This is a genomic window from Streptomyces sp. NPDC025806 (genome assembly GCF_055558275.1).
Window position 1 is genome coordinate 1 of sequence record NZ_JBVHMU010000023.1, and the last position, 56,219, is coordinate 56,219.

The 56,219-nt window shown below is 71.9% G+C and carries 51 protein-coding genes; 17 read left to right on the forward strand and 34 right to left on the reverse strand.

Annotated elements, in window-relative coordinates; translation table 11 throughout:
• Both ACZ4E1_RS35130 and ACZ4E1_RS35135 read right to left on the reverse strand, forming a co-directional pair.
• A partial coding sequence (locus ACZ4E1_RS35130) for a methylmalonyl-CoA mutase family protein (protein WP_467547187.1) occupies positions 1-230 on the reverse strand: 230 nt, incomplete at its 3' end.
• Between the two features lie 156 nt (positions 231-386).
• Positions 387-1,568, reverse strand: coding sequence for an aminotransferase class V-fold PLP-dependent enzyme (locus tag ACZ4E1_RS35135; protein WP_467547189.1), 1,182 nt, complete (start codon positions 1,566-1,568; stop codon positions 387-389).
• Between the two features lie 418 nt (positions 1,569-1,986).
• On the opposite strand from ACZ4E1_RS35135, the gene ACZ4E1_RS35140 reads away from it, so the two are divergent.
• From ACZ4E1_RS35140 to ACZ4E1_RS35165, 6 genes are all read left to right on the forward strand, one after another.
• Positions 1,987-2,430 (forward strand): hypothetical protein, encoded by a 444-nt coding sequence (locus tag ACZ4E1_RS35140; protein WP_467547191.1) that lies wholly within the window; start codon positions 1,987-1,989, stop codon positions 2,428-2,430.
• A 242-nt stretch (positions 2,431-2,672) separates the two neighbouring features.
• On the forward strand, positions 2,673-7,952 hold the full coding sequence (locus ACZ4E1_RS35145; protein ID WP_467547192.1) for an amino acid adenylation domain-containing protein: 5,280 nt from the start codon (positions 2,673-2,675) through the stop codon (positions 7,950-7,952).
• Between the two features lie 44 nt (positions 7,953-7,996).
• Positions 7,997-9,016, forward strand: coding sequence for a guanitoxin biosynthesis L-enduracididine beta-hydroxylase GntD (gene gntD / locus ACZ4E1_RS35150; protein WP_467547193.1), 1,020 nt, complete (start codon positions 7,997-7,999; stop codon positions 9,014-9,016).
• 52 nt (positions 9,017-9,068) lie between these two features.
• Positions 9,069-10,361 carry an ATP-grasp domain-containing protein gene (locus ACZ4E1_RS35155; RefSeq protein WP_467547195.1) on the forward strand — a complete coding sequence of 431 codons (1,293 nt, stop codon included), beginning with the start codon at positions 9,069-9,071 and terminating at the stop codon, positions 10,359-10,361.
• Positions 10,358-12,232 (forward strand): hypothetical protein, encoded by a 1,875-nt coding sequence (locus ACZ4E1_RS35160; RefSeq protein WP_467547197.1) that lies wholly within the window; start codon positions 10,358-10,360, stop codon positions 12,230-12,232. Before ACZ4E1_RS35155 ends, ACZ4E1_RS35160 begins: the two co-directional genes overlap by 4 nt.
• A gap of 17 nt (positions 12,233-12,249) precedes the next feature.
• On the forward strand, positions 12,250-13,560 hold the full coding sequence (locus ACZ4E1_RS35165) for an MFS transporter (RefSeq protein WP_467547199.1): 1,311 nt from the start codon (positions 12,250-12,252) through the stop codon (positions 13,558-13,560).
• 73 nt (positions 13,561-13,633) lie between these two features.
• Here the strand turns inward: ACZ4E1_RS35165 and ACZ4E1_RS35170 are convergent, their stop codons facing one another.
• From ACZ4E1_RS35170 to ACZ4E1_RS35255, 18 genes are all read right to left on the reverse strand, one after another.
• On the reverse strand, positions 13,634-14,122 hold the full coding sequence (locus ACZ4E1_RS35170; protein WP_467547201.1) for a hypothetical protein: 489 nt from the start codon (positions 14,120-14,122) through the stop codon (positions 13,634-13,636).
• Between the two features lie 11 nt (positions 14,123-14,133).
• Positions 14,134-14,373 carry a hypothetical protein gene (locus tag ACZ4E1_RS35175; RefSeq protein WP_467547203.1) on the reverse strand — a complete coding sequence of 80 codons (240 nt, stop codon included), beginning with the start codon at positions 14,371-14,373 and terminating at the stop codon, positions 14,134-14,136.
• Between the two features lie 14 nt (positions 14,374-14,387).
• Positions 14,388-15,653 (reverse strand): helix-turn-helix domain-containing protein, encoded by a 1,266-nt coding sequence (locus ACZ4E1_RS35180; protein ID WP_467547205.1) that lies wholly within the window; start codon positions 15,651-15,653, stop codon positions 14,388-14,390.
• A 411-nt stretch (positions 15,654-16,064) separates the two neighbouring features.
• Positions 16,065-16,889, reverse strand: coding sequence for an AfsR/SARP family transcriptional regulator (locus ACZ4E1_RS35185; protein WP_467547207.1), 825 nt, complete (start codon positions 16,887-16,889; stop codon positions 16,065-16,067).
• Between the two features lie 131 nt (positions 16,890-17,020).
• Positions 17,021-17,863, reverse strand: coding sequence for a 4'-phosphopantetheinyl transferase family protein (locus ACZ4E1_RS35190; protein ID WP_467547209.1), 843 nt, complete (start codon positions 17,861-17,863; stop codon positions 17,021-17,023).
• On the reverse strand, positions 17,860-19,551 hold the full coding sequence (locus tag ACZ4E1_RS35195; RefSeq protein ID WP_467547211.1) for a beta-ketoacyl synthase N-terminal-like domain-containing protein: 1,692 nt from the start codon (positions 19,549-19,551) through the stop codon (positions 17,860-17,862). The genes ACZ4E1_RS35190 and ACZ4E1_RS35195 overlap by 4 nt, the downstream gene beginning before the upstream one ends.
• Before the next feature lie 11 nt (positions 19,552-19,562).
• Complete coding sequence (locus tag ACZ4E1_RS35200) at positions 19,563-20,270, reverse strand: acyl carrier protein (protein ID WP_467547213.1); 708 nt, start codon at positions 20,268-20,270, stop codon at positions 19,563-19,565.
• A gap of 214 nt (positions 20,271-20,484) precedes the next feature.
• Complete coding sequence (locus ACZ4E1_RS35205) at positions 20,485-22,029, reverse strand: acyl-CoA carboxylase subunit beta (RefSeq protein WP_467547215.1); 1,545 nt, start codon at positions 22,027-22,029, stop codon at positions 20,485-20,487.
• A 66-nt stretch (positions 22,030-22,095) separates the two neighbouring features.
• Positions 22,096-22,290 (reverse strand): acyl-CoA carboxylase subunit epsilon, encoded by a 195-nt coding sequence (locus ACZ4E1_RS35210; RefSeq protein WP_467547217.1) that lies wholly within the window; start codon positions 22,288-22,290, stop codon positions 22,096-22,098.
• Positions 22,291-22,401: 111 nt separating this feature from the next.
• A complete protein-coding gene (locus ACZ4E1_RS35215) occupies positions 22,402-24,438 on the reverse strand; it encodes a condensation domain-containing protein (protein ID WP_467547219.1) in 2,037 nt (678 codons plus the stop codon).
• 94 nt (positions 24,439-24,532) lie between these two features.
• The gene (locus ACZ4E1_RS35220; protein WP_467547221.1) at positions 24,533-25,393 is read right to left on the reverse strand and encodes a 4'-phosphopantetheinyl transferase family protein; all 861 of its coding nucleotides are present in this window, start codon (positions 25,391-25,393) and stop codon (positions 24,533-24,535) included.
• 8 nt (positions 25,394-25,401) lie between these two features.
• Entirely contained in the window at positions 25,402-26,739 is a 1,338-nt protein-coding gene (locus tag ACZ4E1_RS35225) for a hypothetical protein (protein WP_467547223.1), read from the reverse strand.
• Positions 26,736-27,704 (reverse strand): SRPBCC family protein, encoded by a 969-nt coding sequence (locus ACZ4E1_RS35230; protein ID WP_467547225.1) that lies wholly within the window; start codon positions 27,702-27,704, stop codon positions 26,736-26,738. Before ACZ4E1_RS35230 ends, ACZ4E1_RS35225 begins: the two co-directional genes overlap by 4 nt.
• 99 nt (positions 27,705-27,803) lie before the next feature.
• Positions 27,804-28,637: an AfsR/SARP family transcriptional regulator gene (locus tag ACZ4E1_RS35235; RefSeq protein WP_467547227.1), complete on the reverse strand. Its 834-nt coding sequence runs from the start codon at positions 28,635-28,637 to the stop codon at positions 27,804-27,806.
• A gap of 220 nt (positions 28,638-28,857) precedes the next feature.
• Complete coding sequence (locus tag ACZ4E1_RS35240) at positions 28,858-29,472, reverse strand: ScbR family autoregulator-binding transcription factor (protein WP_467547229.1); 615 nt, start codon at positions 29,470-29,472, stop codon at positions 28,858-28,860.
• 360 nt (positions 29,473-29,832) lie between these two features.
• Positions 29,833-30,489, reverse strand: coding sequence for a ScbR family autoregulator-binding transcription factor (locus ACZ4E1_RS35245; RefSeq protein ID WP_467547231.1), 657 nt, complete (start codon positions 30,487-30,489; stop codon positions 29,833-29,835).
• 159 nt (positions 30,490-30,648) lie between these two features.
• On the reverse strand, positions 30,649-31,413 hold the full coding sequence (locus tag ACZ4E1_RS35250) for an SDR family NAD(P)-dependent oxidoreductase (protein WP_467547368.1): 765 nt from the start codon (positions 31,411-31,413) through the stop codon (positions 30,649-30,651).
• Between the two features lie 5 nt (positions 31,414-31,418).
• Positions 31,419-32,171, reverse strand: a complete 753-nt coding sequence (locus ACZ4E1_RS35255) for an HAD family hydrolase (protein WP_467547233.1) — start codon at positions 32,169-32,171, stop codon at positions 31,419-31,421.
• A 257-nt stretch (positions 32,172-32,428) separates the two neighbouring features.
• On the opposite strand from ACZ4E1_RS35255, the gene ACZ4E1_RS35260 reads away from it, so the two are divergent.
• Positions 32,429-33,370, forward strand: coding sequence for a ScbA/BarX family gamma-butyrolactone biosynthesis protein (locus tag ACZ4E1_RS35260; protein ID WP_467547235.1), 942 nt, complete (start codon positions 32,429-32,431; stop codon positions 33,368-33,370).
• Positions 33,371-33,482: 112 nt separating this feature from the next.
• Here the strand turns inward: ACZ4E1_RS35260 and ACZ4E1_RS35265 are convergent, their stop codons facing one another.
• From ACZ4E1_RS35265 to ACZ4E1_RS35280, 4 genes are all read right to left on the reverse strand, one after another.
• Positions 33,483-34,259 carry an ABC transporter permease gene (locus ACZ4E1_RS35265; RefSeq protein WP_467547237.1) on the reverse strand — a complete coding sequence of 259 codons (777 nt, stop codon included), beginning with the start codon at positions 34,257-34,259 and terminating at the stop codon, positions 33,483-33,485.
• Positions 34,256-35,230, reverse strand: coding sequence for an ATP-binding cassette domain-containing protein (locus tag ACZ4E1_RS35270; protein ID WP_467547239.1), 975 nt, complete (start codon positions 35,228-35,230; stop codon positions 34,256-34,258). Before ACZ4E1_RS35270 ends, ACZ4E1_RS35265 begins: the two co-directional genes overlap by 4 nt.
• Positions 35,231-35,266: 36 nt before the next feature.
• Positions 35,267-35,935: a DUF4097 family beta strand repeat-containing protein gene (locus tag ACZ4E1_RS35275; protein WP_467547241.1), complete on the reverse strand. Its 669-nt coding sequence runs from the start codon at positions 35,933-35,935 to the stop codon at positions 35,267-35,269.
• A gap of 231 nt (positions 35,936-36,166) precedes the next feature.
• Positions 36,167-37,258, reverse strand: a complete 1,092-nt coding sequence (locus ACZ4E1_RS35280; RefSeq protein ID WP_467547243.1) for a hypothetical protein — start codon at positions 37,256-37,258, stop codon at positions 36,167-36,169.
• A 246-nt stretch (positions 37,259-37,504) separates the two neighbouring features.
• Between ACZ4E1_RS35280 and ACZ4E1_RS35285 the strand changes: the two genes are divergently transcribed.
• The 6 genes from ACZ4E1_RS35285 to ACZ4E1_RS35310 all read left to right on the forward strand — a co-directional run bounded on the left by ACZ4E1_RS35285 (position 37,505) and on the right by ACZ4E1_RS35310 (position 42,152).
• Positions 37,505-37,645 (forward strand): hypothetical protein, encoded by a 141-nt coding sequence (locus tag ACZ4E1_RS35285; protein WP_467547245.1) that lies wholly within the window; start codon positions 37,505-37,507, stop codon positions 37,643-37,645.
• A 97-nt stretch (positions 37,646-37,742) separates the two neighbouring features.
• Positions 37,743-38,597 carry a JmjC domain-containing protein gene (locus ACZ4E1_RS35290; protein ID WP_467547247.1) on the forward strand — a complete coding sequence of 285 codons (855 nt, stop codon included), beginning with the start codon at positions 37,743-37,745 and terminating at the stop codon, positions 38,595-38,597.
• Complete coding sequence (locus tag ACZ4E1_RS35295; RefSeq protein ID WP_467547249.1) at positions 38,594-39,472, forward strand: JmjC domain-containing protein; 879 nt, start codon at positions 38,594-38,596, stop codon at positions 39,470-39,472. The genes ACZ4E1_RS35290 and ACZ4E1_RS35295 overlap by 4 nt, the downstream gene beginning before the upstream one ends.
• Complete coding sequence (locus ACZ4E1_RS35300; RefSeq protein WP_467547251.1) at positions 39,469-39,978, forward strand: GNAT family N-acetyltransferase; 510 nt, start codon at positions 39,469-39,471, stop codon at positions 39,976-39,978. The genes ACZ4E1_RS35295 and ACZ4E1_RS35300 overlap by 4 nt, the downstream gene beginning before the upstream one ends.
• Positions 39,979-40,022: 44 nt before the next feature.
• Positions 40,023-41,255, forward strand: a complete 1,233-nt coding sequence (locus tag ACZ4E1_RS35305) for an MFS transporter (RefSeq protein WP_467547253.1) — start codon at positions 40,023-40,025, stop codon at positions 41,253-41,255.
• A gap of 15 nt (positions 41,256-41,270) precedes the next feature.
• Positions 41,271-42,152: an AAC(3) family N-acetyltransferase gene (locus ACZ4E1_RS35310; protein WP_467547255.1), complete on the forward strand. Its 882-nt coding sequence runs from the start codon at positions 41,271-41,273 to the stop codon at positions 42,150-42,152.
• Positions 42,153-42,205: 53 nt separating this feature from the next.
• Here ACZ4E1_RS35310 and ACZ4E1_RS35315 read toward each other — a convergent pair whose 3' ends face one another.
• Together ACZ4E1_RS35315 and ACZ4E1_RS35320 are read right to left on the reverse strand one after the other, a co-directional pair.
• Positions 42,206-42,529, reverse strand: coding sequence for an acyl carrier protein (locus ACZ4E1_RS35315; protein WP_467547257.1), 324 nt, complete (start codon positions 42,527-42,529; stop codon positions 42,206-42,208).
• A 113-nt stretch (positions 42,530-42,642) separates the two neighbouring features.
• Entirely contained in the window at positions 42,643-43,308 is a 666-nt protein-coding gene (locus tag ACZ4E1_RS35320) for a TetR/AcrR family transcriptional regulator (RefSeq protein ID WP_467547259.1), read from the reverse strand.
• A gap of 101 nt (positions 43,309-43,409) precedes the next feature.
• On the opposite strand from ACZ4E1_RS35320, the gene ACZ4E1_RS35325 reads away from it, so the two are divergent.
• On the forward strand, positions 43,410-43,808 hold the full coding sequence (locus ACZ4E1_RS35325) for a VOC family protein (RefSeq protein WP_467547261.1): 399 nt from the start codon (positions 43,410-43,412) through the stop codon (positions 43,806-43,808).
• An 8-nt stretch (positions 43,809-43,816) separates the two neighbouring features.
• On the opposite strand, the gene ACZ4E1_RS35330 is transcribed toward ACZ4E1_RS35325, so the two are convergent.
• The 5 genes from ACZ4E1_RS35330 to ACZ4E1_RS35350 all read right to left on the reverse strand — a co-directional run bounded on the left by ACZ4E1_RS35330 (position 43,817) and on the right by ACZ4E1_RS35350 (position 49,142).
• On the reverse strand, positions 43,817-44,218 hold the full coding sequence (locus tag ACZ4E1_RS35330; protein WP_467547263.1) for a DUF6009 family protein: 402 nt from the start codon (positions 44,216-44,218) through the stop codon (positions 43,817-43,819).
• Positions 44,215-45,654: a DNA primase family protein gene (locus ACZ4E1_RS35335; RefSeq protein ID WP_467547265.1), complete on the reverse strand. Its 1,440-nt coding sequence runs from the start codon at positions 45,652-45,654 to the stop codon at positions 44,215-44,217. Before ACZ4E1_RS35335 ends, ACZ4E1_RS35330 begins: the two co-directional genes overlap by 4 nt.
• A gap of 457 nt (positions 45,655-46,111) precedes the next feature.
• On the reverse strand, positions 46,112-46,513 hold the full coding sequence (locus ACZ4E1_RS35340) for a DUF6009 family protein (protein ID WP_399131245.1): 402 nt from the start codon (positions 46,511-46,513) through the stop codon (positions 46,112-46,114).
• Entirely contained in the window at positions 46,510-48,030 is a 1,521-nt protein-coding gene (locus ACZ4E1_RS35345; protein WP_467547267.1) for a DNA primase family protein, read from the reverse strand. Before ACZ4E1_RS35345 ends, ACZ4E1_RS35340 begins: the two co-directional genes overlap by 4 nt.
• Positions 48,027-49,142 (reverse strand): bifunctional DNA primase/polymerase, encoded by a 1,116-nt coding sequence (locus tag ACZ4E1_RS35350; RefSeq protein ID WP_467547269.1) that lies wholly within the window; start codon positions 49,140-49,142, stop codon positions 48,027-48,029. The genes ACZ4E1_RS35345 and ACZ4E1_RS35350 overlap by 4 nt, the downstream gene beginning before the upstream one ends.
• A 736-nt stretch (positions 49,143-49,878) precedes the next feature.
• On the opposite strand from ACZ4E1_RS35350, the gene ACZ4E1_RS35355 reads away from it, so the two are divergent.
• Together ACZ4E1_RS35355 and ACZ4E1_RS35360 are read left to right on the forward strand one after the other, a co-directional pair.
• Positions 49,879-50,676 (forward strand): thymidylate synthase, encoded by a 798-nt coding sequence (locus tag ACZ4E1_RS35355; protein ID WP_467547271.1) that lies wholly within the window; start codon positions 49,879-49,881, stop codon positions 50,674-50,676.
• 23 nt (positions 50,677-50,699) lie between these two features.
• Complete coding sequence (locus ACZ4E1_RS35360; RefSeq protein WP_467547370.1) at positions 50,700-51,212, forward strand: dihydrofolate reductase; 513 nt, start codon at positions 50,700-50,702, stop codon at positions 51,210-51,212.
• A 215-nt stretch (positions 51,213-51,427) separates the two neighbouring features.
• On the opposite strand, the gene ACZ4E1_RS35365 is transcribed toward ACZ4E1_RS35360, so the two are convergent.
• The 3 genes from ACZ4E1_RS35365 to ACZ4E1_RS35375 form a co-directional block, all read right to left on the reverse strand.
• Entirely contained in the window at positions 51,428-52,003 is a 576-nt protein-coding gene (locus ACZ4E1_RS35365; RefSeq protein WP_467547273.1) for a transcriptional regulator, read from the reverse strand.
• 163 nt (positions 52,004-52,166) lie between these two features.
• The gene (locus ACZ4E1_RS35370; protein ID WP_467547275.1) at positions 52,167-52,817 is read right to left on the reverse strand and encodes a hypothetical protein; all 651 of its coding nucleotides are present in this window, start codon (positions 52,815-52,817) and stop codon (positions 52,167-52,169) included.
• Positions 52,814-53,740 (reverse strand): ParA family protein, encoded by a 927-nt coding sequence (locus ACZ4E1_RS35375; RefSeq protein ID WP_467547277.1) that lies wholly within the window; start codon positions 53,738-53,740, stop codon positions 52,814-52,816. The genes ACZ4E1_RS35370 and ACZ4E1_RS35375 overlap by 4 nt, the downstream gene beginning before the upstream one ends.
• A 1,339-nt stretch (positions 53,741-55,079) precedes the next feature.
• On the opposite strand from ACZ4E1_RS35375, the gene ACZ4E1_RS35380 reads away from it, so the two are divergent.
• A complete protein-coding gene (locus ACZ4E1_RS35380) occupies positions 55,080-55,355 on the forward strand; it encodes a hypothetical protein (protein WP_467547279.1) in 276 nt (91 codons plus the stop codon).
• Positions 55,356-56,219: the final 864 nt, after the last annotated feature.

The window sequence follows — 56,219 nt, forward strand, 5'->3', positions numbered from 1 at the left end:
TTCGCGATCAGCTGCTTGTAACGGGCGTTGGACTCGCTGGCGGTACCGAACCCCGCGTACTGGCGCATCGTCCACGGCCGCCCCGTGTACATCGAGGGGTACACACCACGCGTGAACGGGTACGCGCCGGGCTCCCCCAGCTCCACGCCCGGATCCCAGTTCTCCAGATCCGACGGGCCGTACATCGGCTCGATGGGCAGTCCGGACTCGGTCTTTCTCTCGCGTTCCATCAGTTCCGCCTCCCGGAAGCCCGGCCTGGTCGCGCAGACACGTGGTGCGGCAAGCTTCGGGCACTCCGCTATGGCGCCGCCGGAGCGGGAGACGATCAGCCCGGGGCGGTCAGGGCGTGCGGGCGCGCACAGCCCTGACCGGCCGGGTGGCGGGCGTCATGCCGGCGACTCGAGGAGCGTGCCGGGCACCGGCCGCAGATGACGTACCGCACGCCGTGGGGCGACCGCCCGCGGACGGGTCCTGACCTCCGTAGGCGTCCGTTCCTGCGCCAGGACGTCGCGCAGCGCCTCGCCGAACAGGGCGATGTCCTGTGCCGAGTGGTCCTCGTACACGGAGGCGCGCAGGGCGGTGGTGAGGTCGCGGCCGGGCAGAAGGAGCGGGTTCTCCTGGCCGACGGTCTTGCGTACGACGATGCCTCGGGCCGCCAGTTGCCGCCGGACCTGCGCGGCGGGCAGCCGGTCGTGCCGGAAGGTCAGGATGTTGGACTGGATCCGGCCGGGGACGAGCAGCTCGGTGCCCGACGCCTTCTCGACCTCGGCACGCAGCCCGGTGGCCAGGCTCGGGTCGAGGACGCTCGCCCGGCGTTCGGCCAGTGCGGCGTTCAGGGCGACGACGGCCGCGCCGTGGGGTGACGCGGCGACGGCACCGTGCGGGGCCAGCGCCTGCCACAACCTCCGTGCGGTGTAGGCGAACCCGATGGACTGCGGCCCGCGCAGGAAGCGCCAGCCGTCGGCGGTCAGCAGGTCGCACGCGATACGGGAGACGTCGACGGGGAGCTGGCCCACGGCGTACGAGGAGTCGACGGCGTACAGGCCGCGGTACGGGGCGAGGATGCCGCCGATCTCCTCGACCGGGTTGACGATGCCGCAGCCGGACGGGACGTGGGTCACCGAGACCAGCGCGACGTCGTTCCCGATGTGCTCGGCCATCCAGTCCAGGTCCAGATCGCCGTCGGGGCGCAGCGGCACGACGTCCAGTCCGCAACGGGTGCGGTCGCGCAGGGCGAACAGCGTGGTGAGGTTGGCGACGCCTTCGTACGGCGTCGTCCAGATGCGGTCGCCCGGGCCGAGCGGCAGGCGCGTCACCAGGGCGGCGAACGTGTCGGCCGCGCCGGTGGACAGGACGATGTCGCCGGCCGGTGCGTGCAGCAGTGCGGCCAGTCGTGCGTCGAGTTCGTCGCGCACGCCGTCGCCGAGGTACTCCTCCAGTTCGTGCGGACCGTGACGGTCCTCGTGCCGTGTCCACTCGATGAGGGCCGCGCGGGCGGCGGCGGGCATCGGGCCCGAGCCGGCCGGGTCCAGATGAACTCTCACATCGCCGTGGGACGTCGTGTTCATGTCCGGGGCCTCCCCCCGTTCCATGTGGCAATCTCTTGCCTGATGAGTTGGCAATACCTTGCCAACAGGTTCGGGGAGTTGGCAACATGCGCTCCGGCGGCGCTCTAGTGAAAGCGCCGGAATCGGTACATTCGGAGCGCCCGGAAGCGTGGGCCTCGGATCGGCCTCGGTTTTTTCTCCAGCGGTTGCCCAGATTTGCCAAATCGGCTCCGAACCCTCGGAGTTGGGGTGTTTCCGCAGGCCAAGTGGGCTTTGTGCATGCTCCTCAGATGGCTCTCGCCTCTTCCCGGAGGGGTTCTGGTGTCTTTCTTGACCGAATGTCCACCCATTCGCGAGGAATTCACGAGGTCAGGTTGCCAATCTTCTTGGCAACAGGTTGCCAAACGGCACCGGAGAAGTTGTCACAGAGGAGTCAGCCATGAACCGCATCGCCCGCATCGCCACCACCGCCGCTGCCCTCGCCGCCACCGCGTTCGCCGGCGTCGGAGTCGCCGCCGCCACCGCGGACACCCTGGTCCGCACGAACACCTCGGTGAGCCTCGCGGACGACATCGGCCACCCGGTCGCCCCGGCTTCCACCGACGACATCGGCTACCCGGTCGCCCCGGCCTCGACCACGGACGACATCGGCCACCCCGTCGCTCCGGCTTCCACCACGGACGACATCGGCCACCCCGTCGCTCCGGCTTCCACCACCGACGACATCGGCCACCCCGTGGCCCCGGCCTCCACCACCGACGACATCGGCCACCCCATCGCCCCGGCCTCCACCACCGACGACATCGGCCACCCCATCGCCCCGGCCTCCACCACCGACGACATCGGCCACCCCATCGCCCCCGCCACCATCGCCGCTGTCTGAGGCCCCGTCAGTTCTGGACGAGCCTCGTCACCGAGAAGCCCCCGCCGGCCCTGTGCCGCAGCGGGGGTTTCGGCTTTTCCGGGGTTCTGCCACGGCGCGCGGCTCCCGCACCCCGGTCGCGCCCGCTCCCACCTGCGACTCCACCAGCGCTCAAGCGCTTCGAGACGAGCCCTCGAAGGGGGGTTGCCAAGCTTCTGGCAAGAAGTTGCCAACCCGGAAGACGCGTCGTTAGGAGCAAAGTGATGTCGGTCCTGTCGGTCTCCGATCTCGTCGAGCAGCACGTCCGCGACCAGCCCGCCGCGACCGCGGTCACCTACCCGGGCGACGGTGGCGGCGAAGTCTCGCTCACCTACCGCGAGTTGAGCGAGACCGCCAACCGTCTCGCCGCCCACCTGACCGCCCGCGGCGTACGCCCCGGCGACCGCGTGGTCACCGCGCTGCGGCCGGGCCCGGCCATGGTGGTCGCGTTCCTCGCCGTCGTGCGGACCGGCGCCGCCTACGTGCCCGTCGACCCGGCCAACCCCGCCGAGCGCCGCCGGCTCATCGTGAGCGACAGCTCGGCCCGCGCCGTCCTGACGCAGAGCGCCGACCCGCAGGAGTACGCGGGGCTCGACGCGGAGCTCGTCGACCTGGACGCCGAGGCCGCCACGATCGCCGCGCTCCCGGACACGCTGCCCGCGCCGGCGGCGGGGCCGGACGACGCCTGCTACGTCTGCTACACCTCCGGGACCACCGGCACGCCCAAGGGCGTCGTCGTCCCGCACCGGGCCGTGCTCGACTTCGTACGCTCCCACGACTACCTGCGGCTGGACGCGGACGATGTCGTCGCCCAGGCCGCCAACCCGGCCTTCGACGCCGTCACCTTCGAGATCTGGACGACGCTCGCCGCCGGCGCCCGACTGGTGGGTCTGTCCAAGGAGACCGTCGTGGACCCTGGCCGCTTCGAGGAGGCCGCCCGGGCGCACGGCATCTCCGTGATCTTCCTGACGACCGCCCTGTTCAACCTGATCGCCCGGGAGCGGCCGGCCGCGTTCGCCCCGCTGCGCGCGGTGCTGTTCGGCGGCGAGGCCTGCGACCCGCGCCGGGTGCGCGAGGTGTTCGCGGCGGGCGCCCCCCAGCGGCTGCTGCACGTGTACGGGCCGACCGAGACCACGACGTTCGCCACCTGGCACGAGGTCACCGAGCCCGCCGAGGGCGCGCGGACCATCCCGATCGGGCGGCCCATCGGCGCCACCACGTCCGCCGTCGTGGACCGCGACGGCCACCAGGTGCCGGCCGGCGGTACCGGTGAACTCCTGCTCGGCGGCCCCGGCCTGGCCACCGGATACCTGGACCGCCCCGACCTGACGGCGCAGCGCTTCGTCGAGGACCGCTTCACCGGCGGCGACGGCCTGCTCTACCGCACCGGCGACCTCGTGCTGCTGCGGGAGGACGGCGCGCTGGAGTTCGTGGGACGCGTCGACGACCAGATCAAACTGCGCGGCTTCCGGATCGAGCTCGGTGAGATCGAGTCCCACCTCGCCTCTCACCCGGGCGTGTCCGCCGCCGCGGTGTCGCTGCACGAGACACCTGACGGCGACAAGCGCCTCGTCGGCCACCTGGTGCCCGCGGCGCCGACGGCGTCCGCGGCGGAGCCCGACGCGCAGGTCACCGAGTGGAAGGAGATCTACGAGGCCCTGTACGACGACGCGGGATCGGTCGCGCTCGGCACCGACTTCGCGGGCTGGAACAGCAGTTACGACGCCCTGCCGATCCCGCTCGACCAGATGCGCGAGTGGCAGGGCGCCACGCTGGAGCGGATCCGTGAACTGCCCCGGCGCCGGGTCCTGGAGATCGGCGTCGGGACCGGCCTGCTGATGGGCGAACTGGCCCGCGACCCGGAGTGCGAGGAGTACTGGGGCACCGACTTCTCCGACCGCGTCATCGCCGCGCTCACCGCCCAGACCGGCGCCGACCCCGACCTCGCGCAAAAGGTGCGGCTGCGCTGCCAGAGCGCCGAGGACACCACGGGGCTGCCCACCGGCCGCTTCGACGCGATCGTCATCAACTCGGTGATCCAGTACTTCCCGAGCCTCGCCTACCTGCGGACGGTGATCGAGCGGGCGCTGCCCCTGCTGGCTCCGGGCGGCGCGCTCCTCCTGGGCGACCTGCGCAACCTGGACCTCGCCCGCTGCTTCCAGACCGGCATCGAGCTGGCCTCGCCCGGCGCAGACGACCACCCCCGCGAGACGATCCTGCGCAACATCGAGCAGCGCGTGCAGCTGGAGACGGAACTCCTCCTCTCCCCCTCCCTGTTCGACGCGCTGGCCCGCGAACTGCCCGCTGTGCGTGCCGTCGACGTCCGTGCCAAGCGGGGCGTCCACCACAACGAACTGACCCGCTACCGCTACGAGGCGGTCCTGTGGACCGCCGAGCCGACCGCCGACCTCGCGGACGCGCCGGTGCTGCGCTGGGGACAGGACGTCTCCTCCGCCGCCGAGGCCGGCGCCCGGCTCGGCGCCGGCCGCCCGGCCGCGCTGCGGCTGTCCGCGGTGCCCAACCTCCGGGTGCACGAGGAGTTCACCGCGCTCGGCGAGCTGGAGGCAGCCGCGCCGCTCGCCGCCGGACCGGCCCCGGACCCCGAGGAGCTGTGCGCCGCCGGCGAACGCCTCGGCTACCTGGCGCTGCCGACCTGGTCGGGGCAGAGCGCCGAACTGCTCGACATCGTCTTCGTCGACCCGGACCAGGTGCCGGCCGGGCCGCTCACCGGCGTGCACGCGGCCCCGGTCATCGACATCGACGCCGGTGCGAACACGCCCAACGCCTTCGACCGCACCGTCGACCTGGAGGTCGCGCTGCACGGCTACCTGCAGGAGCGCCTGCCGGACTACATGATCCCGTCCGCTCTCCTGCTGCACGAGGCACTGCCGCTGAACGCGAACGGCAAGGTCGACCGCAAGGCGCTGCCCGCTCCCTCGTTCGCCTCCGAGCAGGCGGGCACCCAGCCGGGCACCCCGCTCCAGGAGATCGTCCGCGACCTGTTCGCCGAGGTCCTGGGGATGCCGCGGTCCCGCGTGCACGCCGACTCCGACTTCTTCCTCATCGGCGGGCACTCGCTGGCCGCCGCCCGGCTGCTGTCCAAGGCCCGCGCGAAGCTGGGCGCGGACCCGGGCAGCCGCGCCCTGTACGACGCGCCGACCCCGGCCGCGTTCGCCGCACTGCTCGGCGACGGACCGGCCGCCGCCGGACCCGTCGGCGCGCAGGACACGAGCACGCTGCTCCCGCTGCGGCTGCGCGGCGCCCTGCACGAGCGCGCCCTGGACCAGGCCCTCGCCGACCTCGGCAACCGCCACCCCGTGCTGCGCCACTCCCGCCTCGGTTCGGCCGGCACCCGGCTGCGGGCCCTGGCCGCCGACGACCACCTGCTCGAACTGACCCTGCCCAGCGCCTCGGTCGACCCGTGGTCGCACCTGCCGCTGGCGGCCGAACTGGCCCGGGCCTACGGCGCCCGTGCCACCGGCGACGCCCCGCACCGCTCCCCCGCCGCCCTCGACGCCACGCCCCGCGCGCAGCACGGCGACCTCGCGCCCACCGCACTGCCGGGTGCCACGCCGTCGGACGAGTCCGCCCACGGCACGGTGACGGCCGAGCTCGACGAGCACCTGCACACGCGGCTGACGGAGTTCGCCGCCGAGCACGGCGCGACCGTGTTCATGGTGGCGCACACCGCGCTCACCGCCCTGCTGACCCGGCTCGGCGCCGACTCCGGCGTCACCGTCGCCGCCCCCGTACCGGCCCGCGACGGGGCGGCACTGCGCGCCGCCGTCGGCCCCTACGGGCGCACCCTGGCCCTGTCGGTGGACGCCTCGGGCGACCCGGGGTTCGCGGCCCTGCTGCGCCGGGTGCGGGAGGCGGATCTGGCGGCCTACCGCGACGCCGCGAGCCCGCTGGCGCTGCCCGGCGGTGTCGCCCTCACGGTCCTCCAGGAGGCGGACGGCCGCTTCGAGGCGGCCGGTCTCACCGTCGAGCCCGAGCTCGGCGAACCGCCGGTCCCCCAGGCCGACCTCGGCCTCACGCTGACGGAACGGCAGACCGCCACGGGCGGCTGCGCGGGCATCCGGCTCACCGCGGCCCACCGCCTCGGCGCCGTCGACAGCGCGACGGCCGCCTCGCTCGCCGAGCAGTTCACCGCCCTGCTGGAGGCCGCCCTCGACAACCCGGAGCTGGCGATCGGCCGGCTGCGGCTGTCCGGCTCCGCCGACGAGCCCGGCACCTGGGCGGGCACCGACGCCGCCCTGCCCGACGGCGACGTGGCGTCGCTCTTCGCCGCCCAGGTGGCCCGCGACCCCGAGGCGATCGCCCTGCCCGGACTGACCTACGGCGAACTGGACTCCCGCGCCGACCTGCTGGCGCACGCGCTCATCGACCACCGGGCGGGCCCGGGCACGTCGGTGCTGACCGCGCTGTCCTCCCCGACCGCCTTCGCGGTGGCCGCGCTGGCCGTCGCCAAGACGGGCGCGGCCCTGCTGCCGGCCGACCCGCACCGACCGGCCCCCGAACTGTCCGGCAGCCTGCGGCCGGTGGTGCTGCTGCTCGACGAGAACGCCGACCTGCTGCTGCCCGCCGTCCCCGGTGCGGCCCGCCTCGTACGCGACGAGTCCGCGCCGGCGCCGGCCGGCGGGTACTGGCCGATCACCGACGCGGACCGGACCCGCCCGCTCACCGCGGACGACGCGGTCCTGCTGATGCCGAGCGACGACGGCACGGTTCTCGTCGGCACCGGCCCGATCGCCGCGGCGACACTGAGCGGCGCCGACGACACCGCTTGGCTGGTGCACGGCTACCCGGACGGGGACGCCGCGCTCGGTCTGCTCGGAGCGCTGGCCGCGGGCTCCCGCCTGCACGTGCCGGACGCCTCCCTCACCCGGGCCGTCCCGCACGAGGTGCTCGGCTGGCTGCGCCGCCGGGACGTCCGCACGATCCTCGGCGGCGCCGACGAGACCCTGTGCGCGCTGCTCGCCCTGGCCCGCGCCGAGGGTTCCGCGCTCGCGGTCAGCGGCGGCTGGGCGGAAGGCCGCCTGGTCGTGGAGCAGTCCGGTTCCGGCCCCGCCCGGCCCGCCGCCGGCTACCGCGCCTACGTCCTCGACGCCGACCTGCGTCCCGTCGGTCCCGGCGAGGAAGGCGCGCTGTACATCGCGGGCGCGGGTGTGGCCCAGGGCTACGCCGGGGCGCCCGCGCCGACCGGGGAGCGGTTCCTGCCCGACCCGTTCGCCCCGGCCGGGACCACCGCCCGGATGTGGCGCACCAACCGCGCCGCGTCCCTGGACGCCGGGGGCGACCTGAGGGTGCTCGACCACCCGGCCGACGACGACCCGTTCGCGGACGAGTTCGCCACCTTCGTCGTCCTGACCGACGCCGCCGGCCACAACTCCCTGTGGCCCGCCTCGGTCCCGGCCCCCGAGGGCTGGCACGAGACCCACGCCGAGGACCTGTACGAGCTGTGCCTCGACCACCTCGACACCGCACCCAGCGACTCCCTGTGACCGCCGCCGTCCACCATCCGCACCGATCCGTCCCGGAGGACACCGTGACCGCCCCCACCCTGGCTCCCGCACCCACGACCCCGGCCGACGCCGGCACCGACGCCCGCCACCACGTGCTCGACCTGACCCCGCGGGAAGCCCGCGCGGCCCACGCTCTGGCGGCGGAGTGCCTGGCGACGTACAAGGCGTCCGACGACGCCCGCTTCCTCGACGAGGCACCGGTGCTCGCCCACGATCTGCCGGTGGCGGTGCGCCGCCATCTGAACGCGGCCCGGCGCGACGAGACCACGCACGCCACGATCATCCGCGGCAACGTCGTCGACCAGGCGGCACTCGGCTCCACCCCGGGCCACTGGAGCGAGGCGGACACGGAGGCGAGCCAGGTGTACGGCTGCCTGCTGGTGCTCTACTCCGCCCTCCTGGGCGACATCACCGGCTGGTCCACCCAGCAGGCGGGCCGCCTGGTCACCGACATCCTGCCGAGCAAGGGGTACGAGAACAGCCTGATCTCCGCGTCCAGCGCGCTGGAGCTGGCCTGGCACACCGAGGACGCGTTCTCGCCGTACCGGGCCGACTGGGTGGGCCTGTTCGCCCTGCGCAACACTGCCTCGGTCCCCACGACCGTCGCGCACGTCGACGTGCGCCGACTGCCGGAGGGGCTGCGCCGGGTGCTCGCCGAGCCCCGCTTCATCGCCCTGCCCGACTCCGCCCACGAGTTCGCCGAGGGCGCCTTCGTGCCGGAGCCGGTGCCGGTCCTGGAAGGGGCCACCGACCAGCCGGTGCTCCGCATCGACCGGGACTTCTTCCGCGCGCAGGACGGCGACGCCGAGGCCGCCGAGGCGCTGGCCGCCCTCGTCGCCCACCTCGACGGCAACCTCACCGACGTCGTCGTGCCGACCGGCGCCGTCTGCTTCGTCGACAACCGCAACGTGGTGCACGGCCGGCGCGCCTTCCGCGCCGGGTTCGACGGCGGCGACCGCTGGCTCAAGCGGGTCAACCTCGTGCGCGACCTGCGCCGCACCCGCCCCGGCCGCCTCGACGGCTCGACCCGCGTCATCGGCTGAACCCCGCCCCGGCCCACCGGACCCGCCTCACACCAGACTTGGAGTACCTCCCATGAGCGTCATCACCGCCGAGCCCGTCGCCACCGGTGCCACCACGACCGCCCGCCCCACCGTCCTGCTGGTCGAGAGCCGCCGCGCCACCTTCACCGACCACGTCCTGGACCGGGACGACGTGGACGTCGTCCTCCTGCGCTTCGACTCCGTCCCGCTGACCGAGGACTACGTCGAGCGCACCGCCCAGGTGCCGACGTTCACGCTGGACACGTCCGCGCCGCTCCAGGACGAGGCGGCCCGCTACCTGCGCTGGATGAAGGGCACGCCCGGCCTGCCGGTGCCCGGCTTCTTCTGCAACCCCAACGAGGCGCTCCAGGCGGACGCCCAGCGGTTCGCGGAGCTGGTCGGTCTGCCGCACCTGAGCCAGGAGCAGGTCGGCTGGGTGCGCGACAAGGCGACCATGAAGGACCGGTACGCCGAGCTGGGCATCCCGCACGCCGCGTACCGCCGGGTCACCGCCAAGGAGGACGTGATCGCGTTCGGTGACGCGCACGGCTGGCCGGTCATCCTCAAGCCGGTCGACGCCGACTCGTGCATCGGCACCTACCGCATCGACACCGCCGCCGGCCTCGCCGACGTCCCCGCGCTCGACCCGGACCTGGAGTGGATGGCGGAGGAGTACATCAAGGGGCGCGAGTTCCAGCTCTGTGCGGTGATCGCGCGCGGTGTGGTCCTGGACGCGTACCTGTCGAAGAACCCGGTGCCGATCCTGGAGGTCCTCGACGGCAAGATCAATGCCAACATCACGTACGCGCCGAGCGAGGAGATCCCCGTGGACGCGCGGGAGCTGGCGCAGCAGCTCACCGACGGGCTGCAGATCCCGCACGGCTATCTGCACGGCGAGTTCTTCCTCACCGAGGACGGCCGGTTCGTGATGAGCGAGGTCGCGGCCCGCCTCAGCGGCTGCGAGGTTCCGATGAACCACGGCCTGGCCTACGGGTTCGACTTCCTCCACGTCGTCCTCGACACCTACCTGGACCGGGTGCCGCTGCCGCGCTACGCCAGCGACCGTGCCGTGGGCGACCTGCTGCTGCCCACGCGGCCGGGCCGGGTCGTGCACCTCAGCTCCGAGGAGGAGCTGCTGCGCCTGCCGGGCGTCATCGGCGCCCATCTGACCGCCGCCGTCGGTGACGTCCTCGACCCGCCGCGCGCCTCGCACGCCTCCACCGGCTACGTCCACGTCGAGGGCGCCACCGCCGACGAGGTGGAGGAGCGGATGCACGCGGTGCTGCGCCACTTCGAGCTGAAGGTCGACGGCCCCGACGCGACGACCGGGCAGGCCGGGTCATGAGCGCCGGCACGCGGACGGCGAACCCGCAGGCCCCGGTCTTCGCCGCGTACGACGAACTCGACGCCTACGCACGGGCGGTGGGCACGCCGGACGGCCCGCTGCCGGTGTGGACCGGCGGGCGCGCGGACCTGCTCGACGGGATCTCCCTGGCCGAGCAGGTGTACGCGGGCCGCCGCACCCCCCGCCCGGCGGACACCGCCGTGCTGCTGGACGACACGCTGCCCGGCGCGCTGCTGGAGCTCGCCCGGCCGCTGGCCCGTCACTGGGTCGAGGACCCGGCCGAACTGCCCGCCGAGGGCTCGGTGCTGCTGATGGGCACGTACGCACGGCTGCGCGGCGACGACGTGCAGCACCTGATCGACGCCGCTCATGCCGCAGGGCGGGCGCTGTTCCTGCTGACCGGGCGCGACGCGCAGAGCCTGAGCTGGGTGGTGGCCAAGCAGTTCGCGCAGGTGACGGCGGGCGCGGAGGTCGGTGTGGTGTCCGAGCTGGACGCCGCCGATCCGGTGCCGGGCGCGGACGTGTGGTGCGGCGCGCCGGACGTGCGCCGGCTGGACGTCAAGGAGCTGGCGCTGGGCCGCGTGTGGCGGCGGGTGCTGTTCCACGGCAACGGCAAGGACGACCAGCTGAATCTGGGCCAGTTCACGCTGTGCGGGGCAAGCCCGGTCGCGGCCGCTCCCGGCGCCGCCGGCCCCAAGTGCGCCTACGGCCTGGGCTGCACCAAGCCCATGGACAAGCTGATCCCGGCGCGCGGCATCCGTGCCGCCGAGCTGGTGCTCGCCAACTGCTTCAGCGGCGCCCTGGCCGGGCACGCGATGTACGACCCCAAGTACCTGATCCTGCTGAACGCCCTGGACGGTCCGGCGCAGACGGTGCTCGCCACGCTCACCGCGTGCGACGGGCAGCGTCCGGAGAATCTGGCCTGGCTGGCCGGCGCGGACCGGTCCGGCAATCTGGCGTCGACCGTGAACGAGGCGCTGCGCGACATCAACCCCTACCCGTCGTTCGCCCAGGTGGGCCTGGAGTCGTCCGGGGCGGACGCCCCCGCGCCGGAGGCGGAGCAGTCGGAGGAGAACGCCCTCGACCTGCACACGCTCGGCGGCCGGCTGACAGGGTTCCTCGACAGCGGACTGCTCGACGCGGACCATCCGCTGCGGCCCCGGCTGCGGTCGCTGGCGGACACCCTGCTGCACGACGTGGTGCGCACCGTGGCCCTCTCGGCGCCCGAGGCGAACGCCTCCGCGACGGCGCTCGCCCAGGAGACCAAGTCCCTCGACCTGGCCCTGGCCCACCGCCTCGCCAAGCACCACGACGACCCGCTGCTGCAGTTCCCGACCTACTTCGGCGAGCGCAGCGTCGCCCTCGCGCCGTACGACCTGGACACGCCGTGCGCGTGCGGGCGCGGCCTGCGGGCCTACCGGCGGCAGGGCAGGGTGCCGGCCGTCACCGACACCGTGCAGGTGGTGTGCGCCCGCTGCGGCGATGTGGCCAACTCCCTGGCCGACGCGGTCGATCTGCGGGTGAAGGCGCCGGAGGACGTCGCCGCGGGCGGCACCCTCGACGTGGTCGTCGAGGCGGTCGCGCGGCGGGCCGGCACCGTCAATCTCGGCATCGTGCTGCCGGTCTACCTGGACGCGAAGGTCGGCCCCGTGCTGCGGCGCGTGGAGGCCACGGCGCCGGGCGAGCGGGTGCACGCCCCGTTCACGCTCCAGGTGGCAGCGGGCGCGACCCCGCAGGCGTACTACTTCTGCCCGTACGCGGTGCAGGACCTCGGCATCACGGTGGCGCGGGTGCACTTCACTGTGCGCCCCGCACCGGACACGAACACGGACACCCCCACGGCTGCGGACGCCTCGTCCGCGGCGGCCTGAACGGAGCGCACGACACCATGAACGACACGGACAGCGCGGCGGACGCCCCGGACGGCGGGCGGTCCTGGGCGCCCTTGAGGCACCGGCCGTTCCGGCAGCTGGCGGCGGGACGCCTGCTGGTGTACTTCGCCAACGCGATGGCCCCGGTCGCCCTGGCCTTCGCGGTCCTGGACGCCACAGGCCGGGCCACCGACCTGGGCATCGTGGTGGGGGCGCGCTCCCTGGCCAACGTCGCGCTGCTGCTCCTCGGCGGCGTCGTGGCGGACCGCGTGCGGCGCACCCTGGTCCTGCAGGGTTCGGCGCTCGGCGCGTCGGCGGTCCAGGCCGCCATCGCCGTGACCGTGCTCCTGGACGCCACGTCCATTCCGCTGCTCGTGCTGCTCAGCGTCCTCAACGGCGCGCTCGCGGCCCTGTCCCTGCCGGCCTCGGCGGCGCTCACCCCGCAGACCGTGCCGGGCGATCTGATCCGTCCGGCGAACGCCGTGATGCGGATGGGCACCAACCTCGGTGCGATCGCCGGATCCTCGCTCGCGGGTGTCGTCGCCGCGGTGTTCGGCCCCGGGTGGGGGCTGCTCGGCAACGCCGTGGCGTTCGTCGGTGCCGCCGTGTGCTTCTTCGGCGTACGGCTTCCGCGGGAGGTGCGTACCGCTCCGGCCGAGCGGGCCCGCCCGCTGCGGGAACTGCGGGAGGGCTGGAAGGAGTTCACCGCACGCCGCTGGGTGTGGATCGTCGTCGCGCAGTTCATGGTGGTCAACGCGGTGATCGCGGGCGGTGTGCAGGTGCTGGGGCCGATGGTCGCCGACGACACGTTCGGGCGCGGTGCGTGGGGCGCGGTGCTGGCCGCGCAGATGGCGGGGGCGGTCGCCGGCGGTCTGCTCGCCGCGCGGTCCCGGGCCCGGCACGCGCTGCTCATCGGGGTGGCGCTGGTGGCGGTGGAGTCGCTGCCCCTGGTGGTGCTCGCCGAGGCGCCGGGCGCGCTGCTGCTGAGCGTCGCGATGTTCGCGAACGGCGCCGCCCTGGAGCAGTTCGGCGTGGCCTGGGACGTGTCGCTCCAGGAGAACATCCCGGAGGACCGGCTGGCCCGCGTGTACTCCTACGACGCGCTCGGTTCGTTCGTGGCGCTGCCCCTGGGCGAGATGGCCGCGGGGCCGGTCGCCGGGCACTTCGGGGTGCGCGCCACGCTGCTCGCGGGGGCCGCGCTGATCGTGCTGGTGACCGCAGCGGCGCTGTGCAGCCGGCAGGTGCGCGCCCTGACGACGGGCCGGCCCGACGCGCCCGCGCCGCAGACGGTGGTGGTCGAGCAGCCGGCGGTGGCCGCCACGCGCTGACCCGTCCCGCGCCGGGTGCGGCACGGGACGGGTCAGGGGTGAGGCGTGACGCCCGGTCGTGCCCCGCGCGGCCTCAGGAGGTGCGGGCGAAGTGGGCGTCGATGTCGCCGAGGCTGGTGGCCGGGTCGGCAACCAGCGTGGACAGTTCGTCGTCGGCGTGGTGGCGGGTGGCGACGGCGGGGCACCGGCGGCAGGCCGCGACCCCGGCCTGCCCCCACCACTTGCAGTCCGACCGCAGATGGCACCGCGGGACGCCGCCGGTGCTCTCCTCGGGGTAGGCCGCCACGACCCGCTCGATGAGCGTGCAGTCGTCTCCGCGCCGGTTGACGCACGCGGAGACGCAGTGCGAGGCGAACCGCAGGACCCTGCGGGGTTCGATGTCCTCGGGGACCATCGCGAGCGCGGCGGACGCCGGGACGGGATCGGCCAGGTAGGTCACCTGCCCGTCCGCCCCGGAACGGACGCCCAGCACCAGGGACTCCGGTGCGTGGGCGGAGCCGCTCGGGCACCACGCGGCGCCGTCACGGGCCGTGCCGTCGGTTGCCTGGTCGGTGGCGGTCATCGCGGTCTCCTTCAGCAGGGAAGAACGGACTCGCCGATCGCCATGCCCTTGGACTGGGCCGCCAGCGGCGCCGACCCGTTCTCCCGCTCCAGGGCGACGGCCTGGCGCAGGCTCTCCTGGAGCTGCGCCTGCGACGTGATGCGCTCGGTCGTCTGCTGCTCGGCGGCGGCCGTGCCGGTGCCCGTGAGGACGAGGCCGGCCGCAAGGGCGGCGGCCGCCGCGATGCCCGCTGTCGTGCGCGAGTTCTTCATGCGCGTGTCTCCGTCTACGTGGTCGGTGTTTTGGCACCGAGCGTGGCGGCCACGGATGCAGACGGGGTCGAGTCCTGCTGGAGTTCGGTGAGCGCTTTGGCGAGGATGCGCCAGATGTCCGCGGCGAGGTCGATGTTGGCGTCGGCGTGCGCCTGTTCGGCGAGCGTCCGCAGTCCGTCCACGCCGCCGGGGTCACCGTTCAGGACGCGCAGCTGCTGGCGGAGGATGTCGAGCCGGACCTGGTCCCGGTGGGTCATCAGCAGTTGCTGGCCGGCGAGGTCGTCGAGCACCGCACGGGCGTCGTCGTAGCGTCCGGCGAGGAACGCGATGTCGGCCTTGAGCGAGGCCAGTTGCTGGCGCAGGCCGTCGGTGCCGACCAGGGCGAGGGCCTGGCCCGCCTCGGCGGCGACGCGTTCGGCCGCGTCGGGGTCGGGCGGGGTCTTCTGCAGGTACAGGCGGCCCGCGGCGAGCCGGAGGCGGACCCACAGGACCAGGTTCTCGCTGCTGGGCAGTCCGTCGAGCGCCTTCTCCAGCCAGAGCTGCGCGCCCAGGTAGTCGCCCTGGCGGGTGCGGATGGCCGCCGCGCTCCACATGGACTCGGCCCACAGGGTGTCCGAGCGGCCTTCGACGAGGGCGGCGAGTTCGTCGGCGTGCGCGCGGGCGTCCGGCAGCCGGCCGGCCTCGGTCTCCACGGAGGTCAGCGCCATCAGGACCGCGGCCCGGTCCTCGACCCTGAGGTCGTTGTCCCGCGCCAGGTGATGGGCCGCCACGGCGGTGTCCAGGGCGGCGGCGATCTCGCCGAGCGCGCGCTGACAGCGCGCGAGCCGGGTCAGGCCCCGCACGCGCAGTTCGGCCAGGCCCACGTCGTCGCCGAGCCGGACCAGTTCCTCCAGGTACTCCCGCTCCCCCACGTGGTCGATCTCCAGGCGGCGCTGCTCGGCCAGTTGCCACAGCGCCTGCCAGCGCAGCACGGGAGACTCGTGCCCCTCCGCCGCGAGGGCGTCCCGCAGCGTGTCGATGGCGTCGCCGGCGCCGGTGGAGACGGCGAGGCTGAGCGCGTGGGCGAGGGAGCCGCCCGCGGGTTCCTCGAAGTCGGCGGGCTCCACCCCGAGTCGGGCGGCGAGGTGGGCGACGGCCCGCTCGGTGGGCTGGCGGGCGCCCGACTCCAGGCGGGAGAGGTACCCGGTGGACATGCCGTCACCGGCGAGGGCGGTCTGGGAGAGGCCCTGTGCGAGACGCATCTTCTTCAGGCGCTGGCCGAACCCGGGCTGTCGGAGCATAGGACGCTTCCCTCGGATGAACGCGCGGACAGGAGCGGGCGAGGACGGCCACGAACGGGTACGGGCCGACGAGCCGAGTCGAGCCTAGAACCGCTGGCAACAGCCGGGCAATCTTTTGCCAGGACCGTGCACCGGCTCTGTCTCACGTCTCGTGCGTCTCTCGCGTGCTCCTCTCGCACGTCTCCAGCAAGCCTCCAGCGCATGTCCAGTGATTCCGGGGAGGATCTCCAGCGTCAAGTCGTCGGCGCCGGCGTGCCGCCGAGCCTCTCCGGGAGTCGCCCATGAAGCACTCGGTTCCTGCCAGCCGTGCTGCGCTCGTGCACTGCCGCAGGTCACGGGGCCCGATCCGCCTCGTACGGCTCCTCGGGCTGGAGGACGAGGACGTGGGCTGGCCGGTACGGCGCGTACGGCTCAGGCCGCCGCGAACAGATCGAAGGTAGAGGTGTTGCGCGGCCCCGCCAGCACCTCCAGCTGGGGGTCGACCGACAGCATCGCCTGGTGCATGCGCTGCAGTTGCGGCGAGGGCTCGACGCCCAGTTCCTCGACCAGGCCCGCCTGGAGCCTGCGGTACGTGGCGAGCGCGGCCGCCTGCCGGCCCGACCGGTACAGCGCCAGCATGGCCTGCGAGTGCAGCCCCTCGTGATGCGGGTGACGTACCGTCAGGTCCGCGAGTTCGGCCAGCAGCTGCGCATGGCGTCCGAGCCGCAGGTCGGCGTCGATCCGGCGCTCCACGGTGACCAGGCGGCTCTCCCGCAGGCGTCTGATCTCGATGTCGAGCACCGGCCCCGCCTTCACGTCCACCAGCGGCGCCCCGGTCCACAGGTCGAGAGCGGCGCGGAACCGGTCCGCGGACACCTCGTCGTCACCGCGGGAGAACGCGGTCTGCCCCTCGCGCACGAGCTTCTCGTACGCGAACACGTCGACGCAGTCCTCGTCGATCTGGAGCAGGTATCCGCCGTGCCGGGTGGCCAGGACGTCCCGGGCGCCCGCCGGGCTGCCCGTCCCCATGGCCGTGCCGAGCCTGCGGCGCAGTTGCAGGATGTAGGTCTGCAGGGTGGTCAGGGCGCTGGCCGGCAGCTCGGTGTCCCACAGTTCCTCCATGAGGGTGGGCACCGGCATCACGCGTCCCGGGTACAGCGCCAGGAGAGACAGCACCTGACGGGGCTTGCCGGCCGTGGGAACGATCGAGTTCCCGTCGAACTCGGCACTCAGCGGACCCAGAATCTTGATCTGCACGGCGTCCTCCACCCTCGTCGAGTTCCTGGTCCGCACCCCGGCCCGACGACCGGAAGAATGCCCCTGGAGCACGCTAGCCGGGACGGCCGTCCCGCGCGTTTTCCCTCTAGCCGCCCTCAAGTCGTCGTCCGTCAGGACGCGGCTCCGACCGGATCGGGCAGGGTGATGAGCTGCGGAGTGTCCCTCCCCCAGGGGAAGCCGCTGTAGAGCTGGAGCTGGGGCGGCGGGTGCTCGTCGGCCGGGACGGCCACGGCGGCGAGGACGTCGGGCACCGGTTCCAGCTCCACGAAGCGCCAGCGGGTGAAGGGGTCGTCGGCCGGCGGACGGAAGCCGGTGACACCCCGGTCGTCGGCCAGGGTGAACACGAACTCGTCGAAGGGAAGCCCGAGTCCGAGCCCGCGCGCCTTGGAGTAGGCCTCCTTGAGGGTCCACAGCCGCAGCACCCGCCGGTCGCGGGTCCGCCCCGGTGCGGCCTGCGCGATCCACTCCTGCTCCTCGGGCGCGAAGGTCGTCGTGATGGTCCTGAGGGCCTGCGCGTCACGGTCGAGGAGTTCGACGTCCACGCCGATGCGGTGCCTGCGGACGACGCCGAGCAGGTTGTAGCCGCTCGCGTGCGACAGGTTGAAGTCCAGGTGCGTGCCGCCGCGGGGCAGCCCTCCGGGCATCGGCTGGAGGAAGGGGCGTCCGCGCTGGGAGCGCCAGATGACGAGTTCGGCCTCGCCGAGACCGGCCTCCAGGGCCAGGGCCCGGCGCACCAGGGCGTGGGCGACGAGGTACTGCCTGCGGTCGCGGTCGAAGAGGAACCGCCGCGCGGTCTCCTGTTCCTGGTCGTCGAGCCAGTGCCGGGTCAGCACGCTCGCCAGCTCGGGTGCGAGGTCGTCGTTCGGGCACAGCCACACCTTCACCGGTGCGGTGTCCTGCGCGAAGGGGGCGGGCCCGGGGGCGTACGGGACTTCGGCCGTGGTCGCGGTCATGGGGCAGGGTCACCACTCGCCGCGGGGCCGGTACCCACCGGACGGCGGAGCATCGCCGTGCCGGGCAGAGCCACCGGGGCATGCGTTCCGGGGGCGTCGCCGCAGGTCACGTCGATTCCGGCGAGCCACAGCCGGGTGAGCGCCGCCAGGTGGCGGCCCCGCCACAGGGCTCTCAGGTACTGCCTCGTCTCGTCGAGTTCCTCGGTGAGAAGGGTCTGCCCCCGGCGGTCGCGCAGGTCGACCGTCGCGACGCGCCCGCTCTCCTGGCCGTCGCGTCCTTCCGCGTCGGCGAACTCCCGGAGCACGTCGCGCAGTTCTCCGGTGTCGTGCACGGTCACGGCCAGCCGGCAGTCCATGGTGGCGCGGCCGACCCGCAGTTCATGGGCGAGCGCGGCCAGCGGGAGCGACGGCGCGGCGTTCTCGTCGTGGGTCAGCCGGTCGGCGAGGAGGCGTGCGGTGGCGCTCAGGTGCCGGGGGGTGGGCGCCGAGATCAGGATGAGTTCGGGCGCGTGCGGGTCGTCCGCGCGGAGCGGGAGCGGTGCGGCCGGGTGCGCGCTGTCCTCCTCCAGGATCAGATGGGCGGCGGCGCCGTGCTCGTCGCGGACCGTCACGGCGGCGCGGCGCGGCAGTTCGCTGCCATCGCGCTCGCGCGGCCGGGGCCAGGGGGCGGCGTCCGCGCCGGCGGTCACGGGCAGGAGGGTGCCGTGGTTCAGCTGGAGCACGGCCCGGACGAGGGCCGCGAGTCCGGTGGCCGCTCCCGCGGCGCCGGCCGTGAGCGCCGTCTCGCACAGGGGGACGGTGGCCGCGTCGAGGCCCGCCGCCGCCTGGGCGCGCCGGGCGAGTCGGGCGTCGGCGTCCGCAGCCGCCGACCGTCCGGCGTGGGCGACGGCACTGGCGCGGATCACCGCGTGGACGGTGTCACCGGCGGCCCTGGCCGGGTCGAGCGGCCTGATCAGGACGGCGCCCACACCGTCCGACACGTCGGGTTCGCACCAGCCGGGGCGGCGGCGCACCTCGACGGCGGCGACGAGGGCGGCGGCGCAATCGCCGGCGCGCAGCGCGGCGAGGGCCAGATGCAGTGCGCCGAGGAAGGAGGTCGCTCCGCTGTCGAGGCACTGGCTCGGTCCCCGCAGGTCGAGCAGCGTGGACAGCCGTCCGGACAGGGCGCCTCGGCAGGCCTTCCCGTCGGCGGCGCCGTGGGCGACGTAGACGCCGACGGCACGCGGCTCGCCGTCGGGGGTGGCGAGGGCGTCGAGCCGGGCGCCCGCGTACCCGGCGCCTTCCAGCGTCTGCCAGACGGTCTCGACGAGCAGCCTTTCCTGCGGGGAGAGTCCGGCCGCGGTGCCTCGGGCCAGGCCGAAGAAGTCGGGGTCGAACGCCTCGGCGCCCTCCAGTCGCAGGCAGCGCTCCGCCGCTCCGGCCCCGCCCATCGCGGTGCGCCAGAACGCCTCGAGTCCGTCGGATCGCGGGAAGCGACCGTGCACGGCCGTGATCGCGTACAGGCCGGCGGCGGGCCCGCGTTCCGTACGGTCCACCGGTTCGGTCACGGCGGCCGGTACGGGCAGGGGCACGGGTACGGGTGCCTCGGGCGTGGTGGCGGTCGGCAGGTCCAGGGTCAGCATGCTCACCACCTGGTCCCGGGGCAGGGATCCGCTCTTGAACCGGGTCAGGATCTCCCTGGTGTCCATGCGTGTCCTCGTCAGGCGGGGCGGGAGGCGAGCAGTGCCGCGGCCTCGTCGACGGTGAGCATGTCGGCGCGCACGGCGTCGAGCAGGGCGTTCACCTCGTCCGCGGTCATCACGGGCCGTGCCGGTGCGACGGTGCGCGGGGCGGGGGGCATCGGGGGCCGGGGAGTGCCCGCGGCCGAGGCGATGTGTTCCGCCATCGCCGTGAGGTGCGGATGGTCGTAGACCGTTACGGGGCGCTCGGTCAGGCCGTAGGCGTCGTTGATGGCGGCCACGAACTCGGCGGTGAGGATGGAGTCCAGGCCGAGCAGGTGGAAGGGCGCGTCCGGGTCGATCCGCGCGGGGTCGCAGCGCAGGATGCCCGCCAGTTGTCCGCGCAGTGCCTCGCGTACCTCTGTCCCGGAGCCGGCCGCGGCGGGCGGGAGGGCGGTGAGCGGGGCGACGGCGCTCTCGGCGCGGACGTGCCGGGCGAGGGCGGCCGGTGTCGGGTGGTCGTAGAGGGCCGCGGCCGCGATCCCGGTGCCGAAGCGGGCGTTGACGGCCGCCACGAGTTCGGCGGTGCGAATGGAGTCCAGGCCCAGGACCTGGAAGCGCTGGTCCGGTGCGATCCGGTCGGGATCGACACGCAGCACGGCGGCGAGTTCCCGCGTCACCCCGGTCAGGGCGTCGGCTTCGGAACCGGCGAGTGCCTCGTGCCGCGCGGTCCGCGGCTCGCTGGTCATGGTGGACGCCTCCTGGTCGGTGTCGATCTCCGGGGCACGGACACGTGCGGACGAGCTGGCACCGCTCCCGACTCCGGACACACCGCGCCGCCCGGACGGTGGTCCCGGGCGCACGGTCATGACCGTTCCAGGTAACCCGCACGCCCCATACGGATCCTGGAGCCTTCCTGGAGCCCGAGCGGAGGGGGCCGGTCCCGCGCACCGGCCCGGGTGCTCACTGCGGCGGGTTGCCGTGTTTCCTGTCGGGCAGGTCGGCGTGCTTGGTGCGGAGCATCGCCAGGGACGTGATGAGGACCTCGCGGGTCTCGGCGGGGTCGATGACGTCGTCGACCAGTCCGCGCTCGGCCGCGTAGTACGGGTGCATGAGCTCGGACTTGTACTCCTTGACCATGCGGGCCCGCATGGCCTCGGGGTCCTCGGCGTCCGCGATCTGCCGGCGGAAGACCACGTTGGCCGCGCCCTCCGCGCCCATCACCGCGATCTCGTTCGTGGGCCACGCGTAGGTGAGGTCCGCGCCGATGGACTGGGAGTCCATGACGATGTAGGCGCCTCCGTACGCCTTCCTGAGCACGATGGACACGCGGGGCACGGTGGCGTTGCAGTACGCGTAGAGCAGTTTCGCTCCGTGCCGGATGATCCCGCCGTGCTCCTGGTCGACGCCCGGGAGGAAGCCGGGGACGTCGAGAAGCGTCACGATGGGGATGTTGAAGGCGTCGCAGGTCTGGACGAAGCGGGCGGCCTTTTCGCTGGCCTGGATGTCGAGCACACCCGCGAGGGTCTGGGGCTGGTTGGCGACGATGCCCACGACCTGACCGTCGAGACGGGCGAGGGCGCAGATGACGTTGTGGGCCCAGCGCTCGTGGACCTCGAAGAAGTCGCCGTCGTCGACGAGTTCCTCGATGACCTCGGTCATGTCGTACGGGCGGCTGCCGTCGGCCGGCACCAGGTCCAGCAGTGCCTCGGTACGCCGTCCGGCCGGATCACCCGTGGCCGTCCGGGGCGGTGCTTCCCGGTTGTTCTGCGGGAGCATCGACAGGAGGTAGCGCACCTCCGCGATACAGATCTCCTCGTCGTCGTAGACGAAGTGGGAGACGCCCGAGGTCTCGGCGTGCACGTCCGCGCCGCCCAGACCGTTCTGCGTGATCTCCTCGCCGGTCACGGCCTTGACCACGTCCGGGCCCGTGATGAACATCTGCGAGGTCTCACGGACCATGAACACGAAGTCCGTCAGCGCGGGCGAGTACGCGGCGCCGCCGGCGCACGGGCCGAGCATCACCGAGATCTGCGGGATGACGCCCGAGGCGCGGGTGTTGCGCTGGAAGATGCCGCCGTACCCGGCGAGCGCGGAGACGCCCTCCTGGATACGGGCGCCCGCGCCGTCGTTCAGGGAGACCAGCGGGGCACCGGCCGCGATGGCCATGTCCATGATCTTGTGGATCTTCGTCGCGTGGGCCTCGCCCAGCGCGCCGCCGAAGATCCGAAAGTCGTGCGCGTACACGAACACCGTGCGGCCCTCGACCGTGCCCCAGCCGGTGATCACACCGTCCGTGAACGGCTTCTTCGCCTCCAGACCGAAGCCGACCGCCCGGTGCCGGCGCAGCTGCTCGACCTCGTTGAACGAACCCTCGTCCAGCAGCAGCGCGATCCGCTCCCGCGCCGTCAGCTTGCCCTTGGCATGCTGCGCCTCGGTCGCCTTCTCGCTCGGCCCGGCCAGAGCCTGCTCACGGATCGCGTGCAGCTCCGCCACACGCCCCCGCATGCCCGGAGTCGGTTCCCTGGTCAGTGCCATGGCGTCGGGTCGCTCTCCGCGCGACGGGGTGTTCCGTCAACGCCAGCCGTAGGGCGCCTTGTAGTCATCGGGCCTCCTCCACTGCCGCGCGGGCCCCCGCTCGTGCTCGCGCTCGGCCGGCTCACCACCGCGCAGGGCGACCAGGACGGCCATGAGCGCCGCCAGTTCCTCGGGGTCGGCCCGGCCACGCTCGATCCGCAGGTCCGGCTCGCCCTGGTCGACTTCGCTCATGGGACCGCCTCCTCCAGCGTCACCGGCATCGTCGGGCAGCGCGCTGGACGAACGCTCTCGTCACGCTCGAGCCGGTCGGCACCGGCCGTCCCCGGACCCGTCCCGCGGCGGTCACATGCTCCTGGCCCGCAGGGAACGCAGGGCCCCGGCCAGCGCACGTGCGCTCTCCTCGGCGTCGCCGACCCCCGTCATGATCACGCTCGTCGCGGCGTCGGACCGTGCCGTCGCGGCGCGGCCTATGGCGTACGCGACGGGGGCGGCGGGCCCGCACCCGCAGATCACCAGCCGCTGCCGGGGCCCCAGCAGTTCACCCAGTGCGGACGGCAGGGTGCTCACCGGTTCGTCGAGCGCGAGGGACACGATGCGTTCCGGCCCGTCGTACAGGCCGGCCAGCGTCTTGTTCACCCCGTCCGGCACACCGGGGACGGTGACGAGACAGATGACGTCGGCGGTCCGGTCGCCGGAGCGCAGCACCGCCGACGCGGTGCCCCGGGGCGCGGGCGGACGCCGTACGGTCCGGGGTGTCGCGTCGCTGTCCAGCAGGGCGAGCATCTGGTCCACGGTGGTCTCCCCGCTCGACCGTTCCGGCAGGCAGCGCAGCAGGTGCATGCACTGGGACAGCGTCAGGGACGCGTCGGCGTCGGACAGTTCGGCGCGGTCGTAGGTGGCGGTCAGCAGCAGCCCGTCCGACTCGTCGTGCTGCGCGACCAGCGTCAGGGGCAGACTCGTGTCCCCGCCGGCGCTGTGCGGCAGGTCCACCTCGATGTGCCGGGCGGCCAGTTCGGACAGCAGTGCCGGCGGCAGCTCGGGCCTGCTGTCGAACCGTACGACGGTGTCGGTCAGCCGCATGTCGTCGTCCCGGCCGCTCCAGCGCCGGATCTGGTCGGGGGTGACCCAGGCGTAGGAGCTCAGGTCGAGCGCGGCGTCCCGTACCTGCCGCAGCAGTTTCTCCACCGTGGCCGCGGGATCGACGGTGACCGTCATCGGCAGGGAACTGCCCAGCAGGCCGGGCACCGTGGCCGCGTCCGGCAGAGGCAGGTCGCGGCCGGAGAAGTGCACGCCGAAACCGATCGGGGCGGGCCCGCGCACACCGGCCGCCCGGTAGAGCAGCAGGGCCCAGACGACGTGCAGCGCGCTGCTCTCCCCCGCCCCGCGCTGTGCGGCCCACGATCTGAGCCGGGCGGTCTGCCAGGGACGCAGGCCGCTCTGCACACGGCCGGGGCCGGTCTGTCCGGAGGGCCCGCCGGGGCGCCCGGGGCTCGTGGCGGCGCGGGGCGTCGATCCGGTCCAGAACGCGCGTGCCTGCTCGGTGCTCCGGCCCGCGAGCCAGGCGGCGTGGTCACGGATGTCGGGGCGGCGCTCGCCCCCGGGGACGACGCCACCGGCGAGGTAGGCGCGGTAGAACTCCCGCACCAGAAGGTGTGCGCCGCGTTCGTCCAGCAGGGCTCGGTGATAGTTCAGCAGCACCCGGGTCGCGGCCCGGCCGGCTCGTGAGGGGTGCGCCGGACGGTCGAGCAGGGACACCCTCAGCAGTTCGGGTCGGTGCAGCGCGAAGCCGCGCGTCCGTTCCTGCCGCAGCAGGTCGTCCCAGCCGATCGAAGCGGGACCGTGACGGACGACCTCCACGGGCGCGTGGTCGTGCAGCACCATGCGGGGCTGCGCGGTCCAGTCGAAGGAGGCGCGCAGGACGATCTCGCGATCGGCGACGGACTGCCAGGACGCGGCGAACAGGGCGGTGTCCAGGGGGCCGGACCAGTTCCAGAAGAGCTGCTCGATGTGCCGGCCCCCGGCGCCCGGCGCCCGGACCGCCGCGAGCAGGATGTCGCGCTGCTGTCCTGTGACCGGCACCGTGTCGGCGGTCGGCGGCAGCAGCAGGTCGGCCAGCAGCTCCGCGGTCACCGGCTCGTCGGGCTCTCGGGTCCCGCCGTCGGCCGGGGCCAGGCGCACCGCGTACCGGCCGGTGCCGTCGTCGTCGAGGCACACCGCGTGCGTGGGATGGCGCAGGGCGAGGCGAGCGGCGACCGCCTCGGCGCTCGCGGCGGCCATCGGACCGCACAGCTCGAACACCACAGGGGCGCCGGGCACCGCCACGTCGGGCTCGTGGAGCACGGCGGCCAGGGCGGCGGCGGGCGAGTGACGGCCGCTCATGCGCTGTCCACCGCACGGGCCGGGGCGACGGATTCCACGACCGGCCCCCTCCCCTCCTGGTCATGTCGGTACGTCCGCTGCGGTACGAGGCTCCTCATCGTCGTCCGGGGCGTCCCGGCCCCGGAAACATTACGGTTTGCGCAGGTGGCGGGCCGGAGTTCACGAGCCGGTCCGGAGCGGTCCGCGAGCCGGGCTCGACCGCGACCCGCTGATGCGCCTCGCTCACCAGGTACCGGTCCTGGACCACGTGGGTGGCGAACGACCACGCTCGGACGGGCTCGGAGTCCTCGGCGAGGACGGGCCGCCCCTGGCTGTCCCAGCGGAATCCCACGGCGCTGAAGCTGCGCCGCATCCCCTGCCCGAGCGCCTTGGTGTACGCCTCCTTCAGCGTCCACAGGCGCAGGAACCGCGCCGTGCGCTCGTCGTCGGGCAGCGCGTCGAGCGACGCGGCCTCCTCGGGCGTGCACACGTGCTTGCGCAGCAGGTCGTAGGAGGCCTCGCGGGTGACCGATTCGGTGTCCACGCCGACGGGTCCGTTCCGGCTGACGGCGACGACGATGAGTTCCTCGGTATGGGCGAGGCTCAGTCTCAGTTCCTCGCCGAAGCCGCGCAGGACGGGGCGGCCGCCCGGCTGGTAGGCGATGTCGAGGGAGTCCGGCGCGACGTCGAGGACCGCCGCGGCCGTGTACTTGATGACCAGGCGCGACACCGCGAAGGCGAAGCGGCCGGGCGCGGTGGGGCCCTGCCGGTAGCGCGGCCAGTCCCGTCCGAGGAGCGCGCGCAGCCCGGGGTCGAGCAGGGCGGGGGTCAGCCATTCGCCCCAGGTGGTGTGCACGACGACGCGGCCGGTGTCGTGGGCCCGCTCGTGCACGTCGTCCCACGGGGTGTCGGGCCCGGGCACGTGCACGGGCGGCGCCGCGGTGCGCGTCTGCGCACGGTCGTGTCGGTCGTCCATCCGGGCGCTCACCACAGCAGTTTCGTGGCGCGCAGGTCGCAGTCGACGCCCTGCCTCGCTCGGTGGGCGAGCTCCGCCCACGCCCTGGGCCGCGGGTCGACGGCGTGCGAGGGCAGCGGCACACCGAGGCGCTGGCCCACGCGTTCGAGTGCGAGCAGCGGCCAGTCGGGGCCGGCGAGAAATCCGGTGGCGGCACGGGACACGCCCAGTACGGCGGCGGCCAGCAGCAGCGTGGCGGACCGGTCGGCCAGCGACCGTGCGGCCGGGTCCGCCGGGTTCGCCGTCCCGGCGGCGCGGCAGGCCGCGCGCACCGCTCGCTGCTCGGTCGCCAGGCGGCGGGTCACGCGGGCGAGCGCGGCAGCGGTCGGATCGTCGCTGTCGGCTCCGGCGTGCGGTGCGTCCGGGGCCGGCAGGACGGCCCGGAGCGTGCGCACGCACCACGCCCCGGAGTCGGCGTCCGGGTCCGTGTCCGTGGGCTCCGGGTCCGCGAGTTCGAGGGAGAACAGTCCGGGGACCGGGGTGGCCGGTCCCGGTCCGCCCGATCCGTCCTGACGGGACAGCGTGCGGACGAGTTCCGCCTGCCGGCGGGCGGCGGCCGGCCAGTCGACGCCCGCGGCGGCCCGGTGCGCCCGTAGTGCGGCGAGGGTCTGGTGCTCGGTGCTCTCCGGTCCGAACCCGCTCTCGTTCAGCACGAGTTCGAGATCGCCCAGCAGCTCTCCGATGAGCTGCGGAACGAGGTACGCGGCGGCCGTGGCGGGCAGGGACGGCGCCTCGTCGGCAGGGCTCGTGCAGCGCAGGGCCACGGCGGTCAGGCATTCGCAGGCCAGCAGGTCCGTGAACACGGCCGCCAGCGTGGGCCGCCACTGCCGCACGCTCGGTTCGTGCGGCGCGAGGGCGTCGACGAGGCGGGCCGCGGTGAGCAGGACGCCGCCGGTCGCCGCGCTCAGCGCCGCGGGGCCGAGCAGCGCCGCGACGCCCGGTGCCGGACGGTTCGCGGCGTCGAGCAGCGGCCGCAGCGCCCAGGTGTGCGCGAGGCCCAGGTCCCGGCGCGGCAACGGCCTGAGCACGCGGACCAGTCGCTCGGCTCCGAAGTCCCGCAGGCGGTCCGGTTCGGGAAGGACCTCGGCGAACAGTTCGGCGGGGGCTTCGGGCCGGGTTCCCGGCGAGGCCGCGAGCGAGGTGCGCCCGTACGGATTCGCAGGGTCGTCGGGGTCGCCGAGCAGGGCTTCCAGCCGCATGGTGCGCAGCGTGTCGGCCACCGGCGACTCCGCGGCGGCGCGGATCGTCGTGAAGGTCGCCATGGGCTCCTCCTCGTCCTCGATGGTCGTCATCGCAACCGTCGTCATCGCAACCGTCGTACAGGGCTCTCCGCATGCCATTTGGCCAGGCGCAGGGCCTCCTGGTCGGCGCGGTCCAGCCACTCCCGCGCGTACAGCCGGGCGTCCGCCGGGCCGGCCTCGCCGCCCAGGACCGGCACGACGGCTTCCTCCCGCAGCAGCACCTTGTGGGCGGAGAGCACGGTGACTCCCGACGCGTCCGGCTCGAGAGACCATTCGCCGGTGTGGGCCGCGATGAGTTCGGGCGTCTTCGTCTCCTTGTAGACGATGCGTCCCGCGTGCGGGAAGCACAGCCGTACGGCTTCACCGGTGACGGTCAGGCCGAAGGGGGTGACCCGGTCGAACGCGGTGACCTGGACGCCCGGAGGGTCCTCGGTGACGCTGGCCGCGTCGATGTGCGGGATCAGGTCGGCCCAGTCCTCCATGCGGTACAGGAAGTCGTAGACCAGTTCGGGCGGGCCGTCCACGCGCATGCTGTTCTCGAAGGACAGGAGCAGTTCGTCCAGCCGGTCCCACTGTTCGGCGGCCTCCCGGACCCGGTCGAGCCGCAGGAGTACGTCCGCGTCGAGTGCGTCGGGCGTCCTGTTCAGGCCCGGGGCCTGTTCCTCGTACCGGAGCGTCAGGGACGAACGGCCCGCGTCCTCGGGTTCCACGCTCCAGGTCCCCCGGGCGACGGCGGACCCCGGGCCCGGGGGCTTCTCGCCCAGGGACTCCTCGAAGTCGACGGTCCGTGCGGACGGGCTCATCACGCGCCGCATCCGTGACGTGCGGACCTGCCCGTCCCGCACGTCCCACACCCACAGGTGCTCGGTCGTGCCGTCGAAGCTCATGCGTTCGGCGTGCACGCACGTGGGCAGGAACACGGGCCAGCGAGGGGCGTCGGCCAGCATGCCGTAGACGACCGAGGCAGGAGCTTCCACGGGCACGGTGTGCCGGGCGGAGCGCACACGCTGCGACGACGCGAGCGTCGGCATGAGGGCCCTCCTCCCAATGTGCGCAGATGCGCCCAGGCTGTGCCGCTCGGCTGGAGCGACGCTCGAGCGTGGGCTGACCTACCGGTCGGCCGGTCCGGGTCAGGCCCGGACGGCGGACATTCCGGTGGGCTCGGACACGGCGGCGGGTGCGGCGACCCCGGCGGGGCCGGACACCAGGATGGCGCGCTGCAGCTTGGCGAGTTCGGCCGAGGGCTCAAGACCGAGGGTGCGCACCAGGGTCGTCCGCAGCCGCTGGTAGGCGTTGAGCGCCTCGCCCCGGCGCCCGGACCGGTGCAGGGCCAGCATGTACTGGCCGCACAGGGCCTCGTGGGTCGGGTACCTGCTGACGAGCACGGTCAGTTCGGCCAGCAGGCCGCGGTGCCGGCCGAGCCTGAGGTCGGCCTCGATGCGCTGGTCCAGGGCACAGAGCCGGCTCTCCTCGAGCTGCTTGATCTGCGGCTCCAGATGGGCACCGGCCTGGACGTCGGCGAGGGCGGGCCCGGTCCACAGGGCGAGCGCCTCCCGCAGCCGGCGCGCGGCCTCCGGGTGGTCCTCGGCGTCCATGGCCCGGTATCCGGCTCCGGCGAGCCGCTCGAACTCCCGTACGTCGCTGGTGCCTTCGCCTCTGCGGAGCAGATAGCCGCCCGGCACGGTCATCAGCACGTCCTTGGCGGTGCGTCCGCCCGCGCCCTCGCTCTGCTCGAGCGCCGAGCCGATCAGTTCGCGCAGCTGAAGGATGTAGGTCTGCAGGGTGGGGCGGGCGCTGCGCGGCGGTTCGGCGCCCCACAGCTCCTCGGTCAGCGTGCTGACGGGCACCACCTGGTCCGCGTTGAGGGCGAGCAGTGCGAGAACCTGGCGCGGCTTGGGCGCCGTGGGCGTGACCGAGACTCCCTGTTCCCGCACGGCGAGTGTGCCGAGTACGTCGATGTCCACGCTGTCTCCCCGTCGACTGCCGCCCCTGCATGGAGCGTTGCTCTAGTGCTTGAGTAAAAAACAGCACGGACGGTTTGTCAATCCGCGAGAACTCTCCCCCTACCCCTCCGTCAAGGCCCTTGAAAATCTCAGGAGTTGAGAGAATCCCTGATCAGAAGCCTGGGCCACGTCAGCACCCGGACCTGGATTTGCAGACCGTACGGACTGTTTTTACCTTGTTTTACTGCGCAGGAAGCCGCGGCACGGCAGGCGACGCCGACGAGGCCGCCAGGCGCGGGGCAAGGAAGGACCAGAACATCGAGACCCGACCCGCGGAGAGCCACCCGCGGTCGGCCTCCCCGAGCGCCCCGAACCCGACCGTGGCGGTGACGACCAGCGTCGAGACGGCCTCCACGGACAGGTCCCGCTCGATCTCGCCGGACTCCTGCGCCGCGGCCACCAGTTCCCGTACCTGCTCGTGCCACCAGCGCAGCAGCTCGGAGCCGTTCTTGCGGGACGGGTCCGCGTTCAGCCGGAAGCCGGCGCGGACCACCGGGTCGTCCGCCAGGGCCACCACCAGGCGGGAGCAGGCATCGACGAGCGACTGCAAGCTCGCGCCGGTCGCCGCCCGGGACTGCTCCACCAGCTCGGCGACCCGCGCCGCGGCCTCGCTCTCCACCTCGGCGGCCAGCGCGTCCTTGTTGGCGAAGTGGAAGTGCAGGGCGCCCTTGCTGACGCCTGCGCGCTCGCTGATCACGGGCAACGAGGCCAAGACGTACCCGTCGTCGGCGAAGGACTCTGCCGCCGCACAGATCAGGGCCGCGCGCGTGCGTGCCGCCCGGGCCTGCCTGACCATCACCATTGCCTCCAAACAGACCGCCCGTGCGGTATTTCCTAGCGGACGTCGAGCCCTCGCGGTGCAGCGAACGGGCCATACTCGTCGGGGTATCCCCAGTTCAGACGCGACACTCGCCTCCGAGTCCCGCATCCTTCGCACGCACACTCGGGAAGACTCGGGGAGCATAACCCCATCTACCCGACCTTGAAAACCGCATGTCTGGTTTGTTTTAGGTGGGGGAAGGCCTCGCGGGCCGGGTGCGCGGGACTTCGCGCGGTGGGGGAAGCGTGCGACGGCCGGCCACTCGGGGCCCGCCGGAGAGATGAAGCGCGGCACGGCGCAGAGGGATCGCCTCTGCCGCAGACCGCGGCGGGAGCGTCAGACGCCGACGGCCGGCGTCTGGCTCGCTTCGAGTTCCTTGAGGACCCGCACTCCCCTGTCGGGGGCGATGTCCAGTTTGATCAGTGCGGCAGGGGTGGCGATCGCCGGGAGTATGTGGTTGAAGAGCACCGAGATGCGCCGATCGAGGTCCTTGTAACCGGATTCGACCTCTGACACGGCCTGCAACCCGATCCAGGCCCCGACGAACAGCTCAGCCGTCTGCTGCGGGTCGATGTGCTGCAGCACCTCGCCCCGCTCCTTCGCCTCGGCGACCTTGTCCCGGATCACCTCGATCCACGCGGGCCAGGCACTGCCGAACAGCGCCCGTCCCTGCACATCGGCGGACAGCCGGATACCGGCCAGCAGGAGAACCTCCTGGGGCACCCGGACCGCCAGCGTCATGCACAGATCCACCCACTCCTGCAGCTTCATGTCGCCGGGCGCCAGGTAGTCGTGGGCAGTCTGGGACTCGAGCACACCGCGGGCCAGTGACTCCTTGGAGTCGAAGTGGAAGTACAGCGCGCCCTTCGTGACCCCCGCCCGTTCGAGGATCTCGGCGATCGTCGCGCCCGCGTACCCCCGCTCGGCGAAAACGGCGGACGCGGCCTCGATAACAGCACGACGGGTCCGTACCGCACGCTCTTGCTGTGCCATAGGGACCACCTTCCATGAGAAAAAAACCGAACCGTCAGTTACCTTACCCGTTCTCGCATATTCACTCGCCGCCAGATCTCCGTGTAGAGGGAACGGACACAAGGACTCCACATCTCCGCCCGAGGAACGGAACAAGTGCTTCCGTCAGGCCGGTCCCCGTCACCAGGCGGTCCGGCCGCCGTCCACCGGGAGCGTGGCCCCTGTCACGAAGCTCGCCCTGTCGCTGCACAGCCAGGCGGCCGCCTGCGCGACCTCCTCCGCGTCGGCGGCTCGCGCCTGCGGGGCGGAGCGGTGCGCCCGCTCCCGCGCGCCCGGACTCTGGGCGAACCACTGGTCGGTCATCTCCGAGCGGGTCAGGCCCGGCGCGATGGCGTTGACCCGTATCCCGTGCTCCGCGTACTCCACGGCCGCGGCCCGGGTGAGCCCGATGACCGCGTGCTTGGACGCGATGTAGGGCGCACCTGTCGAGGACGCCACCAGGCCGCCGACGCTGCTGGTGTTGACGATCGAGCCCCCCGCGCCACCGGCGATCATCGCCGTCAGCTCATGGCGCAGGCAGTTCCACACGCCCCGCACGTTCGTCTCCATGACGAGGTCGTAGGAGGCGTCGTCCATCAGGTGCAGCGGGGACCTGGGCAGCGCCGCGCCGGCGTTGTTGAAGGCCGCGTCAAGCCGACCGTGTCGCGCGACGACGAACTCCACCAGGCGTCGGACCTCGTCGTCGCTGCGCACGTCCACCGGCCTGCAACTCGCTTCGGCACCCGCATCGTTCAGCTCGGCGACGACATCGCGGAGACGGTCCGCCCGGCGTGCCGCGAGGACCACGGTCGCGCCCTGGCCCGCGAACACCCGGGCCGCGCCGGCCCCGATGCCGCTGCTCGCCCCGGTGATGAGCACGACCTTCCCGGCCAGCGGATCCGCCACACTCGTCACAGTCGGACCTCGACCCGGCCGACGCCCGCGGCAGCCAGCTCCGTCCCGCCTGCCCAGCAGGCGCCGCGGGCGGACTCCGCGTCCACGGTGCGCAGCAGCATCTCGTCGATGTCGTGCAGCGTGCCGACGAGGTGGCGGACGCCCGCGCGCCGCATGAGGGTGCGCTGGAAGCTGCCCGGGTAGCGGCTGGGGTGACCGATGAAGGGCACGCCCAGCTCCTTGGCCTTCTGTGCCACCCGAGCCACGTCGTCGATGAAGACGGCCTCGTGGAGTTCTATGCCGAAGGTGTCGCGGACGATCTCCTGGATGCCCGGGCGGAAGTCGTTCGTGCAGACGTACCCGGGTCCGGCGAACCAGGCGGCCAACTCGCCGAGATACCGGTCGAAGTGGCCGCGGTCCAGGCCGCCGTAGCAGACGATCCGCAGGCCGGCGGCGCGCAGCCGGCTCAGCAGCTCCGTCGCGCCGTCGACGAGCCCCATGGGGTGCTCGCACAAATAGCGCTCGCGCTCGGCGAAGTAGGCGTGGAGCAGCTCTCTGGGGCTGCCCTGGTAGCCGATGGCCTCCTTGAGTGCGCGGGCGGCCGTTTGCCGGGGCTGGGAGAGGACGGACTGTTCGAGTTCGGCCGTGTAGGCGGCGCCGTGGGCCGCGGCCATGCGGTGGATGACAGGGGTGAACGTGTCGTCGAGCAGAACGCCGTCGATGTTGACCGCGGCCAACCGGAGTGTGCTCAGCAGGTGACTGTGACTCATCTGGTCTTCCTCACGCCGACGGGGCCCGCAGGCTCCGGAGTTGAAACCGCACAGTTGGTTTTGCCTGACATCCGTCTCGCGCGCCCCGCCTGTCCATCTGGAGGACACGGAGCGCGGAGCCGCTCACTTTCGCCCGAAATAGGGACTCCGCGCCATCTTTCGCTTGGGAAAGATTTTGCCTATCGCCCCTCCAAGAAAACCGGTAGGTCCGTATCTTATAGCCCACCAAGCGACGGTGCTTCGAGACGGGGGACGTCATGCACGTGACTGCTACTGGTGGCGCCGAGGTGCCCAGACGGCTCACCACTACAGTCCCCAAGGAATACGTCCACAGAGCCAGCCTCGCCGAGGTCTTTCTGACGGACTGCACCGCCCGAGACGGATTACGCTTCGTCCTCACCGGTCAATGGCCGCGGGCGCACACGTACTTCACCAACGCCGCCGGCACGCGGTACGACCCGATGCTCGCCGCGGAGACGTTCCGGCAGGCCTGCATCTACATGGCCCACACCGAGCTCGGGGTGCCCCTGGGCCATCCGTTCGTGATGTGGAACCTCAGCTACACCACGGACCCGGCCCACATGGACATCGCCGCGTGCCCGACCGACCTGGTCATGGAGGCGACCTGCACCGAGCTGAACCGCCGGGGCAAGGAGGTCAGCGAGATCCGCATGGATCTGTCCCTGTACCGCGACGGTCATCTGGTGGCGCACGCCGGCATCCACTACGGTCCGCTGCCGCCCGCCGTCTACGAGCGGATACGGTCCAAGCGCACGGTCGGCCCGATCGACGCGGCCGACACCGCCATCGCCGTGGAGGACTCCCCGCTCGCGCCGGCGGCGGTCGGACGCTTCAACGCGGTGGACGTGGTGCTCACGAACACGGAGCAGCCCCGCCGCTGGCTGCTGACGCCCGATCTGCGCCATCCGACCCTGTTCGACCACAGCGCCGACCACGTGCCCGGCATGGTCCTGATGGAGGGGGCCCGGCAGGCGGCCTGCTCCCTCGTCGGCCCGCGGTCCTTCACCCCGGTGAGCGCGGCCAACAGCTTCTGGCGCTACGTCGAACTCGACCGCCCCTGCTGGATCGACGTCGATCAGGTGATCTCCGAGGGCGGCAACACGATGACGGTGGAGGTCGTCGGGCGCCAGGACGGACAGAGCGTCTTCTCCTCGACCCTGACGGGACGGGTGGACTGAGCGGGGTCTCCCCCGTGACACGACGACAGGGCGGCGTGCTCCGACGCGAGGTCGGTGCACGCCGCCCTGTCCTTGGACGACTGCGGGCCAGGAGCCCGCTGTGGAGCGGTGGTTACTTCGGGTCCTTGTTGAACGTCGAGGTGGACCAGAAGTACCCGAGGACCGCGAGGCCGATGCTCCAGGCAACGGCGAGCCAGCCGTTGTGCCCGATGTCGGTGCCGAGGAGCAGCCCGCGCAGGGTCTCGATGGCCGGGGTGAAGGGCTGGTACTCGGCGATCGGCTGGAACCAGCCGGGCATCGAGCCGAGCGGCACGAAGGCGCTGGAGATCATGGGCAGCAGGATCAGCGGCATCGCGTTGTTGCTGGCCGCCTCGGCGTTGGGGCTGACGAGGCCCATGCCGACGGCGATCCAGGTGAGCGCCAGCGAGAAGAGCACCAGCAAACCGAAGGCGGCGAGCCACTCCAGGACGCCCGCGCCGGAGGAGCGGAAGCCCATCGCGATGCCGACGAGCCCGACGAGGACCACGCTGGCCACCGACTGGAAGACGCTGCCGATGACGTGCCCGACGAGGACGGATCCGCGGTGGATGGCCATGGTGCGGAAGCGGGCGATGATGCCCTCGGTCATGTCGTTGGAGACGGAGACCGCCGTGCCGATGACGGTCGACCCGATCGTCATCACCAGGATGCCGGGGACGATGTACGCGATGTACGCGTCGCGGCCGGCGCCGCCGCTCAGTGCTCCGCCGAAGATGTAGACGAACAGCAGGAGCAGCATGATCGGCGTGAGCAGCAGGTTCAGGGTGAGCGAGGGGTAGCGCCGGGCGTGCAGGAGGTTGCGGCGCAGCATCGTGGACGAGTCACGGACGGCGAGGGACAGGGAGCTCATCGCGCAGCCTCCATCTTCTGGTCGGTACGGGCCGGGGCATCGGCGGTCTCGGTGGTGTCGGTGAGGGCGAAGAAGACGTCGTCGAGGTCGGGGGTGTGCACGGTCAGTTCGTCGGCCTCGACGCCGGCGAGGTCGAGCCGGTCGAGGACGGAGCGCAGGGCGCGCTGGCTGCCGTCGCTGGGGACCTGGAGCGAGAGGGCGTCGTCGTCGCGGGTGGCCGCGTCGAGGGCCGAGGCGGCGCTGCGGTAGGCGGTCGGGTCGGTGAAGCGGAGCCGGACGTGGCCGCCCGGGATCAGCCGCTTGAGCTCGTCGGCCGTTCCCTCCGCGGCGATCTTGCCGTTGTTCAGCACCGCGATGCGGTCGGCGAGTTCGTCGGCCTCCTCCAGGTACTGGGTGGTGAGGAAGACGGTGACGCCGCCGGTGACGAGCTCGCGGATGATCTGCCACATGTTGTGGCGCGAGCGCGGGTCGAGACCGGTGGTCGGCTCGTCGAGGAAGATGATGCGCGGGTCGCCCACCAGCGTCATGGCGATGTCGAGGCGGCGCTTCATGCCGCCGGAGTAGGTGGACGCGGGCTTCTTGGACGCCTCCACCAGGTCGAAACGCTCCAGGAGTTCGGCGGTGACCCGGCGGCCCTCGCTCTTGGAGAGGTGCTGCAGGTCGGCCATGAGGAGCATGTTCTCCTCGCCGGTGATCAGTCCGTCCACGGCGGAGAACTGGCCGGTGACCCCGATCGCCGCGCGCACGTTCTGTGCCTGGGAGGCGATGTCGTGGCCGGCGATGTGCGCCTGGCCGCCGTCGGCGCCGATCAGCGTGGAGAGGATCTTGACGGCGGTGGTCTTGCCCGCGCCGTTCGGGCCGAGCAGGGAGAAGATCGTTCCCTCGGGCACCGACAGGTCGATGCCGTCGAGCACCACCTTGTCACCGTAGGACTTGCGCAGACCGCGCGCGGCGACAGCCAAGTTCGTCATGAGCGTTGCTCCTTCTATTCTCCTGGCCGCGGCCGGTCAGAGGCTGCGGGCGGTGATGTCGCCGTGGGCGGTCGTGGCGCGGACGGTGAGTGCGGCGTCGGCGCCCTGGGTGTTGTTCAGGCTGTTGGTGACGCGGCCGTAGGTGGTGCCGGCGTCGAGGGCGGCGGAGGTTCCGGCGGCGGCGGTGACGTCGATGTCGCCCTGCTCGGTGCGCAGGGTGAGGGTGCCGGCGACCGCGTCGGTGACGGTCAGGTCGCCCTTCTGCGTGGTGAGTTCGGCGTTGCCGTTCACACGGCCGAGGGTGATGTCACCGGCGGCGAGGGTGAGGCGCGCGCTCGCGGCCTCGTCGATCTTGACCGAGCCCTGGGCGCCCTCGAAGGTGACGTCGCCGAGGCGTCCGACGCCGCGGAAGTCGCCGCTGGCCGTCTTGGCCTCGACGCGGGAGCCGACGGGCAGCTGGACGGTGACCTCGACCGAGCCGGAGTTGCCGAGGACGCGGTTGGCCTCGCGGGCGGCGACGCGCAGGACGCCGTTGTCGTAGGCGACCTCGACCTGCTCGGCGGCCTTCACGTCGCGGCTCTTGGAGGAGTCGGCGGGCAGGACCTCGACGATGGTGTCGGCGCGGTCGGCGGCGATGAGCTGGATGCGGCCGGCGGGGATGTCCAGGACGGTCGAGACCGGGGCGGGGGTGGCGAACTTCTGCATGGTTCTCTCCTTCTCCTCTGTGCGAGCTCCATCATCCGCCCGCTGTTTCTGATGATGGAAACGCTACGTTGCATTTAGATTTAAGGCAACAGACTCGTTGCACGCATTCATTGTTTTCACAGGTCAACCACTTCAAATCGTTGCAATGATTTGCGATTTAACGCAACGAGCGCTGCTGTGCACGTTGCAATGAATGAGAGTGAACGCTCTGGTCGCCGGGTGCGCCGACCGTCACCACGCCGGTTCCGCGGTCCGTCTGCGCACGAGCGGGGCGGCGCTGCCGACGCGCGGGCTCAGCCGGCGGGCCGCCCGCAGCAACTCGACGCCGCGGGCCGCCTCGCCCCGCTCACGCAGTACGCGCGCGTGCTCGAGCAGGTCCTGTGCGGTGCGTTCCATGAGCTCCTGGTCCGCGCCGCCCAGCCGGGCGGGCACGCCGTCGGCCACCAGGGCGAGCAGCGGGGCGGCGACCTCGACCGACGGCGCCTGTGCCGCACGCAGCGCGTGCGCGGCGCGCAGCCGCAGCCTCGCCCGGTCCGCGGCGCCCATGTCGGCCAAGGTGGCGGAACGCACCGCCGGTTCCCTGCGGCCCAGGCCGTCGAGGAGCCCGCACACCCGCAGGGCGGCCAGCCCGGTCAGCGCGTCGGGCGCGCCCCCGCCCACCAGCGCGCCCAGGAGTCTGCCGCGGCCCGGATGGTCACCGAGGACGGCGAGAGCGCGCGCGGTCTGGACGGCCTCGGGGCCGCTGCGCCGCAGGCAGTCGGTGACCGCCCGGGCGAACGGCCCGTCGCAGGAAGGCTGCCGGAACGCGGCGTCCTCCTCCAGCAGGGACCGCAGGAGCAGCGGACTGCCGCCGCTGAGCCGGTGCAGGCGTGCCGCCGCTCGGGGCAGCTCCGGCCCGGCCACGAGCCCCCGGTCCGCGAGGGTCCGTTCCACGTCGTTGACACGGAGCAGCTTCAACTGCACGCCGTGCACGTACGGGCGGCGCAGCACCGGCTCGGTGAACAGTTCCTCCCAGCGCGTGCCGTACGAGGGCGCGGTGACGACCATGACCAGCGGGGCGCGGGAGGTGCGGACCGCGAGTGCGCGCAGGTGGCCCAAGGCCGGCGGATCGGCCAGGTGGACGTCGTCGACGCACAGCACCGTCGGCCGCGTGTCGGTGAGTTCGCGCAGATCGGCCCGGGGGCCGCGGGTCCTGAGCACGCGGGCGCCGGTCCCCCGCGCCTGTCGCGCCACCTCGCCGAGGAGCGCGGTCTTGCCGCCACCGACGCCGCCCTTGACCAGCAGGACCTGAGGCCGGCGCGTACGCAGGGACGCGAGCACCATGTCCCGGACCTCTGCCTGCGTCGCTCTTCGCAGCCGCGCCTGTGACATCGCGTCCCCTGCTCGTCTGTGCGGTCTCCTGGTACGCGCAGGATGCGGTACGCCGCTCGCCGGGCGCTGGAGCATCGGTGGAGCCGGATGCCTGCCGTCCGGATCCACAGAGACTCCAGACTCACGCGAGGCGGACGTCCCAGGCTTCCGTCAGCCCCACCGCACACCGCGGTGGAACCGCTGGCCTTGGAGGCTGAAATGGGCATTCGCGACACCAAGAACGCCATCGACAACGCGGACAACCTGGAGGAGCTCGCGCAGACGAACCTCAGCGCCGAGGAGGAGGCCGACCTCTTCGACTCCCCCAAGACGATCATGAACCAGATCTCCAACGCCTGACACGCCGGTCAGACTCGGGCGCCGGGCGGGACACGATGCCTTCATCCCGCCCGGCGCCGGGCCACCCAAGAAGCCGAGCCAGGGGGTCGGGTCGCACATGTCGCTCGTAGATGTGCTGCGCGGCGAGGGAGTATTCGCCGACGCGTGGAACAAGGAATTCAAGATCTTCCGCGGTGCGGTGAACCCCGCGGACTACCTGTCCTCCGCCTTCATCGAGGACAAGCTCGAAGCCAGCCTGCTGCGCTGGCCCTACTTCTCGGTGCTGCGCCACGGGGCCGTGCCCCCGGAGAGCGCGTACACCACCGCGCGCGATGTCATCGGCCACAAGCGGCCGGGTTTCGCCGACGCGGCGGCGATCCGCCGGCTGATGTCGCAGGGCGGCACGCTCAAGCTCAACCAGCTCTCCGACTGGCACCGGCCCGTCCGTGAACTGGTCGAACAGTTCGAGGCGATCGCCCCGGTGGCCGTGGCCTCGTACGTGTTCTGGACTCCCCCGGAGAGCCGCGGCATGCTGCCGCACCGCGACGCCTCCCACGTCGTGGCCGTGCAGCTCGAGGGCCGCAAGGAATGGCAGCTGTACGCCGAGGACGGCCAGGTGCGCAGCAGCGCCGGTCTGGACGTCGACGCCGACCGCCCCAGCCACACCTTCGTGCTCGAGCCCGGTGACGTGCTGTACCTGCCGCACGGCTGGCCGCACGACGCGATCGCCCGCGACGGCGACTCGCTCCACCTGACCTTCACGCTGGCCGAGCCGACGCCCGACGACCTTCTCGAGGCCCTCGGCAAGCACGTCCTGGAGCACGACTGGGAGCTCGCCCACCGCTTCCACGCCACCACGCTCGAGGAGCGGACCCTCAAGGTGCGCGAGGCCCTGCTGGCCGGCGCCGCCGCTCTCGACGACGACACCTGGGCGCACGCCGCCCTGAGGCCCCAGCGGGAGGTGACCGGATGAGCATCACGTTGCAGGACCTGGTCGGCGACACGGAGACCTTCTTCCGTGACCACTGGGGCCAACAGCCCGCCGTCTTCCGCGCCTCGGCCGATCTGACCGGTCTGATCACCGAGCAGGAGATGTGGGACGAGGTCGACTGCGGGCTGCTGATCCGCCCGTACTTCACCTCGTTCGACGAGGGGGTGCGCTCGGCCATCTCCGACATGACCCGCTCGCGCACCATCGTCGGCCAGCAGGTGCAGGGGTACATCAACCCCGAGCAGATCAAGGCGGACTTCGCCGCGGGCGGCACGTTCAAGTTCAGCCAGCCCGAGCACTGGCACCCGCGGCTGCGCGCGCTGGTCTCGGCGCTGGAGCCGCACTTCCGGGCCGAGCTGGAGTCGTTCGTCTTCCTCAGCCCGCCCGGCAAGACCGCGATCGCCGCCCACATGGACGGCTCGCACGTCCTGGTTCTCCAGGTCGCCGGCGTCAAGGACTGGGTGGTCGGCCGCCTGGACGAGTCCAGCATCAGCGACTCCGACCGCTACACCGGCGGCGTCATCCCCTTCGACCGCCGCGTGGAGGTCACGCTCCGTCCCGGCGACGTCCTGTACATGCCGCACGGCACCCCGCACTCGGCGACCGCGCGCCTGGAGAACTCCATCCACATCGCGATCACGATCGAGGAACCGACCACGAAGGACCTCGCCAACGTCTTCCTGGCCGACCTCCTCGACCAGCCGGAGTACGCCGAACTGACCGAGAACCACCACCAGTTGACGCTGCACGAGCGCATCGACCGGCTGAAGTCCCTGGTGGCCCGCACGCTGCGCGACGCGGACCTGGACCAGGTGCTCAAGCAGGCCGTCCGCGTCAAGTCCGAGCACCTCGGATGACCGTGGACCTGCGTCCCGTGAGGGCCGGCGATCTCGACCGCTTCGACGTCGAGTTCGCCGGCCCTCACGGGCCGGGCCCCTACCAGTGGTTCGGCCACACCCCCTCGGTGCGCCTGCGCAGGCTGCACGAGGAGCGCGGCCTGCTGGCCGGCGACGAGAACATGCTCTCCGTGACCAGCGACGACGTCCTGGTCGGACGGGTCGAGTGGTTCCGCAGGGCGTGGGGGCGGGTCGACACCTCCGCCTGCTGGGAGATCGCCATCGGGCTCTTCCCCGGCGACCGTGGCCGCGGCATCGGCACCGAGGCGCAGCGCCTGCTCGTGGACTACCTCTTCGCCCACACCCGTGCCGAACGGATCCAGGTCACCACCGACCCCGACAACGTCGCCGAACAACGGGCCGCCGAGAAGGCCGGGTTCTCCTTCGAGGGCCGCGTCCGCAGAGCCCAGTGGCGCGCGGGCGGCTGGCACGACCAGCTCCTCTACTCGGTGCTGCGCACCGTGTGAGACACCGCCGAAGCACCGTCCGAGCACCCCAGCGGAGCGTACCGATGCGATCTTCCCTGCGTGAACTGAACGGTCCGGCCCGCCGGCTCGCCGTCCTGCACGGCGTCGACGGCGTCGGCGTCGGTATGTACATGTCGGGGTCGGCCGTCTATCTGACCCAGGTCACCGGCCTGACCGCCGCTCAGATCGGACTCGCCCTGTCGGCCGCCGGACTCACCGGTCTGCTCGCCTCGGTGCTCTTCGGCATCCTGGCCGACCGGGTCGGCGCCCGCCCCCTGCTCTCGTGGCTGCTCGTCCTGCTCGGCGCCGGGTACCTCGTGCTCCCGCTGGTCCACGCCGCCTGGCAGTTCGTGATCCTGTCCGTGGCGATCGGCGCCCTGCAGTTCGGCACCGGCCCCTCCTTCACGTCGCTGATCGCCGACCTGGTGCCGGACGAGGGCCGCGCGCACGCCCGCGCCGTCATCCGCTCCGTCGGCAACGCCTGCATGGGACTGGGCACCCTGGCGGCCGCGGTCCTCCTGGGCCTCGGCTCGCACGCGGCGCTGCACCTGTTCCCGCTGGTCAACGCCGTGACCTTCGTCGTCGCCGGCGTCCTGGTGCGCGGGCTGCCCAGCGGTTCGGCCCGCCCCGCCCCGCCGGCCGGCGGCCGGTTCGCCGCGCTGCGCGACCTGCCGTTCCTGCGGGTCGTCGCGGTGAACGCCGTGCTGTCCCTGCACGACTCGGTCCTGGCCGTCGCCATCCCGCTGTGGATCGTCGTGGGCACCGGGCTGCCCACGCTGCTCACTCCCCTGCTCATCGGGGTCAACACCGTGCTGTGCGTCCTGCTGCAGGTGCGCGCGGCCCGCGGCACCGAGGACGCGGCCGGCGCGACCCGCGTCGCCCGTCGCGCCGGCCTCGCGGCGGCTGTGGCGTGCCTGCTGCTCGTACCGAGCGGGCACCTCTCGGCGTGGGCCGCCGCCCTCCTGGTGTGCGCGGCCTTCCTCGCGATGACGGCGGCCGAGCTCTGGCACGCCGGCGCGTCGTTCGGCCTCGGCGTCGCGCTCGCCCCGCCCGAGCGGCGCGGCGAGTACCTGGGCGCCTTCCAGCTGCACCACGGCATCCAGTCGATCGTCGGCCCGATGCTGCTCACCGCGTTCATCTCCGGCGGTTCGGGGCTGGGCTGGGCCTTCGCCGCCGCCCTGTTCGCCCTCGCGGCCGTCCTGGTGGGCCCGGCCGTGCACGGTGCCCGGAACCGGCCCCTCGTACCCGCCGCCCAGCCCGCACTGGCCGCCGACTAGCGAACGGATCCGCTGATGCTGCACCCCGCCGCCACCCCGGACACCCCCGGGCCCTACAGCCGCGCCGAACTCCTCGCGGGCCTGCGCGCGGGCGGTGTACGGCCCGGGGACACCCTGATGGTCCACGCCTCCATCAGCGCGGTCGGCTGGACGACCGGGGGCGGCGTGGCGCTGGTCCAGGCGCTGCGCGACGCGGTGGGCGCGGAGGGCACCCTCGTCGTCCCGACCTTCACGACATACCTCACCGACCCCGGCACCTGGGTGCAGCGTCCCGTCCCGCGCGGTTGGTGGCCCACCGTGCGCGCGTCGATGGTCGCCTTCGACCCGGACCTGCATCCCGCCCAGCCCCGGCTGGGCAAACTCCCGGAGCTCGTACGGTCGTTGCCCGGCGCACGGCGCTCCACGCATCCGCTGTACTCGTTCGCGGCCGTCGGCCCGCGGGCCGACGCGGTCGTCGCCCGGCACGCCCTGCCCTTCGGCATGGGCTCCGAAAGCCCGCTGGCGGCCCTGTGCGGCGTGGGCGCGAAGGTGCTGATGCTCGGCGTCGGCTGGGACAAGTGCACGCTGCTGCACCTGTCCGAGCACCTGACGCCGTATCCGGGCCGGCGCAGCCATCGCATGGACATCCCCCGCTCCCCGTCCTCGGGCGCCACCCACTGGGAGCCGAGCCGGCAACTCGTCATGTACGAGGGCGACTACGAGGCCATCGGCGCGGAGGCCGTGCGCTGCGGCCTGACCGTCGAGGGCCAGGTCGGCGCCGCGCACACGGTGCTGGTCCCCGCCGCCGATCTCGTGGACCTGGGGTCCACCTGGCTGGCGCACCACCGCGACCTGAGCGGATGGGGTGTGGCGCCGAACATGACCGGGGTCGACGAAGCCCCCGCCAGGGCGCTGTGAGCGCTCCGGCGGGGGCTGTCGGGACGTAGCGGGCAGAGGCCGGGACGGGTCCCTCAGGCCACGGCCCAGGGCGCCGTGCTCATCCCCGGCGCTCCGGCCGAGGGCGCACGGCCGTGGTCCCAGACGGGGTCCGTGGCGGCGGAGACGATCCCCCACAGGTGACCTGCCGTCAGGCTGCTCACGGGAACGGCGACCTGGCCGACGAGGCTGATTCCGTACGCGGACTCGAGCTGTTTGATCATCCCCATGAGGGCCAGGGAGTCGAGGCCGTAGGCCTGCATGGGGAGGTCGGCGGCGGGCACGACGTCGGTACCGAGGCCGGGCAGATTCTGCCGCAGTATCGCCTCGAACCTCGCGTTCCACGGAGTAGCGGCCATGGGCGGACTTCCTTCCGGCGGACGGGCGGTCCGCGCGCGGTTCCGCGCGCTGCTCCGACGGTGCCGTGTCCCGCTCGACCGCCCCTGGAGGGGCGGTGGGCCGCCGGGTGGGTTCAGGCGGTCGCGTAGTGGCCGAGGGCGGGTTCGAGCATGTCGAAGGCGGTGGCCGCCTCGGCGGTGACGGTCGCCGCGATCTCCTCGTCGGGGTGTCCGGCGAGCGTGAGGTGCTGGATGCGCTGGAAGAGGATGCGGTGGACCGCGCCGAGGAGTCCGGCGGCGGTGCGTACGCCGATGTCGTCGGCCGGGGCGCCGACGGCTGCGGCGAGCTCCCGGGCCAGTGCTTCTTCGCGCTGGTCGTGGAGGGCGCGCAGGCAGGCGGTGAGGGTGGGGCTGTCGTCGATCATGCGGGCGAAGTCCGGTCCGGAGAAGCCCGAGACCGGGTCGGCGGCCTCGGCCGCGGCGACGAAGGCGCGGCGCAGGGACGCGAGGGCGGACTCGCCGCTCTGCCGCGCCGCGACCGTGTGTGCGAGGGACGCGACGAACGCCTCCTGGTGGTCCAGGACCAGGTCTTCCTTGCGCGCGAAGTAGTTCGTCACCGTCTTCTTGGCGACGCGGGCCGCCGCGGCGACCTCCGCGATGGTCGTCCGCTCGAAGCCCTGGGCGATGAACAGCCGGGTGGCGTGGTCGGAGATGAGCCGGCGGGTCTCCTGCTTCTTGGATTCCCGCAGGCCGGCGGGGGGCGCGGACGGCTGCGCGGGCGCCGTGCTCTCAGTGGTCATGACGGAATCTTACCCTCGACGTATTTTTATGTTGACACCCCCGAGGACTCGGGCTAACTTTACCACCGTCGTAAATTTACCCCCGTCCGAGGAGAACCGCCTTGCAGATCACCACCTCCACCGTCTCCCTCACCGTCGCCGACGTCGCCGCCTCCCAGCACTTCTTCACCACCCACCTCGGCTACTCCGAGCAGGCCGCCGCGGAGGGCTTCGCGTCGCTGACCCACGAGGACGCGGCGGTCGACGTCGTCCTGCTGGCCCGCGGCACCGAAGTCCTGCCCGCCGACCAGCGCGACCAGCACGCCTCGGGCCTGATCCTCGCCTTCACCGGCACCGACATCGACGTGGAGGAGAAGCGGCTGCGCGCCGCGGGCGTGGAGATCACCATGCCGCTGCGCGAGGAGGCCTGGGGCGAGCGCCTCTTCCAGATCACCGACCCCAACGGCGTGATCGTCCAGTTCGTCGAATGGGTCACGCCGGCCCCGGCCGAAAGCGCATGAGACACGCCCTAGATCGGGAGCGTGATCCCCAGCGCGCGCATGGCCGAGGACGGCGGCCCGCCCTCGGAGCGCTCGGTCTTGCACCCCTTCGCACGGGGCGCGAGGGTGCGGGGGTCGACGGCCTCGGCCGGAGCGCCCGTGTTGTAGAGGCCGTCGGGGTCGGTGTCGCGGTCGTGGGGCAGCAGCCAGAAGACGCGGCGGCGGAAGGTGCCCGACGCGCGGGAGGACTTGGTCCCGGGCCCCAGCAGCGCGTAGCCGACCATGCGCCCGTCGCGGTGGTAGGCGGGCCTGCCGCACCGGCTGGGGACCCGGTCCAGGCTCTGGCGCACGTAGTCCAGCGAGCTGACGTCCTCGAGCCAGACCAGCTCCTGCTCGTGACTGATCTCGTCCTGGGTGATCAGAGAGCTCACCGTCGCTCCTCGCCGGCCGCCAGTGCGAGGCCCGGGTAGTACTTGCGCTGGTTGGAAAGGATCATCGCGCGCGGTGACTCCAGCCCGAGCACCTCTCGGACCCGGAGCGCGAAGGCACGTGCGGACACGGGCTGCGCTCCCTCGTCGCGGCACCACGTCTTGTAGACGGCGTACAACCCTGCCTGCTCTGCGCGCAGTTCGGGAGCGAGGCTGCAGCACTCCTCGAAGAAGCGTCCCGTGTGGTCCTCGGTCTCGGCGTACGCGGTCGTCGCGATCCGCACCCGCTCGGGCCCCGTGAGGTCCTTCTCCCCGCCCAGATAGCGGCGCGCCCCGTCGATCAACCAGCCCAGGATCCCCGGGCCTTCCTCGGTCACCAGGACATCCGCGAGATTGTCGATCTTCCGCTCGTCCGAGACGACCCGCTCGAACGGGATCAGCCGCATACGACGCCAGAACGCGAAGCCACCCGTCCCCACCTCGGGCCGGTGGTTGCCCAACAGCCACAGTTTGTGCGTGGGCTGGAAGCTGAAGAAGTCCTGCCGCATCCGCCTCGCCTTGATCCGGTCCCCGCCCGTCAGCAGCTTCACCCGAGCCTCATCAAACCGGTCGCCCGGCTTGATTTCACTGCACACGATGACGCGGCGTCCGTGCAGCTCGGCGAGATCGGTGGGATGACTCTCGTAGGGGCGGGCCATCAGGAAGCCCGGCGGCGCCGCGTCCGCGTAGTCCCCCAGCAGCCTGATCACCACATCGAGGAGGACGGACTTGCCGTTCTTGCCGCCGCCGACGAGGAACGGCAGCACCTGGCCGCCGACGTCCCCGGTGACGGAGTAGCCCAGCATCAGCTGAAGGAAGTCGATCATCTCCCGGCCCTCGGCGTCCGCACCGAAGGTGTCCTCGACGAAGCGGTCCCACAGGGGCGTCGGCATGGACGCCGGGGCCACCTTCGTGGAGCGGGAGTGGAAGTCCTTGTCCGGGTCGGGCGTCCTGATCAGGCCGGTGCGCAGGTCCACGATCCCGTCCGGCGTGCACAGCACGTACGGATCGGCGTCCAGACGGGCCGCATTGAGCACCATCCCGGGCGCGGTCCTGGCCTGGACGAGCATAGCGTTCATGCCGAGGGTGCTCAGTGCGTGCCGACGGTGCTCGAGCAGCGCCTGCGCGGTGAACACCCCGCGCGGATCGTGGTCGGCCAGGGATTCCGCGAGATCGCCCGCCGCCCATAAGACGGTGTCGTTCTCGTCCGCGTGCCACCGGGTGCCGTTCCAGCAGTACCAGCCGAGCTCCGGCACATAGCGGTAGTCGCGCGCGTGCCTGCTCACGAACAGCTTGGCGCTGCCGCGGTCGGTCAGTGTCTCGGGCAGCAGACCCGCAGTCGCGGAGCTCTCTCGTAAGGGCGCCCCGGCCGAAACCTCGGAACGGTCCCCCTGCGTCATGAGCCACTCGCGTCCGCGTCGACGGCGTGGTCGAACGCCATGTGCACCCCCATGCAGCGACGAAAGCCCCAACGGCTCGGACACATTAGCGAAGCGGATGAGACACACGAGCGCGATGGGAAAAGCTTGAACGGTGACGGTCCAGCAACCTTTGGCCATTTCTCGACGCTCCCCCACCACCGCGCAGGAGCAGGCCGTTCACCTTCGAGCGCCGAAAGCCGCAGGTCAGAGAGGGGAGAACAGAAGGCCGCAGCGACTGAAGCGACTCAGGGACCGATAGATGTATGCCGCCTGCACCCGAGCGCCGATGGCCGCAACCTTTCGGTCGCTGATGCCGTCGCCCCTTCAATCACTGGCCTGACCTGCGCTTTTACCGATCCGATCGCTTGCCCCCGCGCCCTGTACAGCGACTCAAGCGACTCTCGGTCGAAGATGCACCTGCCGTCCAGCGACGCCGCTACAGCGGCAGTTGCGTCCCGATCTCGCGCATCGCCGCGGACGGCGGCCCGCCCTCGGACCGCTCGGTCTTGTAGCCCTTGACGCGGGCGGCGATGGTCCCGGGATCGACGGCCTCGGCGGGCGCGCCGGTCGCGTAGAGACCCTCGGGATCGGTGTCGCGGTCGTGCGGGAGCAGCCAGAAGACGCGGCGGCGGAAGGTGCCCGAGGAGCGGGAGGCCTTCGCCTTGGGGCCGAGGACCGCGTAGCCGACCATGCGTCCGTCGCGGTGGTAGGCGGGCTTGCCGCGCCGGCTGGAGAGCCGGTCCAGGCTCTGACGTACGTAGTCCAGCGAGCTGACGTCCTCGAGCCAGACCAGCTCCTGCTCGTGGCTGATCTCGTCCTCGGTGATCAGGGAGCTCATGCGGTGGCTTCCCTCTCCTCGTCAGTGAGCAGTCCGATGCCCGGGTAGTACTTGCGCTGGTTGGACAGGATCATCTCCTTGGGCGAGGCGAGTCCGGCCAGTTCGCGGGCGCGCGCCGCGAACGCGCGAGAGGACATGGCGGGCGCACCCTCATTGTGGCACCACGTCTTGTACGCGGCGTAGAGTCCCGCCTGCTCCGCGCGCAGTTCGGGAGCGAGGCTGCAGCACTCCTCGAAGAAGCGTCCCGTGTGGTCCTCGGTCTCGGCGTACGCGGTCGTGGCGATCCGGACGCGTTCGGGCCCGGTGAGGTCCTTCTCGCCGCCCAGGTAGCGGCGCGCCCCGTCGATCAACCAGCCGAGAATTCCGGGGCCTTCCTCGGTGACGAGGATGTCGGCGAGGTTGTCGATCTTCCGCTCGTCCGAGACGACCCGCTCGAACGGGATCAGCCGCATACGACGCCAGAACGCGAAGCCGCCGGTGCCGACCTCGGGGCGGTGGTTGCCCAGGAGCCAGAGCTTGTGGGTGGGCTGGAAGCTGAAGAAGTCCTGCCGCATCCGCCGGGCCTTGATCCGGTCGCCGCCGGTGAGGAGCTTGACCCGGGCCTCGTCGAACTTGTCGCCGTGCTTGACCTCGCTGCACACGATGACGCGGCGTCCGTGCAGCTCGGCGAGGTCGGTGGGGTGGCCCTCGTAGGGGCGGGACATGAGGAAGCCGGGCGGGGCGGCGTCCGCGTAGTCGCCGAGCAGCTTCATGAGGACGTCGAGGAGGACGGACTTGCCGTTCTTGCCGGCGCCGAACAGGAACGGCAGCACCTGGCCGCCGACGTCCCCGGTGACGGAGTAGCCCAGCATCAGCTGAAGGAAGTCGATCATCTCCCGGCCCTCGGCGTCGTCGCCGAAGGTGTCGCTGAGGAACCGGTTCCAGCGCGGAGGGTTGCCGTGGTGCGGGCCGACGCTCGTGGAGCGGGAGTGGAAGTCCTTGTCCGGGTCGGGCGTCTTGATCAGGCCGGTGCGCAGGTCGACGATGCCGTCCGGGGTGCACAGGGCGTACGGATCGGCGTCCAGGCGGGCGGCGTTGAGCACGATGCCGGGCGCCGACTTGGCCTGGGTGAGCATCGCGTTGATGCCGGTCGTGGACAGGGCGCGGCGGCGGTGCTGCTGCAGGGCGGTGGTCGTGAACACTCCCCGGGCGTCGTGCGTGGCGATGTTCTCCGCCAGGTCGCCGGCGGCCCACAGGACGGTGTCGTCCTCGTCGATCTGCCAGCGGGTCGTGTCCCAGCGGTACCAGCCGATGCCCGGGACGTGCCGGTAGTCGTTGGCGTAGAGCTTCACGAACAGTTTGGCGTTGCCGCGGTCGGTGAGGGTGTCGGGCAGCAGCCCGGCGGCGGTCGCCTCGGTGTTCGCCGTGGGGGAACCATCGGCCTGGGCGGGCAGGGGCACGCCTCCCTGGTTGCGGATCTGGGCGGCGACGGCTGCGGGGTCGAAGTCGAAGAGGGTCTCGTTGCCGGGAGACGTCACGGGCGTCCTCCAGCGGCGTAGAGGGGCTTCAGGAGGCCTGCGGCGAGGCCACTGGCAATGATCTGCTCGGAGCGCCTCTCCTGCCCTGGACGGGCCGCTGAGGCGGTTTCCCGCAGGGTGCGTTCGGCTTCCTCGCGGGAGAGCCGGCCGGCCGCGACGAGACCGCCCAGGGTGAACGCGGCCCGGTTGAGGACGTCGGAGAAGCCCGCGCCCTCGGAGACCTGCCCGCAGGCGGCGACCGGGGCCAGCACCGAGGTGAGCGTGCTGCCCGTGCGGGCGCGGCCTCCCCCGGCGGCGAGCACGGCCTGCTGCGCCCGTGGCGGTACGGGCCGGGGCGCGGGGATGTTGGCCGCGGGCAGGTGCCCGGTGCGTTCGAGTTCCTGGGCCAGCCACAGCGGCAGCGGGGCGGGCTCCCTGGTCTCGCCGACGGCCGTGTAGGTGCCCGCGTGCGTGGTGGTGCCCGGAGCGATGATGTAACCCCCGTGGGCCCTGACGTCGACCTGCCAGGCGAGGGCGCGCCCGGTGCTGGAGCCGGTGGAGCACTGCCAGCGCCGGTTGTCCTCGGCCCGGTACCAGACGTGCAGGCCGCCCGACGGCGTGCGCACGCGCAGCGTGCCGGTGTCCTCGGCCGGGCTCTGGTGGCCCCGCAGAGCGGCCAGCACGCCCAGCGAGTGGAATCCGGTCGCAAGTCCCGTCAGGTCCACGTGGTCGGCGATCGGGATGCCCGGCAGGATCCGGTCCCGGCTCGGGGCGGGTGCCGGGTGGGCGTCGATGTCGATGACGACCAGGCCGGCCGGACCGCAGGCGACGCCGACCCCGAAGTCGGGGTGCTGCGTCCACCACTGCTGGATGCGGCGCTGGTCGAGCGTGGCTGCGTGGAACCCGTGGCACCAGCGACCCAGCGACAGACAGGCGCAGTCCGCGGGCGCGTGGGCGGAGTTCCGGCAGTTCTCGCAGTTGCCCGCGGGGGTCTTGCGTCCGGGAGCCAGCGGATGGACCGGCCAGCCCCGGCGGGCGCACCAGCGGGCCGTGGCCCACGGCAGCTCGGACACTGAGGGATCAGAGACGAACCGGCGTGAGTCGCTGCGAGGAGAACGCAGCTCAGAAGGCATCCACATCCCCTATCAGCGACCGAAGCGACTCAACGACGGACACAGACTAGCGAACGTCCCCGGTCAGGCCGTGGAGCACAGGCAAAGAGCCGCCCTCGGCCGTGTCGGTGGACCCCTTTCCGCGCCTTCTCCGCACCGTCAGCGACTGAAGAAACACACGCAGCGACTGAAGCTCTTCGGTCGCTGTTTCAGTCGCTTCAGAAAACCGCAGGTCACAGCCCTGGAAAACCCAAAACAGCGACTGAAGCGACTCAAGGCCTCTATATATGACGCACACACGCGCACGCTAGCTTCCTGATATACCCGGATGTTGAGTCGCTTCAGTCGCTATCTCGCGCCCGTCCCTCGTCTGAGCTGGGCTTTCTTCCAGCGACTGAACAGCGACCGAAGAGTCGCTCAGTAGCTGTTCTTCAGTCGCTGTCCCCGAAAACGCCCTCAGAGGGCAGCGACTGAAGCTCCGCAGCGACTCAAGAGCGACTCAAGGGCAGCGACTGAAGGACTCGGAACAGCGACCGAAGGCAGCGACTGTAGGAACGCTAGTGAAAAACAGCTAGCACGGGACGACGAGCCCGCCCCGGCCGCTGCTTCTGCTGTGCTCGCTTTTTGTGGTTCTGACCTCAGAGTCGCTTCGGTCGCTTGGGTCGCTGCCTCTGTCTCGCCCCCCACTCCCCCACTCCCCCGCCCCCTGGCAGCCGGCTGGCCGAGACACTCCTCGCGGGCGACTAGGCTTTCGACCGTGGTGGACACTCAGTACGAAGACCTGTTGAAGCTTGTGCTCACGTCGGGGACGGCCAAGGCCGACCGGACGGGCACCGGTACCCGGAGTGTCTTCGGGCACCAACTGCGCTACGACCTTGCGCAGGGATTCCCCCTGGTCACCACCAAGAAGGTGCACCTCAAGTCGATCGTGTACGAGCTGCTGTGGTTCCTGCGCGGAGACTCGAACGTCGGCTGGCTCCAGGAGAACGGCGTCAGCATCTGGGACGAGTGGGCCGACGAGAACGGCGAGCTCGGCCCCGTCTACGGCGTCCAGTGGCGCTCCTGGCCCACGCCCGACGGCCGGCACATCGACCAGATCAGCCAGGTCCTCGACACGCTGCGCGACGACCCGGACTCCCGCCGCATGATCGTGTCGGCCTGGAACGTCGGCGAGCTCGACAAGATGGCGCTCGCCCCGTGCCACGCCTTCTTCCAGTTCTACGTCGCCGACGGCAAGCTCTCCTGCCAGCTCTACCAGCGCAGCGCGGACCTGTTCCTGGGCGTCCCGTTCAACATCGCCAGCTACGCCCTGCTGACGTACATGGTGGCCCAGCAGACCGGCCTCGAGCCCGGCGACTTCATCTGGACCGGCGGCGACTGCCACATCTACGACAACCACGTCGAGCAGGTCACCAAGCAGCTGTCCCGCGCCCCGTACGCGTTCCCCGAGCTGAAGCTGCACAAGGCGGACTCGATCTTCGACTACGCCTACTCCGACGTCGAGGTGGTCGGCTACCAGCATCACCCCGGCATCAAGGCCCCGGTCGCCGTATGAGCACCACGAACGGCACGGATTCCATGAACGGCACGGACGGCACCGGCGGCGTGTCGGGCGTCGGGCTCATCTGGGCCCAGACGCCCGCCGGCGTGATCGGCGCGGACAACGGGATCCCCTGGCACCTCCCCGAGGACCTGGCCCACTTCAAGGCCACCACCCTCGGACAGCCCGTGATCATGGGCCGCCGGACCTGGGACTCGCTGCCCGCCCGCTTCCGCCCGCTCCCCGGCCGCCGCAACATCGTGCTCACCAGGGACCCTCAGTGGGCCGCAGAGGGCGCCGAGCGCACCGGATCGGTCCCCGAGGCCCTCGCCCTCGCGAACGGCCCTGTATGGGTCATGGGAGGCGGCGAGATCTACCGTGCCGCCCTGCCGCACGCCACACGGCTCTCCGTCACCGAGGTCGACACCACCGTGGACGGCGACACCCACGCCCCCGTCCCGGGCCCGGAGTGGAAGATCACCGAGGACCGCGACTGGCAGACCTCGAAGACCGGCCTGCGCTACCGCATCCGCCTGTACGCCCGCTCCTAGGGCGTGTGTCGAAAGTCCCGCCTGCCCCGCGGTGTCCGGCACGCACGCTCGCGGCGTTGCCGAAACGACCTAATAGCTCCGCTATGAGGACGCTCCGGCGCCTTGCGATCGCACGCACCGGACACCGCGGGGCCCGCCCTTCGGGCGGACGACGGGACTTTCGACACACGCCCTAGCCCCCACCTGGACCTGAGCCGCTCGGAGACGGGGCGGGGCTAGGCGGCGAACCCGATCGCGGTCACGTACTCGTACTCGCCCCACTGAGAGCCCAGATCGACGACGACGTCGCTCACCCACGCCTCGTCCAGCGCACCCTCGTCACCGGCCGCCCAGGCCGCCACGATCCGGTCCCAGCGGCGCACGTTCAGGGTGCGGTAGTCGATGACGCGCTGGCGCGGGCGCGGCACCTGCGACTGGTTGAGCGGATGGAACTCCACGCGCGTGCCCCGGCCCTGACGGTTGAGCCGGGCCAGCAGGTGCCGGGAGACGTTCGCCCGGCGCACCGTGAGGTACGCGGCGTCGATCCGCTCCAGGTTCCGCGCCGTCGGCTGCCGCTTGCCGTCGAGCCACGCCTTCAGCGTGCGGTCCGTGACGGTCAGCCCCGCGTCCCGCGCCGCGGCGCGGGCGTGCGGGGTACGGGTCAGGTAGTGCAGGCGCGCCATGAGGCCACGACGGGCCGTGACGGGCGTCGCGATGAACCCGGCGAGCCGGTCCAGCTGCCGCGCCACGGCCTCGTGCCCCTTGATGCCCTGGGCGCCGTACTTGCCGAACTCGAGGTTCCTGTCCGGCATGGTTCTGGCCTTTCGTGCGAACGGGCGGGGGCGGCTGGCCCACATGCTACGGGCGGCCGCCGCGGATTCGGATCAACGGCGGCTCAGAGGCCGTTCAGAGGCGACTCAGCGGCGACGGGGAGCGGCGGCCGTGGGCCACCACTCCCCCACTCCCCCGCCCGGCTCAGACGTCCCTGCGCCCCGGCAGGTACTGGTCCAGGACGATCGCGAGGAACTTGGTGTGGTCCGGCAGACCGGACTCCCTCACCAGACCGTCGATGATCCCGCGCTGCGTCCGGGTCGGCTTGTACTGCAGCTGTACGGGGCCCAGGCCGCGCAGATCCGTGTCGTCCGGCTTGACCGTGACCGCGAACAGCTTGGACTGGAACTTCGGCGCCCGCCGGGCGTCCTCGACGACCTGCGCGAGCCCCTTCTCCGCCGCGGCCTCGACGGCCATCAGCACGATCTGGGTGTGCGTGACGTCGTTCGCCTTGCGGTACTTGCGGAAGCGCCCGGCCACGTTCTGCGACACGTAGAAGCCGACGGGCTTCGCGGTGTCCGCGTCGTCCAGCGGCTCCGGCTCGGGCTCCTGGACGACCTCACGGGCCGGCTGCGGGATGACCGTGGGAGCGGCGGCCACCGGCGTGGGCATCGGCGTCACCGGAGCGACCGGCTGCGCCTGTGCGGGGGCCGGGGTGGCCCAGCCGGCGAGGGCGCTGGGCGTGCCACCGCCGCCGCCACCGCCTCCGCTGAACAGATTGCCGACACCCTGGTCGGACATGCTCTGCTCTTCCACGTCCTCGTCCACGCGCTTCTTGCCCTTGGGCGGGGTCATGCGGCTGTGTCCTTCCTCAGCTCGAGTGCCCGAGCGAACATCTCTTCGGTGAATCCTTCATAGTCGGCGACCAGACCCTCGACGGTCTCCGGGACCGAGCGGTCGCCCTCCCGGCGCCGGTCGGCCAACTCCTGTACGAGCAGACCCCGTTTGCGCACGAGCCGGGCCACCGACTCCGTGTGCCCGATGAGGTGCTTGAACATGTGGGCCTCTTCGCCGAGGACCTTCTGCACCTGCTGGCGCACGTCGGCGTGGATGCCGGTGTACTTGCGGCCGGTGTCGAACAGCAGCACGCCGAGCAGCTCCAGGTGCGGATTGAGCTGACTGACGAACCGCACGTACGAGAACTCCAGGCCGATCTGCGCCAGACCGTCCTCCGCTCCCCCGTCGCTCTTGACCGGGATCACCAGCCAGCGCGCCGTCGACAGCGCGAGCCGCTGCAGCGAGGGGTTCTCGGGCGGGGTGTCGAGAATGATGATCTGGTACTCGTGCGCGATCGGCAGCAGGCACATCAGCAGCCGCAGGTACGCGTGCGGCCCTTCCTTCGCGAGCAGCGTGTGGAAGAAGATGCCGAACTCGTCACCGAGCGCCGGGCCGCCCATCACGACGTCCAGGTTCTCGCGGACGTTGCGCTGCGGCCGGAGCGCCGTGCCGGTGCGCAGCGACTCCAGGAGACCCGCTCCCCCGTCGTTCCACTCGGCCCGCTTGTAGCCGAGCTCGCGCGCGATGTTGCCCTGCGCGTTGCAGTCGATGATGAGCGTACGCAGACCGCTGCGCGCCGCCTTGCCGGCCGCGTTGGCCGACACGGACGACTTGCCCACGCCGCCCTTGCCGTTGCCGAACATGAAGATGTGCGACAGCGAGCCCCACGGGATCTGGGGCAGGTTCAGTCGGCTGTCAGGTGCCGCGAAGGGACTGGACATGGATCCTCTCAGTCTGGTTCAGGCCCGAAGACGGGTGAGGGACGCTGGAAAACGAGTGGGATATGCCCCCTTTTGAGGGGCCTTGCCCGGCCGGAAGTTCTCTCAGAACGATCCTGCGCTCCAAGAAGACCGACCCTGGTGCCGAGTACCCCACGAAGGCCCTCTCCGAGGCCCGGCAGACCCCTCCGCGACCCCGTTCAGGCAGGTCGGCGAAGGGTTCTCGGTTGGTGCTCAAGTGTGCTGCCCCGCAGGGGATTCCACCTGAAGCCAACCAGGCCTGCCAGCAGATCCCCATGCTTCCTCACCAGCGACGAACACGACAGTGAGCACATCAGACGCTCCCACAGTTCCGTTCACCTCCAGTGAAGTTGCGACGCAAAGCGCTGCACACATTATCAGGACGATCTTCGCCCGCATACGGCAACACGCGCATCAGCCAATGAGAGATCAAGCCGAGCCACAGGCTTCGCCACCCAGTCCCCAGCCTGGCGGCCCATCAGTGCGGCATCCCACACCGCAACTTGCCCGCTACGCAACCGGTCGGCAAACAGGCACGCCATCAGCCGAGCAGGCCCACTCCCCCACCCGCACGCAAACCGCCCCGCGATCCCACCGGCCGACGTGACGGCCGGCCACCATCCAGGCGAGGCAACCCACCAGTCACCGGGCTCGCGGTCAAACCCCGCAACGGGTTGATCACCTGACCGCCGCTCCTGCGGGCCACCAAGCCCACTCCCCTACCCACCGGCATGCCCGGCATCACGCTGCCCCTCCAGCGGGCAGTGCCACGGTGGTGCCTGTAGCTGAACAGGCGGGTGCGCCAGCAGACCCGCCATGCCGTTCGCTGATCAGCGGGTGTACGTGCGGACCGGCTCGCACTCCTGTGGCGCAGCAGACCTGCTGACGTACCAGCGGACCAGCCTCTCCGCTGGCCAGCACCCGCACGACACTGCTCACAGGGAAGCAAGCACCTCACCTGACGGGTAGGCAAGCCCACGCACTGGCAGCACTCTTGGCAGGCAAGCACACCTTCAGGCACGCAGCGGAACTGGTCGACAGGCCTGCCGACCAAGACGCTTCCACGTTCGCTACGAGTCCGACGTCCACGTCGACGGCCGGGCAGGCCTGCATGCCGACGCGGGTGCTTACCGGTGTGTTGATGCGGCAGCTGATGGGCGGGCGTACCGGCGGGCACAGTGCCGGGCGGGTAGACGAGCGAGTTGCTCAGCAGGCATGCAGGCCGGTCGACAGGTGAGCCGGTTGCTGCGCTGGCGCACCGACCTGCATGCACGCTCGCAACTTGACTTGCCCTGCTGCTTGGACAGAGGCGGGTTGACGCGTGAGCAACAAAGCCTGGCTGGCAATGAGAAGAAGGGTGATGCATCAGGCCTTGTGTCTGATGCGCATCACTGCAAGATGGCATGCCTGTCATGCAGCAGGCGCAGAGGCGTTCGGCAACGCCCAGCAGCATGCTTGCGTGCAAGCTTGCTTCGATGTTTGCAGTGATGTTTGTTTCCCCAGGTCAGAGGCGGTTTTTATGCTCAGAACGTGCGCGATGAGTATAGGTAAGGACGGTTCGATTGGCCAGCATGATCCAGGGATCGATAGCGAATGAGGCCGATCTCTATGGGATGCATGTGGCGCGAGTCGCGGAATGAACTGTGGCGCTCAAGGGGCGGACGCTCGCGGTACGTTCCCGCCAGGAAGTCGGAGCATGAGGGCTCATCAGGAGTCCGGGAGATCCAGGCGGGGAGGCACGCCGACCGGGTCGGTGTGAGGCGCAAGTGCGTGAAGGTCATGGCATGCCGCTCCGCGCTCCGCTCGGCATCCACGAAGTGCTGAGGGTGCAGGCTTGGCGGGGTGAGGGGCACCGATAGTCGGGTGTGGTGCCGTGAGGAGGAGCGCAGGGTGGGGGAGGGTTGCTGGCACTGGGGGATGAAGTCTCTGCACGCATCTCCGCCATCTGTCCTGTACCTCATGGTGGTGAGTCGGGTCGGATGAGTGTCGTCGTTGAGGCTTTCCGGTCAAGCCATTTGCTCTGCTCGGGGTAGGTGTAGTGGGGGAGTGGGCACAGGGTTCGGCTCCGTGGCCTGGGGATGGTTCCCTCAGGAGGACCAGTGGTCCTTAGCCTCAAGGGTGTTCAACTCGGACTGATGCGGTGAGACGAGCAGGCCAGGCCGGTCCTGCCCCATGGGTCCTGGCCGGCCACGCGTGGCAGCGAGCAGTCCGCTCTGAACTCCGAGGCAATGGCACCATGCCTGCCCGCGTGCCGAAGCCCTGCCGGCTACGCTGCACCGTCGTGCGAAGCGCTGCGAAGGATTGAGGGGGCGTCCGCCAGTTGGCGGCTCGCTGGCTGTCGTACGACGGCTCCCAGCGGCCAGAGATGAGACCGCCGGTGCACGATGGCCCCTCAGCAGGGCGATCGCATCGAACGAAGGAGTTCTTCAGGCACCCAGGCACCCAGGCGCACGGCCTCACC

Coding starts and splice junctions, on each gene's coding strand:
- ACZ4E1_RS35135 (WP_467547189.1), bottom strand. CDS start 1,568: ATGAACACGACGTCCCACGGCGATGTGAGAGTTCATCTGGACCCGGCC.
- ACZ4E1_RS35140 (WP_467547191.1), top strand. CDS start 1,987: ATGAACCGCATCGCCCGCATCGCCACCACCGCCGCTGCCCTCGCCGCC.
- ACZ4E1_RS35145 (WP_467547192.1), top strand. CDS start 2,673: ATGTCGGTCCTGTCGGTCTCCGATCTCGTCGAGCAGCACGTCCGCGAC.
- ACZ4E1_RS35155 (WP_467547195.1), top strand. CDS start 9,069: ATGAGCGTCATCACCGCCGAGCCCGTCGCCACCGGTGCCACCACGACC.
- ACZ4E1_RS35160 (WP_467547197.1), top strand. CDS start 10,358: ATGAGCGCCGGCACGCGGACGGCGAACCCGCAGGCCCCGGTCTTCGCC.
- ACZ4E1_RS35165 (WP_467547199.1), top strand. CDS start 12,250: ATGAACGACACGGACAGCGCGGCGGACGCCCCGGACGGCGGGCGGTCC.
- ACZ4E1_RS35170 (WP_467547201.1), bottom strand. CDS start 14,122: ATGACCGCCACCGACCAGGCAACCGACGGCACGGCCCGTGACGGCGCC.
- ACZ4E1_RS35175 (WP_467547203.1), bottom strand. CDS start 14,373: ATGAAGAACTCGCGCACGACAGCGGGCATCGCGGCGGCCGCCGCCCTT.
- ACZ4E1_RS35180 (WP_467547205.1), bottom strand. CDS start 15,653: ATGCTCCGACAGCCCGGGTTCGGCCAGCGCCTGAAGAAGATGCGTCTC.
- ACZ4E1_RS35190 (WP_467547209.1), bottom strand. CDS start 17,863: ATGACCGCGACCACGGCCGAAGTCCCGTACGCCCCCGGGCCCGCCCCC.
- ACZ4E1_RS35195 (WP_467547211.1), bottom strand. CDS start 19,551: ATGGACACCAGGGAGATCCTGACCCGGTTCAAGAGCGGATCCCTGCCC.
- ACZ4E1_RS35200 (WP_467547213.1), bottom strand. CDS start 20,270: ATGACCAGCGAGCCGCGGACCGCGCGGCACGAGGCACTCGCCGGTTCC.
- ACZ4E1_RS35205 (WP_467547215.1), bottom strand. CDS start 22,029: ATGCGGGGGCGTGTGGCGGAGCTGCACGCGATCCGTGAGCAGGCTCTG.
- ACZ4E1_RS35210 (WP_467547217.1), bottom strand. CDS start 22,290: ATGAGCGAAGTCGACCAGGGCGAGCCGGACCTGCGGATCGAGCGTGGC.
- ACZ4E1_RS35215 (WP_467547219.1), bottom strand. CDS start 24,438: ATGAGCGGCCGTCACTCGCCCGCCGCCGCCCTGGCCGCCGTGCTCCAC.
- ACZ4E1_RS35220 (WP_467547221.1), bottom strand. CDS start 25,393: ATGGACGACCGACACGACCGTGCGCAGACGCGCACCGCGGCGCCGCCC.
- ACZ4E1_RS35225 (WP_467547223.1), bottom strand. CDS start 26,739: ATGACGACGGTTGCGATGACGACCATCGAGGACGAGGAGGAGCCCATG.
- ACZ4E1_RS35230 (WP_467547225.1), bottom strand. CDS start 27,704: ATGCCGACGCTCGCGTCGTCGCAGCGTGTGCGCTCCGCCCGGCACACC.
- ACZ4E1_RS35240 (WP_467547229.1), bottom strand. CDS start 29,472: ATGGTCAGGCAGGCCCGGGCGGCACGCACGCGCGCGGCCCTGATCTGT.
- ACZ4E1_RS35245 (WP_467547231.1), bottom strand. CDS start 30,489: ATGGCACAGCAAGAGCGTGCGGTACGGACCCGTCGTGCTGTTATCGAG.
- ACZ4E1_RS35255 (WP_467547233.1), bottom strand. CDS start 32,171: ATGAGTCACAGTCACCTGCTGAGCACACTCCGGTTGGCCGCGGTCAAC.
- ACZ4E1_RS35260 (WP_467547235.1), top strand. CDS start 32,429: ATGCACGTGACTGCTACTGGTGGCGCCGAGGTGCCCAGACGGCTCACC.
- ACZ4E1_RS35265 (WP_467547237.1), bottom strand. CDS start 34,259: ATGAGCTCCCTGTCCCTCGCCGTCCGTGACTCGTCCACGATGCTGCGC.
- ACZ4E1_RS35270 (WP_467547239.1), bottom strand. CDS start 35,230: ATGACGAACTTGGCTGTCGCCGCGCGCGGTCTGCGCAAGTCCTACGGT.
- ACZ4E1_RS35275 (WP_467547241.1), bottom strand. CDS start 35,935: ATGCAGAAGTTCGCCACCCCCGCCCCGGTCTCGACCGTCCTGGACATC.
- ACZ4E1_RS35280 (WP_467547243.1), bottom strand. CDS start 37,258: ATGGTGCTCGCGTCCCTGCGTACGCGCCGGCCTCAGGTCCTGCTGGTC.
- ACZ4E1_RS35285 (WP_467547245.1), top strand. CDS start 37,505: ATGGGCATTCGCGACACCAAGAACGCCATCGACAACGCGGACAACCTG.
- ACZ4E1_RS35290 (WP_467547247.1), top strand. CDS start 37,743: ATGTCGCTCGTAGATGTGCTGCGCGGCGAGGGAGTATTCGCCGACGCG.
- ACZ4E1_RS35295 (WP_467547249.1), top strand. CDS start 38,594: ATGAGCATCACGTTGCAGGACCTGGTCGGCGACACGGAGACCTTCTTC.
- ACZ4E1_RS35300 (WP_467547251.1), top strand. CDS start 39,469: ATGACCGTGGACCTGCGTCCCGTGAGGGCCGGCGATCTCGACCGCTTC.
- ACZ4E1_RS35305 (WP_467547253.1), top strand. CDS start 40,023: ATGCGATCTTCCCTGCGTGAACTGAACGGTCCGGCCCGCCGGCTCGCC.
- ACZ4E1_RS35310 (WP_467547255.1), top strand. CDS start 41,271: ATGCTGCACCCCGCCGCCACCCCGGACACCCCCGGGCCCTACAGCCGC.
- ACZ4E1_RS35315 (WP_467547257.1), bottom strand. CDS start 42,529: ATGGCCGCTACTCCGTGGAACGCGAGGTTCGAGGCGATACTGCGGCAG.
- ACZ4E1_RS35320 (WP_467547259.1), bottom strand. CDS start 43,308: ATGACCACTGAGAGCACGGCGCCCGCGCAGCCGTCCGCGCCCCCCGCC.
- ACZ4E1_RS35335 (WP_467547265.1), bottom strand. CDS start 45,654: ATGACGCAGGGGGACCGTTCCGAGGTTTCGGCCGGGGCGCCCTTACGA.
- ACZ4E1_RS35340 (WP_399131245.1), bottom strand. CDS start 46,513: ATGAGCTCCCTGATCACCGAGGACGAGATCAGCCACGAGCAGGAGCTG.
- ACZ4E1_RS35350 (WP_467547269.1), bottom strand. CDS start 49,142: ATGCCTTCTGAGCTGCGTTCTCCTCGCAGCGACTCACGCCGGTTCGTC.
- ACZ4E1_RS35360 (WP_467547370.1), top strand. CDS start 50,700: ATGAACGGCACGGACGGCACCGGCGGCGTGTCGGGCGTCGGGCTCATC.
- ACZ4E1_RS35365 (WP_467547273.1), bottom strand. CDS start 52,003: ATGCCGGACAGGAACCTCGAGTTCGGCAAGTACGGCGCCCAGGGCATC.
- ACZ4E1_RS35370 (WP_467547275.1), bottom strand. CDS start 52,817: ATGACCCCGCCCAAGGGCAAGAAGCGCGTGGACGAGGACGTGGAAGAG.
- ACZ4E1_RS35375 (WP_467547277.1), bottom strand. CDS start 53,740: ATGTCCAGTCCCTTCGCGGCACCTGACAGCCGACTGAACCTGCCCCAG.